Consider the following 54,853-nt stretch of genomic DNA (forward strand, 5'->3'; position numbering starts at 1 on the left):
GGAAAGACTGTTGCTCGCCTACCGCAGCTTGCCGATCGAATAGCGCGCCGACATCTGCCGCGCCGCCAGCCAGCTTTCCAGCAAGCCCTTGTCCGGGTTCTCGGAATCCGCCCCGAACTCGGCGGCAGAGATCCCGCCGGTGACGAACAGCACATCCAGCCCCTCGGCCATCGCCCCCTGTACATCGGTGCCGATCCCGTCGCCGATGCAGAGGATTTCTGCATTGCGGCGCAGGCCAAGCGCCTCCAGCCTGCGGCGGGCGAGGTCATAGACCGGCGGATGCGGCTTGCCGAAATACATGGTGGCGCCGCCCAAAGCCTCGTAGGCCTGGGCAATCGCCCCGGCGCAGTAAAGCCGCTTGTCGCCGTAATCGACGATGATATCGGGATTGGCGCAAAGCATGGTCAGCCCGGCATTCTTCGCCCGCATCAGGTCCAGCCGGTAATCCTCGGGCGTCTCGGTCATGTCATCGCGCAGACCGGTGCAGATGACGACCTCGGCCTCTTCGGCGGGCACGCGGGTGATCGGCACCGGGGTCAGGTCGGGCGGCAGATCGGTGAAGAAGGGCTCGTCCTTGTCGGCGCCGATGAAGAAGGCCCGGGTACCGAAGGCACCGGAAAACAGCGCATATTGCGTCGCATCGCCCGAGCTGACCACGATATCCCAGGCATCGCGCGGCACGCCCATCCCGTCCAGCTGGCGGATCACGCTGCCGTTCGGGCGCGGCGCGTTGGTGAGAAGCACGACCTTGCCGCCCTTGGCGCGATAGGCCTGCAGCGCCGCGACCGCCGCCGGAAAGGGCGCCTTGCCGTTGTGCAAGCAACCCCAGAGGTCACAGAACACCGCATCATAACGGCTGCCGATGTCAGAGAGGTTCCGGATCAGTTCGGTCATCTTGCGCCCTTCGCCCATGCTTGATCCGGGCCTATCTAGCGCGCGTCACCCGGAAATGACAGCGGGCCGGAAGGATTTTCCGGCCCGCAGGCAAAGAGAACAGGTCTGTCCGGTAGGATGGGCCATTGGCCCATCCGGGTCAGAGCTTCAGCGCCGGGATGATCTGCTTCTTGCGGCTCATGATGCCGGGCAGAACCACGGTGTCGCCGGTCACTTTCACGTCGAAGGAGGCTTCGGCCATCTGCTTGACCAGATCGTTCGGCACCAGAAGCGTCGCTTCTTCCTTCAGGATGTCGACGACGAACAGCAGGACCTGATCCGCGCCGTCTTCCTTGGCCACACCGACCATCGACTCCATCAGCGAGGCTTTGCGGTCCAGCACGATCTTCGGCGCGGTGGTCTCCAGGACCGAAACCCGCAGTTCCTTGCCGGCGACGTTGTATTCCTTGGAATCCATCCGCAGCAAAGCGGCATCCGAGAAGGCCGAGATGTCGGACTTGGCCTCGAACAGCTGGGTCGCGAAGGCACCGATGTCGACACCCAGTTCGGCCGCCAGCGATTCCGCCACGTCGCGGTCATGCTCGGTCGTGGTGGGCGAGCGGAACTCCAGCGTGTCGGAGAGGATGCAGGACAGCATCGCGCCCTTGATCGCGCGCGGCGCCTTGGCGATATCGGCACCCATCAGGTCGAACATGATGGTGGCGGTGCAGGCCAGCGGGCGGATCGTGATGTTGATCGGCGATTTGGTCTTGAGGCCACCCACCAGCATGTGGTGGTCGATGATGCCGATGACCTGCGCGTCATTGATCGCGGCGGGCAGTTCGGCGGGGTTGTTGGTGTCGACGATGACGACGGTGTCAGCCGCGGTCACATCCGCAATGATCTCGGGCTTGGGCAGGTCCCAGTGCTTCAGCACGAAGGCGGCTTCGGTATTGGGCTCGCCCAGCAGGCAGGGCTTGGCCGGGGTGCCTTTGACTTCAGACAGATACCAGGCCCAGACGATGGGAGAGCCGGTGGAATCGGTGTCGGGGGATTTGTGGCCGAAAACCTTGATGGTCATGGGATGCCCTTTGGAAAACTGGATTCCGGCGCCTTATAGGTTGCCTCTTGCCGATTGTCACGCGGGGCGGCGCGCGCGGGTGTGGACCTGCCGCAGCCTGCCGGATAAATTGGCAGCCTGAACCGAACCGGGAAGAGGGGCAAACCATGATCCGCAAGCTGGCAGAGGGCGAGGGCTTTGCCGTCTTTTCGCTGGGCGATGTCGAGGTTGTGGCGCTGTGCGACGGCCATGTCGACATGCCGGTCAGCCGTTTGCGCCTTGCGGGCGATGCGGCGCTGCCGGATGAGGCCTTGGCGGGCGTGCCAAGGGTCGGGGGCCAGCTGCGCCTCAGCGTCAATGCCTTCCTGATCCGGCACGGCGGCGCGTCCCTCTTGATCGACACCGGCGCCGGCGATGCCTGGCATGCGACAATGGGCCGCGTGCCGGCAGCGCTGGCGCGGGCCGGGATCGACCCTGCGACCATCGGTGCTGTGGCCCTGACCCATACCCATATCGACCATCTGAGCGGCCTTGCCCTGCCCGATGGCCGCCCGGCCTTTCCCGCCGCAAGCGTGATCCATGTCCCCGCAGCCGAGATGGAGCTTTTCGCCGCCGAGCCCCGCATGGCGCCCTTCCGCGCCCTCTGCCGCCCCCTGAGCGCCGGGCAAAACCTGTTGGGCTGCGTGACCGCCGTGGCGGCCCCCGGGCATGAGGTGGGCCACACTTCCTACCGGGTTCAGGGCTCCGAGGGCGGGGTGCTGATCTGGGGCGATCTGGTGCATGTCCCCGCGCTGCAATTCGCCCGGCCCGAGGTGACCTGGGAGTTTGACGCCGATCAGGACCGCGCCCGGACCAGTCGCGAAGCACTGTTGCGGTTGGTGGTGGCGGAAGATCTCGCCGTGGCCGGGGCGCATCTGGACTTTCCGGGCCTCGGCCGCGTTGCGCAGGCGGGGCAGGGCTACAGTTTCACGCCGCTTTGACCCGTGTCAGGGCGGCGGGCGGCGGTATTGCAGCCCTACTCCGGCAAGGGCGCGACGGCCCAGCCCCTTTGCGCCAGAAGGTTCAGCACGCCCTTCTCGCCCGGCAGATGCAAGGCACCGAAGGCGGCCAGAACCGGGCCCTTGGCGGCCTCGGCCTCCAGCACCGCGATCCAGCGCGCATTGCGCCCGGCGATCATCGCTCCATCGACCAGCGTGTCCGCACGGTCGGCCTCGGCCCCCGTCATGCCGGGCATGGCGGGCAGACGGTCCAGGGCGAAGGTGACGAAAAGCTGGCTCTCGCCGGCGAAATAGGCCGCACCCAGCGTGGCCGACATGTCATCGGCCATGGCATTGGTGGCGACCACCCGGTTGAGGGAAGCGATCTGATCGTCGAGGCTGAGGCCTCCGAAGACCTGCAGCAAAGTGTCATAAGGCTCGAGGGCAACGATGGGCAGACCCCGCGCTTCGGCCTTGGCGATCAGCCGCTTGTCGAGACCCTGGTCGCTGCCCGGATTCATCGGGAAAAGGCACGGCGGCAGGCCCAGGACCGTGGTCAGCATCCAGGGGCGCAGGCGAACGCCCATGGCGGGCGGCATCCCGCGGTCCGACAGCGCCGTCAGGAGGTTGTGCCAGGCTTCGGGCGACATCCGGTCCTTGAGGTTTTGCCCCGCGGGCAGCAGCAAGAGACTGGGGTCAGAGGCGACGCGGTCCTTGAGCGCCTTCTCCTCCTGCGGCCCGGCCTCGACCAGCAGGGCATGTGCCCCTTCCAGCGCGGGTTCCAGCCGGGCGAGGAGCGGGGCAAAGCGCGGGTCGGCCAGATGATAGGTGCCGGCCAGCGTGATCGTCTGGCCCTGCCGCGTTGCCGTCCAGAGATTGCCATGGGCAAAGGGCACCTCCGCCTCGGCCCGCAAGGCCGCAAGCTCCTGCGCAGGCAAGGCGGCGATCAGGTCGCGGCCGTGACATTCCGCCGCCCGCGCCGGGGCCGCGACGGCAGGCCAGAGGGCGAGGAGGCAGGCGAAAACCGAAAGGCGCATGGCAGTTCCCTTGCTGGACTTTGCGCCAGCCTGTCATTTCGCCGGGCAAAGTGCCAGAGCCCGCGCGCAACCGAAGGAGGAGGGCGTCCGCGCCCCCTCGCGCCGACAGCCTTAATGCAGCCCAAATTGCTGCACGCATTCGCCGCTATTTGAAAGGATATCAGCGGAATCCTTTGTGCATCACCCCAAGCCGGTACAGGACGCCCCATGACCATCTATAAATTCAGCACTTTGACCAACAATCAGAAGATCACCTTCGATCCCCTGCATGACGTGCTGTTCTTCGACACCGCCATCCGTCCGGCCGAGCTGCTGATCAACGGAACCTTGAGCGGGGTGCAGTTTTCGGTGAACGGCACCTCGATCGTGCTCTCCGGCATCTCGCTGGATGATCTGGGGGTCAGCTCGGCCACCGCGCTGCCCAATGTGAAATTCGCCTCGCCCGGCGTGCTTCTGGTGGGCGAGGGCACCACGGGCAGCGACGGCGACCTGCCCAACCTGATCCTCGGCGGCACGGGGGATGACGCGCTGGTGGGGCTTGGCGGCAATGACACGCTGGATGGCGGCGTGGGCGGCGACCTCATGGTGGGCGGGCTGGGCGATGACCTCTACAAGGTCGACAACGTGGCCGATGTCGTCACCGAAGAGAACAACACGATCAGCGGGGCGGGGATCGACCGGGTCGAGGCCTCGGTCACCTATACCCTGACCAACTATGTCGAGAACCTGACCCTGACCGGCAATCTCGCGATCAACGGCACGGGCAACACGCTCAACAACGTGCTGATCGGCAATGCGGCCGACAACGTGCTGAACGGCCTGACCGGCGGCGATACGATGAGCGGCGGCGATGGCAATGACACCTATTACGTCGACAGCGCCAACGACCGGGTCTACGAGACCAACAGCGACCCCGCCCAGATCGACAGCGTGGTCTCCTCGATCAGCTATATTCTCGGCGCCAACCTGGAGAACCTGTCGCTGATCGGCAGCATCTCCAACTCGGTCGGGATCGGCAACGCGCTGGACAACCATGTGACCGGCAATGCCGTAGCCAATGTGCTGAACGGCGGTTATGGCGCCGATACGCTGACCGGTGGCGACGGCAATGACATCTACATCGTCGATGACGCGGGCGACGTGGTCTTCGAAAGCTCCAACAGCGTGGCGCAGATCGACCTCGTGGCCAGCACGATCAGCTATGTGCTGGGCGACAATGTCGAAAACCTGCGGCTGCTCGGCACCGCCGATCTCAATGCGACCGGCAATGCGCTGAACAACACGCTTTTCGCCAATGCCGGCAACAATGTGCTGGACGGGCAGGGCGGCATCGACACGGTGTCCTATGCCAGCGTCAACCTCACCGGCCTCGTCCTGTCCAGCCTGACCACCGTGACCACGGTCAATGCCGTCTCCACCGCCGGGGTGATCGTCGATCTGAACATCACCGGCTTCCAGGACACCCAGGGCTCGGGCTTTGACAAGCTGATCGGGATCGAGAACCTGACCGGCAGCGGCTTCAGCGACGAGCTGACCGGCAATGCCGGCAACAACGTGCTGGACGGCGGCGCCGGAGCCGATGTGCTGACCGGCGGCAAGGGCAATGACACCTATTACGTCGATGGCGCCGATGTGGTGATCGAACAGGCAGGTTCGACGGAAGGCATCGACACGGTGCATTCGACCGTGTCCTACCGGCTGACGGCAAATGTGGAATATCTCTACCTCGACGGCTCTGCCGCCAATGGCATCGGCAACAACCTCGAAAACCGGCTTTTCGGCAATTCCAGCGCCAACTTCCTCGATGGCCGCGCCGGGGCCGACAAGATGGACGGCGGGGCGGGCAACGACACCTATGTGATCGACAACCTCGGCGACGAGATCAGCGACAGCTCGGGCACCGATCTGGTGATGACCTATATCAACCACAACCTCGCCTCCTCGATCGAGAATCTGCGGCTGATGGGCACCAATGCGCTGAACGGCAATGGCAACGGGCTCAACAACTTCGTCTGGGTCAATATCGGCGACAACGTGGTGGACGGCGGCGGCCAGCAGACGACCACCGGGCTGAAGGGCGACACGATCTCTTACGAATTCGGCGCCACCTCCGGCATCACGTTGGATCTGTCGCTGACCGGGGCGCAGTCCACCGGCGGTTCGGGCACCGACACCATCTCGAACTTCGAGAACCTGACCGGCAGCAACTACAACGACCTCTTGGCGGGCAACGAGGGGGCGAACATCCTCGATGGTCTGGCCGGGGTCGATACCGTCTCCTATGCCGCCTCGACCGTGGCGGTGACCGTCGATCTGACCTCGCAGACCGCCGTCGCGGGCGCCATCGTCGACACCGTCCTCAACTTCGAGAACATCACCGGCAGCGCCTATGACGATCTGATGATCGGCGATCTGCGCCGCAACGCCTTTGACGGCGGCAACGGGGCGGACACGGTGTCCTACCAGAACGTCAAGGAGGGCGCGGGCGGCGTCGTGGCGGACCTTTCCATCATCGGCGCGCAGAACACCCGGGCCGCGGGCTATGACACTTTCGTGCGGATCGGTAACACCACGCGGTCGAGCATCGAGAACCTCACCGGCTCGGTCAATGACGACAAGCTGAGCGGCGACGAATACAACAACGCCCTGAACGGCAGCGCCGGCAACGACTCGCTCTTCGGCGGCAATGGCGCGGATTCGCTGACCGGCGGGACCGGCGATGACCTGATCAACGGCGGCAATGGCAGCGATACGGCGATCTTCGTCGGCACCGACAAGATCACCGTCGATCTGAACCTGACCGACGCACAGGACACCGGGCAGGGCCTCGACAAGCTGGTCGCGATCGAGAATGTCGTCTCGGGCGATGGCGACGACCTGCTGACCGGCAACACCCAGAACAACGCCCTGAGCGGCGGCTTCGGCAATGACACGCTGATCGGCGGCGCGGGGTCCGATGTGCTGACCGGGGGCGCCGGGGCAGACCGGCTGACCGGCGGGTCGGGCACCGATGCCTTTGTCTTCAATACCGAATTCGGCATCGACAATGTCGACCGCATCACCGATTTCAACGTGGCCGACGACACGATCCGCCTGGCCGATGCAATCTTTTCGGGAATCGGCACCGGGGCTCTGGCGGCCTCGGCCTTCGTGGCCAATGCCTCGGGCCTCGCGGCGGATGGCTCCGACCGGATCATCTACGAGACCGACACCGGCAACCTCTACTACGATGCCGACGGCAATGGTGCGGGCAGTTCGGTGCTGTTTGCCGTGCTCAATGCCAACCTCGCGCTGACCAATGCCGATTTCCTGGTGATCTGAGCGCTGCCCGCGCGGCACCCTTCGCTGAACAGTCCCACCCGGCCGGAGCCCCCGCTCCGGCCGGGTTTTTTCCAGCGACCTTCCGCCGCTGATCGGTCAGTTTTTCATGCCTTGGCAGTTGACAGACTCACGCGAAATGCCTACCTCAAGCGTCGTTAGCACTCGACGTGCGTGAGTGCTAATCGAGATTAACCTGGAACCTAGGGAGTGTTACCAGATGGCTTTCAAACCGCTTCATGACCGCGTGCTGGTCAAGCGTATCGCCGCAACCGAAAAAACCAAGGGCGGCCTGATCATTCCGGAAAGCGCCAAGGAAAAGCCCGCTGAAGGCGAGATCGTTTCCGTTGGCGAAGGCGCGCGCAAGGATTCGGGCGAGCTGATCGCACCCTCCGTCAAGGCTGGCGACCGCATCCTGTTCGGCAAATGGTCGGGCACCGAAGTGACGCTGGACGGCGAAGAACTGCTGATCATGAAGGAAAGCGACATCATGGGGATTATCTCCTAAGTCGCCTTTCCGGTCCGGCGGGCGCCGCCCGCCTTCCATCCATCCATTCAAACGGGAGTTAGCACAATGGCTGCTAAAGACGTACGTTTTGACACCGACGCCCGCGACCGCATGCTGCGCGGCGTGAACATCCTGGCTGACGCTGTGAAGGTGACCCTGGGCCCGAAAGGCCGCAACGTGGTCATCGACAAGTCCTTCGGCGCTCCGCGCATCACCAAGGACGGTGTGACGGTTGCCAAGGAAATCGAACTGGCCGACAAGTTCGAGAACATGGGCGCCCAGATGGTGAAGGAAGTCGCTTCCCGCACCAATGACGAAGCTGGCGACGGCACCACCACCGCCACCGTTCTGGCCCAAGCCATCGTTCGCGAAGGCATGAAGGCCGTCGCGGCCGGCATGAACCCGATGGACCTGAAGCGCGGCATCGACATGGCGACCTCCAAGGTTGTCGCGGCGATCAAGGCGGCGGCCCGCCCGGTCAAGGACTCGGACGAAGTGGCGCAAGTCGGCACCATCTCGGCCAACGGCGAAGCCCAGATCGGCCGTTTCATCGCTGATGCGATGCAGCGCGTCGGCAACGAGGGTGTGATCACCGTCGAAGAAAACAAGGGTCTCGAGACCGAAGTCGAAGTCGTCGAAGGCATGCAGTTCGACCGCGGCTACCTGTCGCCCTACTTCGTGACCAACGCCGACAAGATGACCGCCGATCTGGAAGACGTGTTCATCCTGCTGCACGAGAAGAAGCTCTCCTCGCTGCAGCCGATGGTCCCGCTGCTGGAAGCGGTGATCCAGTCGCAGCGCCCGCTGCTCATCATCTCGGAAGACGTCGAAGGCGAAGCGCTGGCGACCCTCGTGGTCAACAAGCTGCGTGGCGGATTGAAGATCGCCGCCGTCAAGGCTCCGGGCTTCGGCGACCGTCGCAAGGCCATGCTGCAGGACATCGCGATCCTGACCGGCGGCCAGGTCATCTCGGAAGACCTCGGCATGAAGCTGGAGTCGGTCACCATCGACATGCTGGGCCGTGCCAAGAAAGTCTCGATCACCAAGGACAACACCACCGTCGTTGACGGCGCTGGCGCCAAGGCCGAGATCGAAGCGCGTGTCGCCCAGATCCGCACCCAGATCGAGGAAACCACCTCGGACTACGACAAGGAAAAGCTGCAAGAGCGCGTGGCCAAACTGGCTGGCGGCGTTGCGGTGATCCGCGTCGGCGGCATGACCGAGATCGAAGTGAAAGAGCGCAAGGACCGCGTGGACGACGCCCTGAACGCGACCCGTGCGGCCGTGCAGGAAGGCATCGTCGTCGGCGGTGGCGTGGCCCTGGTCCAGGCGGCGAAAGTGCTGCATGACCTCGTCGGCGCCAACTCCGACCAGCAGAACGGCATTTCCATCGTGCGTCGCGCCCTGGAAGCTCCGCTGCGCCAGATCGCTGAAAACGCTGGCGTCGATGGCGCTGTCGTGGCCGGCAAGGTGCGCGAATCCACCGACCCGACCTTTGGCTTCAACGCTCAGACCGAAGAATATGGCGACATGTTCGCTTTCGGCGTGATCGACCCGGCCAAAGTGACCCGCACCGCGCTGGAAGATGCGGCCTCGATCGCCTCGCTGCTCATCACCACCGAAGCAATGATCGCCGATCGCCCCGAGCCGAAGTCGGCTGGCGGCATGGGCGGCGCCGGCGGCATGGGCGGCATGGGCGGCATGGACGGCATGATGTAATCTGCTGCCGCCCAAAGGCACATACGGAAAGGGCGTCCCCCGGGGCGCCCTTTTTCCTGTCAAAAGGCGCGCCTGCGGCGCAAGACCTTGTCTCGCCTCTGGCCTGCGGCCAACCGGCTCGGGTGTGCCTCCGGCGGGGATATTTGCCCCAGTGTGAAAGCCGGAGGCGATCTTGCCCCTTTCATACTGGCGCAAATATCCACTGGGGTTTCTCAAGGGGAGGCGTGCCTCCCCTTGAGGCAGGGGGTGCGGGGGACGGCAGTCCCCCGTGGCCGGAGCCGCCGCGCGCCCACCGGTCAGAGCGGTTTGGCCAGACGGTGGATGCGGTGACCGGTTTCGGCGTCATCGCGGAAGATGCCGGTGGCGGCAAAGCCCATGCGTTCCCAGAAGGCGCGGCCGCGTGGGTTGGCTTCGAGGACAGCAAGGCAGATCTGCGGGCAGGCGCTGGCGCGGGCCTCGGCCTCGACATGGGCGTAGAAGGCGGCGCCGAGACCGGCGCTTCTGGCGCGCGGGGCGAGGATCATCAGGCCGAGGTAGGCATCCTGCGGCGCGGGATAGCCGAAGGAGAGTTCTGCCACCCCGCTCAGCTGACCTGCGAGAAAGAGGCCAAGCCGTTGCGAGCGGGCGGCGTCGCAGCTGGGCGGGCCGGCGGTGAAGACCTCCTCGACCTCCACCGCGCCGGGCGGGTGGCCGCGCCAGAGCAGGTAATAATCCTGCGCCTCGCGCAGCATATCGGCCACGGCGGGGCGGTCGGCAAGGGGCTCAAGACGGCGGATCAGGGCTGGTTTGGGCATTCTATCGCGAGGATCTCCAGATCGACCGCGCCGGAGGGTTTGCGCCAGCTGACGCTATCGCCGATCGAGGCGCCGATCAAGGCGCGCGCCAGCGGCGATTGCGGCGCGATGCGGCCCTGTGCTGGATCGGCCTCGTCCTCGCCGGTGATCTCGTAGCGCGCGGTCGTGCCGTCTTCGGCTGCGACGGTGACCAGATGGCCGAAGGCCACGGTTTCCACCCCTTGTGCTGCAATATCGACCGGGATCGCGCTGCGCAGCCGGGCCTCGAGATACCTGATGTCGCGTTCGGCTGCCGCCTCGGGGAGTTTGTCGAGCCTGTCGGCCCTGGACTTCAGCGCCGCCAGATCGGCCTGGCGGGCGCGCAGCCGGTCCTGCAGCGCCACCAATCCGCGCGGCGTCACATAATTCGGATGCGGCGACAGCGGCAGATCGGGCAGGGGGTCGAGCCCGCCATCACCCTCTTTCACGAAGGCCCGGCTCATCGCACCAGCCGCTCCAGCGGGTCATAGGTCAGGCCGCTGTCCTCCCAGGCCACCTGCACCAGGCTGTCGGGCTTGAACCGGATCATCCGCTGGCGCAGCTCCGCCTGCGAGAAGAAGCGGCGGTCGGTCACCACGCGCGCCGGGTCACGCCAGCGCTGATCGATCTCTCCCCCGGTCACCGTGCAGCGGAAGAAGATGTCGACCTGGTGAAAGCCGCTCGCCGGGTCGTGGAATTCGTTGATCAGGGCCGGGGCGCCGACGCTGATCCGCAGGCCGGTCTCCTCATGCACCTCGCGGATCAGATTGGCATGCAGCGAGGCGCCGGCCTCGACCCCGCCACCGGGCGCGCACCACAGATCCGACCTGCCGCCGGGGAAGGCATTGACCAAGAGAAGCCGGTTCTCTTGCAGGATCAGGGCACGGGCGGCAAGGCGGGGGGATCTGGGGGCCATGCCTCAGGCTTAAGCGTCAGGGCGCGTTTGTCCAGCTTTTATGCAAAGGCCGCGGCCCTCTCTTGCCGCCGCTCGGACCACAGAAGATAGGTCGAGCCGACGAGGATCAGCGCGATGCCCAGCCAGTAGCTGCCCCGCGGCACATCGCCGAAGATCAGCCAGCTGACGAAGATGTTGGAGAAAAGCTTCAGATCGTCAAAGGGTTGCACAAAGCCCGCATCCGCCGCCGCATAGCTCAGCGTCAGGAAATGCTGCGCGCCGTAGATCATCACCCCGCCGGCCAGCAACAGCGCCAGCACCTCGCCCGAGGGCAGTTCGAACCCGGCCTGCCAGGACAGAACCCCGTTGATCGGCGTCAAAAGCACCAGAAGCCAGAGCGTGATGGCGCTTTGCGTCTCGTCCCGCGTCAGGCGCTTGGTGATCAGCGAGGCTGCGCCCCAAAGAAGCGCTGCCGCCAGCGGGTAAAGCGCGCTCAGGGTCATCCCGCCCTCCCAGGGCCGCAAGAGGACCATCGCCCCGGCAAAGCCGATCCCGGCCGCGATCCAGCGGTGGGGCGACACCGCCTCGCCCAGAAACATCCTGGCCCCCAAGAGCACGAAGAAGGGCGAGGTCATCACCAGCGCCACCACATGCCAGACCGCCATGCCGCTGGCAAAGGCGGCGGTAAAGGCTTGCACGCCAAGGGCCGACAGAAGCACGCGGATCAGGTGCAGGCCGGGATGGCGGCTGCGCAGGCCCGCGATGCCCGCGCGCCAGAGGTAGGGCAGCGAGAAGAGCGTGGCGATCGCATATTGCCAGAAGGCATCGGACTGTGGCCGAAAGCCGAGAAAGGCTGTGACCTTGAAGGTCACCGCATTGGCCGCCGCAAAGCACAGGCCCGCCAGCACCATGAAGGCGGCGCCCTGGAGCGGTCGGGCCGGTCGCGTGATCGCTGGCATCGCATTCTCCTTCAGGCCCTGCGCCGGCTTGGCATAGCCTTGGCCGCCGACGCGGGCAAGCCGGCACGCCTTGCCCTTGCGCCGGGGCGGCAGCGGGACATATCAGGGGGAATGCGCCGCTCTGCCGCCCTGTTCCTGACCACCCTTGCCGCACTCGGGACCAAGCCCGCCAGTGCCGATTGCGTCGTGCTGTTGCATGGGCTGGCGCGGACCGAGGCTTCGCTGGTGCTGATGGATGCCGCCTTGCGGGCGCGGGGCTATCAGGTGATCAACGAAAGCTATCCCTCGACCCGGGCCACGCTGGCCGAACTGGCCGAAGGGGTGGGCACGCGCGTTGCGCGCTGTGCGCCGGGGGGGCAGGTGCATTTCGTCACCCATTCGATGGGCGGCATCCTCTTGCGGCTGTGGCTGCGCGACAACCGGCCGGAGAATCTGGGCCGGGTGGTGATGCTGGCCCCGCCCAACCAGGGCTCGGAAGTGGTGGATGCGATGGGGGGCATGGCGGCCTTCCGCTGGGTCAATGGCCCGGCGGGGGGAGAGCTGGGCACAGGCCCCGGCTCGGTGCCGCGCAGCCTGCCACCGGCGGATTTCGAACTGGGGGTGATTGCCGGGACAAGATCGCTCAACCCCATCTTCTCGCGGATGCTGCCGGGGCCGGATGATGGCACGGTCTCGGTCGCCTCGACCAAGGTCGCGGGCATGAAGGCGCATCTGACCCTGCCGGCCAGTCACACCTTCATGATGAACTCGCCCGAGGTGATCGCGCAAACCCTTGCTTTCCTTGCCACCGGCGCCTTTGCCCCGGGGATGACCTGGCGCGGCGCCCTTGCATCCTTGATTGCGCCGGGGCCGGAAGGGCGTAGAACGACGCCATAGCCCTTCCTTTCACAGGTCCGCCGATGCCCTTTCATTATGCCGCCATTGCCCGCGCCATCGCCCAGCAATCCGGACGCCCGGCCGCCTTCATGCTCGCCGCCGGCGTCATCCTGGTCTGGATCGTGACCGGCCCGATCTTCGGCTTTTCCGACACCTGGCAGCTGGTGATCAACACCGGCACCACGATAGTCACCTTCCTGATGGTCTTCCTGATCCAGAACACCCAGAACAGCGACACCAAGGCGATCCAGATCAAGCTGGACGAGCTGATCCGGGTCACCAAGGGCGCCCATAACGCCTTGATGGATCTGGAGGAGCTGGAGGAAGTCCATCTGCAGGACTTCCGCCGCCGCTATGCGGCCCTCGCCCGCAGCGCGCGCGAGAATCTGGCCCAGGGCATCGAGGATACCGACACACCCGAGGCCTGAGCCTCACTTCGCCGGTTTCACCCGGTTGACATGGCCCATCTTGCGGCCCGGACGCGGCGCGCCCTTGCCGTAAAGGTGCAGGGCGGCGTGACGCTCGCGCGCGATGGCGGGGACCTTGAGAACGTCATCGCCGATCAGGTTTTCCATCACCACATCGGAATGGCGCGAGCCGTCACCCAGAGGCCAGCCGGTCACGGCGCGGATATGCTGTTCGAACTGGTCCACCGCGCAGCCGTTCTGCGTCCAGTGGCCGGAGTTGTGGACTCGGGGGGCGATCTCGTTGACGATAAGGCCCTCTGCGGTGACGAACAACTCCACCCCCAGCACGCCGACATAATCGAGCGCGTTGAGGATCTTGGCCGCAAGCAGGATCGCATCGGTGCGCTGGCCGGGGGTCAGCTTGGCCGGAACCGTGGTGGTGCGCAGGATGCCGTCCTTGTGGACATTCTCGCCGGGGTCGAAACAGGCGACCGAACCGTCAAGGCCGCGTGCCGCGATGACGGAAACCTCGTGGCTGAAGGTCACGAAACCTTCCAGCACGCAAGGCTGCGTCATGCCGAGCCTGGCCGCCTCGGCCGCATCGGGGGAGGGGAGGCGGACCTGGCCCTTGCCGTCATAGCCAAGCCGGGTGGTCTTCAGGATCGACGGCGTGCCGACCGTGGCAATCGCGGCCTCCAGATCGGCGGGGGTGGCGACCTCGGCATAGGGCGCGGTCGGCAGGCCGAGGGAGGTGAGGAAATCCTTCTCCAGCATCCGGTCCTGCGAGGTCGCCAGCGCCTTTCGGTTCGGGCGGATCGGCTTGAGGCTTTCCAGAAGGTCGAGCGCCGAGGTCGGCACATTCTCGAACTCGTAGGTGATGACATCGACGCTGGCGGCAAAGGCGCGCAGGGCGGCTTCATCCTCGTAAGGTGCCGTGGTCACCGCATGGGCCACCTCGCCCGCCGGAGGATTGGCGCCGGGTTCATAGATATGGCAGCGAAAGCCAAGGCGCGAGGCTGCAACCGACAGCATCCGGCCGAGTTGCCCGCCGCCGAGAATGCCGATGACCGATCCTTGCGGCAGTTCACTCATCTTTCGGCTCCTCCGGGATCGAGGCGGAAAGCGCCTCGCGCCAGGCGTCGAGCCTTGCGGCGAGGTCGGCATCGTTGAGGGCGAGGATTCCCGCCGCCATCAGGCCCGCATTGGCCGCACCCGCGGCGCCGATGGCCATGGTGCCGACCGGATAGCCCTTGGGCATCTGGACGATGGAATAAAGACTGTCGACGCCGGAGAGGGCCCGGGTCTGGATCGGCACACCGATCACCGGCACCCTGGTCTTGGAGGCCATCATGCCCGGCAGATGCGCAGCCCCCCCGGCACCGGCGATGATCACCTGCAAGCCGCGGGCGACGGCGCTTTTGCCGAAATCCCACAGCCGGTCCGGCGTGCGGTGGGCCGAGACGATCTTGGCCTCGTAAGCCACGCCCAGCTGATCCAGCACGAGGGCTGCTTCCTTCATCGTCGGCCAGTCGGACTGGCTGCCCATGATAATTGCGACCTGAACGCCCATCGGCCCCTCCAAGGTGATGGGTCGAATTATACTGGGGAGGGGTTCAGGGCAAGAGAGAGGATCACGCGCCCCGTCCGGCCACGACGGTCCGGCAAGATGGGCAGATTGCCCATCCTACACCCGGAGACCTGCGCCCTGGTCCGGCGGTTCAGGCGATGATATCGGGGATCATGTCGTCCTCGATCTTCACGATCTGGTCTTTCAAGGACAGTTTCTGCTTTTTCAGCCGGCGCAGGGTCAGCTGATCCGGGCGGCCGGAGAGTTCCAGGGCATGGACGGCCTCATCCAGATCACGATGCTCACGCCGCAGCACTTCCAGACGGATGCGCAGCATTTCGTCAAAGTTCAACTCGTTCGAGGCATTCATGGGCGGGTCGCGGAAAAAGGATGTCATGCCCGACATGATACAATGATTCGTCGCGTCTGGGCGAAAATTCAGCAGGGAAATGAACGCCTCAGCGCAGATTTCTTCCCGCCCGCGCCCGGGCGATCCCCCTCTTGCAGCCCGCGCCCCGCCGCCCCATATTTCACCCATGCGGATGCCTTCGGGGTCCGCCCGGATATGTCGCTTGCGAAAGGACATGAGCATGACAAAACTGACTTTTGGCGCCCATCCCTATCTTCTGGGCTTTGAACAGCTTGAAAGACTGGTCGAGCGTACCGCCAAGACCGCCTCGGAGGGCTACCCGCCCTTCAACATCGAGGCGACCTCGGACAATACCTACCGCATCACCCTGGCCGTCGCCGGTTTCCGCGAGGAGGACCTGCAGATCACCGTGGAGGATCGCCAGCTGGTGATCCGCGGACGTCAGGCCGAGGATATCGTGGACCGCGTCTATCTGCACCGTGGCATCGCCGCCCGCGCCTTCCAGCGCAGCTTCGTGCTGGCGGATGGGGTGGAGGTCGGCGGCGCCGATCTGGAACATGGGCTTCTGCATGTCGATCTGCATCGGCAGGCGCCCGAGACGGTGGTGCAAACCATCCGCATTGGTTCGAAGTGAAAGGGCAAGATCATGGATGTGAAATTCGACAATCTGCCGGGCGCTGACCTGGTCGCGGAGCGCGCCATCGTCTATGTGCGCCCGGTCGCGGTGGCCGATCTGTCGGCCGAGCTGCAACAACAGGCCGAGGGGTTCAAGACGCTTTATGCCGTGCACCGCCCCGATGGCGAAAGGCTGGCCCTGGTGGCCGACCGCAAGCTTGCCTTCGCACTGGCCCGCCAGAACGACATGGCGCCGGTCTCGGTGCACTGAGGCGGCCCTGGCCCTGTAAAACAAGGTCTGCTCGGCGCGGATAAGCAGAATGCCGAGCAGAATATCCCCCTAAAACTGGAGTTATAGGGGCGATTTCGCCGATTTCTTAAGCCTTCCGGGATATTGCTGCATCTGCACGGCCACGCTTTATGCAGTAGCAGAACAACGGAACAGGGGCGGACAGGCCGCACCCTGCCAGATCCCGAAGGAAGACGAGAATGGCCTCCAGAACAGCATATAGCGGCGTACAGATCGGGCTTCACTGGGCGGTTGCCCTGTTGATTGCGGCAAACTACTTCATCTCCGAGGGCATGGGCGAGGCGCTGGATGCCCGTCTGGCCGGCGACCCGGTCCTTGGCTTGACGCCGGTCTGGCATGTCTGGGCGGGCACGCTGTTGCTGGCGCTGGTGCTGTTGCGCATCGTGGTGCGCCTGATGACCGGCGCGCCCGCACTCGAAGGGCCGAAGACCCTTGCCACAAGGGCGGCGGAGGCGGGGCATCTGGTGCTTTACCTTCTGATGCTGGCGGTGCCGGTCCTTGGCGCGGTGACCTGGTTCGGCATGACCGACAGCACCGGCGATCTGCATGTGCTGCTGATGAATGTGCTGATGGTCTTCATCCTGGGCCATGCCGCCGTGGCGATCTTCCACCACTATGTCCTGAAGGACCGCGTCCTCAGCAAGATGACCCCGCTGCGCTGATCCTTATGTGATCGGCAAAGCGGGCGAGATAGGCGCGCAGTTCTGCCACCTGTCCCGGCTCGGCCATCGCAGCCTCCACCTCGGCGGGGCTGCGCTTGCCTTGTGGAAAGCGCGCAAAGACCTCGGGCGCAAAGCCCGAGGAGACGGTGGCCAACACCCGGCGCAGATCGGCCAGCACATCCTCGCCCCGGTGCGAGGCGTGGATCAGGGCGATCGGCTTGGCCGTAAGCTCGGGGCGCGAGACCAGCCAGTCCAGCGCGTTCTTGAAGGCGCCTGGCAGGGCATGGACATATTCCGGGCAGGCGATCACCAGCCCATCGGCCGCCGCCACCTCTGCCGCAAAGGCCAGCACCGGGGCGGGCGTGAGGTCACCCTCAAGATCGGGTGAGAAGGCGGGCAGGCTGGCAAGGCCAGTCCAGACTTCCACCCGCAGCGGCGGCTCGGCCGCCCGCGCCAGCGCGTGCAACAGGGCGGTGTTGGTCGAAGCCGCCCGCAGGCTGCCAGACAAAGCCAGAATGCGCATCCTTCCTCCCCCTCATGCAAAACGCCGCCCTGAACCTCGGGGCGGCGTCTGATCTTTCCGGCGAAGGACGCGGGATCAGCCCTTGATCAGGCCCATCTGCTCCAGCTTCAGGATGACCTGATGCGCGCAATGGTCGACCTCGACCCCGGTGGTGGCCAGCACCAGCTCGGCATTGGTCGGGACTTCATAGGGGTCGGAGATCCCGGTGAATTCCTTGATCTTGCCTTCGCGGGCCAGCTTGTAGAGGCCCTTGCGGTCGCGCTTTTCGCAATCCTCGACCGAGGTCGCGACATGCACTTCGATGAAGGCGCCATAGGCCTCGACCATCTCGCGCACGGCGCGGCGGGTCGCGGTATAGGGCGCAATCGGCGCGCAGATCGCGATGCCGCCGTTCTTGGTGATCTCGGAGGCGACATAGCCGATGCGGCGGATATTGATGTCGCGGTGCTCTTTCGAGAAGCCGAGTTCCGAGGACAGATGCTTGCGCACCACGTCACCGTCCAGAATGGTGGTCGGACGGCCGCCCATTTCCATCAGCTTGACCATCAGCGCATTGGCGATGGTCGACTTGCCCGAGCCGGACAGGCCGGTGAAGAAGACGGTGAAGCCCTGCTTGTCGCGCGCCGGCGAGGTCTTGCGCAGCTGCGCGACGACTTCCGGGAAAGAGAACCAGGCCGGGATGTCCAGACCTTCGCGCAGGCGGCGGCGCAGTTCGGTGCCGGAAATGTCCAGAACCGTGCAGCCTTCCGGCACTTCGTTGGCGGGGTAGTACTGGTCACGTTCCTGCACATAGACCATGTGCTTGAAGTCGACCATCTTCACGCCGATTTCGGATTCGTATTTGGTGAAGAGCTCTTGCGCGTCATAGGGACCGTAGAAATCCTTGCCCTGGGAGTTCTTGCCCGGGCCGGCATGGTCACGGCCGACGATGAAGTGGGTGACGCCGTGGTTCTTGCGGATCAGCCCGTGCCAGACGGCCTCACGCGGGCCGGCCATGCGCATGGCGAGGTTCAAGAGCGACATGGTGGTGGTCGACTGCGGATACTTGTCCAGCACCGCCTCGTAGCAGCGGACGCGGGTGAAGTGGTCCACGTCGCCCGGCTTGGTCATGCCGACGACCGGGTGGATCAAGAGGTTGGCCTGGGCTTCCTTGGCGGCGCGGAAGGTCAGCTCCTGGTGGGCGCGGTGCAGCGGGTTGCGGGTCTGGAAGGCCACGACCTTTTCCCAGCCCAGCTTCTTGAAATAGGCGCGCAATTCGTTCGGCGTGTCGCGACGGGCCTTGAAATCGTAGTGGACCGGGGCCTGCAGCCCTTCGATCGGGCCGCCGAGGTAGACCGGGCCTGCGACATTGTGCAGATAGTTGATCGCCGGATGGGCAAGGTCATCGGCGCCATAGCCAAAGACCTTCTCGGCCTCGAGCTTCTTGTTGGGCACCCATTTGTCCGAAACGGTCATCACGGCCAGAATGACACCCTCGGCATCGCGCAGCGCGATCTTGGTGCCCGGGGCGACGCCCTCGGCAAACTTTTCCGACACGTCCAGCGTTATCGGCATCGGCCACAGCGTGCCATCGGCAAGACGCATGTTCTCGACGACGTTGTTGTAATCGGCCTCGGTGTTGAACCCTTTGAGCGGGCTGAAGCCGCCATTCATCAAAAGCTCCAGATCGCAGGCCTGGCGGGCCGTCAGATCCCAGGAGGGCATGGAGCCGGCCTCGACCTTCAGGCGGGCGGCATCCGACGCGGAAACATAGAGATCGGGAATCGGGGCGTGGTTGGAAATCGACATCAGGAGCTCGCTTTTAGGACAACCAGAAGGGCAGCGCCTGCCGCCCGTTGCAGCGGCTTTTGACCCGGAATGCGCCGAACAATCAAGCCGAAGGGCGCCGTTCCTGAGAAAAAGGGCGAAAATGCCGCAAAATCCCGCTGATCGGGGCCAGTTTTTTGGTCGAAGGAAAGAAGGAGGAAGAAGGTTCGCGCCGATCCGCGCATTTCAGATCGGCAGGGGTCTTCCAGAAAGACACGCGCCCTGGCCGCGTGCGGGGGCTTGCGCGGCCTCAAGGGGCGCGCAAGCCGGTTTGCGTCAGTGGCCCGACAGCCAGCGTTCGGCGTCGAGCGCCGCCATGCAGCCCATCCCGGCCGAAGTGACGGCCTGACGGTAGACATGGTCGGTCAGATCGCCCGCGGCGAAGACGCCGGGGATGGCGGTGCGGGTGCTGCCCGGCTCGACCTGGACATAGCCGCCATTGTGCAGGGGCAGCTGGTCCTTCACCAGTTCCGAGGCCGGCGCATGGCCGATGGCAACGAAGAAGCCATGGCAGGGCACGTCCTTGACCTCGCCCGTCTGCAGGTTGCGGGTGCGCACGGCGGTGACGGAGGAGGGCTCGTCGGTGCCCAGAACCTCGGTCACTTCGCTGTTCCAGAGAAGCGAGATCTTGGGATGCTTGAAAAGCCGGTCCTGCAGGATCTTTTCGGCGCGCAAGGAGTCGCGGCGGTGGATCAGCGTGACCTTGGAGGCGAAATTGGTCAGGAACAAAGCCTCTTCCACCGCGGTATTGCCGCCACCGATCACCACGACCTCCTTGCCGCGGTAGAAGAACCCGTCGCAGGTGGCGCAGGCCGAAACGCCAAAGCCCTTGAACTTCTCCTCCGAGGGCAGGCCGAGCCATTTCGCCTGGGCCCCGGTCGCAAGGATCACCGCATCGGCGGTATAGACCGTGCCGCTGTCCGACTGGGCGGTGAAGGGCCGCTTCTGCAGATCGAGGCTGGTGATATAGTCAGAGATGATCTCGGCCCCCATGTCGCGGGCGTGCTCTTCCATCCGGACCATCAGGTTGGGGCCCTGGACCTGCACATCGCCGGGCCAGTTCTCGACCTCGGTGGTGATGGTCAGCTGGCCGCCGGGCTGCAGGCCCTGCACCAGGATCGGCTGCAGCATCGCGCGCGACGCATAGACCGCCGCCGTATAGCCCGCCGGACCCGAGCCGATGATCAGAACCTTGGTATGCCGCGTCTCGCCCATTTTCGCCCTCATCCGGTTTTCCGAGGCTGTGATATAGGCAATGCCGGGGCTTGGGGGAAGGGCCCGCATGTCATGCCAGCCTTGCGGGGTCTTGCGACTTTTTCTTGCGCAAAGGTGAAACAATATTGCGCAAAAGCCGCTATCGGCATACGAAAGTGCAAATTGAAGGAGCGCTCCATGGCCGTCTCGAAACTCGACCCGATTGACCGCAAGATTCTGGCGGAGTTGCAGGCCGATGGGCGGATGACCAATGTGGAGCTGGCGAGCCGGGTCGGCATCTCGGCGCCGCCTTGCCTGCGCCGGGTCCGCACGCTGGAGGAGTCAGGCTATATCCGCGGCTACCACGCCGATATCGACGCGCGGGAGATGGGCTTCGAGGTGCAGGTCTTCGCGATGGTGCGGCTGTCGAGCCAGGCCGAGGCGGATCTCGCCACTTTCGAGGGCCGCTGCCGCGCCTGGCCCCTGGTGCGCGAGTGTCACATGCTGAATGGCGAGATCGACTTCATCCTGAAATGCGTGGCGCCGGATCTGTCGACCTTCCAGAACTTCCTGACCGAGCAACTTCTGAAGGCCGAGAATGTCGCCAATGTGAAGACCAGCCTGGTGATCCGCTGCGCCAAGGATGAGCCGGGCCTGCCCTTCGACGTGCTGGAAGCGCGACTGGCGCGCAACGCCTGACGCAAGGGCCAGATTTTTCGCAGAAAAATCGTGACTGCCTGCCGGAAGGACGATTTTTCTGCGAAAAATCGGTGCCTCCGGCGGGAGTATTTGGGCAAAGAGCAAATCGCAGGAAGTACGTCACAGGGTGACGCGCACCTCGATCATGCGGGGGCCGTCGCAGGGTTGCGACAGCGCCCAGTGCAGCACATCGGGTTCCTGCGGCACCGAGGTGAAGGGCAGATCGCAGGCCGCGGCGAAGGGTTCCATCCGCAGGGGCGAGGGGTGGCAGCCGATGATCTCGGTATTGGCGCCGCGCATGGCCTCGGCGATCTCGCGGAAGGCGGCGTTGTTCCAGACGAGGAAGGTGATCGGCAGGCGCTCATCCACCGCCGTGCGCAGCTCTCCGGGCGAGAATTGCAGGCCTCCGTCGCCGATCAGGCAGACGACCTTGGTGCCGGGTGCGGCCATGGCGGCGCCGACCGCCGCCCCGGGCCCGAAGCCGAGCGCGCCAAAGCCGGTGGCGGCGTTGAACCAGCCGCCGGGCCGGTCATGGTCGTAATAGAGGTTTCCGGCATAGACCGGCTGGGTGCTGTCGCCCACGATCAGGCATTGCGGCAGGGCCGCGCGGATCGCCTCGACCATGTCGAGCTGGCCGGGCATGGTGGCGGCCAGTTCGCCGAGGATGGCGCGGGCGGCCGCGCGGGTCCTTGCGGCGCGGGCGCTGCCATCGGCCTCACGCGCCGTGATCGCCGGCAGAAGGGCCGCCAGCGTCGCCCCGGCATCGCCTTGCAGGTTGAGGGTGGATTTGTGGCGGGCCAGCTGGGCCGCGTCGGTGTCGATCCGGATCATCGCGGAGAGGTCGGGCACGCCGTCATCGGCATACATGTCGTAATCGGTCTGGCCGATCTCGGTCCCGATGGCGAGGATGCGGTCGGCGCCGCGGATCAGGTCGCGCACCGGTTCCAGGCTGGGCGAGGCCGGGATGCAGAGCCTGTGGCCATGCAGCATGCCGCGGGCGTTGACGGTCTGGATCACCGGGGCGTCCAGCGCCTCTGCCATGGCCTTCAGCGCCGCTTCCTGGCCACGGGCACCGCCGCCGGCGAGGATCAGCGGGCGCTTGGACGCGTTCAAAAGCCGGGCCGCCTGGACCAGATCCGCCGCCGCCGGCAGGGCCTTGGGCGCCGGGGTCGCAGGGGCGGGCAGGGCGGGGCAGGGCAGGGGCATCACATCGGTCGGCACTTCGATATGGACCGGGCCGGGGCGGCCGCTGGTCAGAAGGGCGAAGGCCCAGTCGAGCGTCGGGCCGACCTCTTCCGGGCTGGTGATCTGCCGGCTCGGGCAAAGGGTCCTCACCATGGCCTGCTGATCGGGCAGTTCGTGCAGTCGTCCCAGGCCGCGCCCTAGGCTGTCGCGCCGGTTGACGCCCGAGATCACCAGGACCGGCACCGAATCCTCGCGGCTCTGGCCCATGGCCGTCAGCGCATTGGTCAGCCCCGGCCCGGTGATCACGAAGGCCACCCCCGGCCGGCCCGAGACCCTGGCATAGCCATCGGCCATGAAGGCGCAGCCCTGTTCGTGGCGCGCCGTCACATGGCGGATCTTCGAGCCCGAGAGGCCGCGGTAAAGCTCCACCGTATGGACCCCGGGGATGCCGAAGACGGTGCTGACGCCGCGCGCCTCCAGACCTTCGACCAGACGTTCTCCGACGGTGCGCATCTTCAGGATCCTTTCAGCTGGCGGGAGGCAAAGGCGGCGATCCGGCGGCAGGCCTCGACGATCTCGTCATCCGGGCGGGTCAGGCTGAGGCGCAGCCAGCCGTTCAGCGCCGGGCCGAAGCTTTCGCCGGGCATGACGGCGACGCGTTCTTCCATCAGAAGCCTGCGGGCGAAATCCTCGCCGGTCAGGCCGGTGGCGCGAATGTCGACCACGGTGAACATGCCGGCGCCGGGTTCATGGACATGCAGGGCGTTCTGGCCGTGCAAAGCCGCGCGGATCAGCCTTGCGCGGCGGGCGAAGCGTTCGGCCATGCCGCGCGCCACGGTCGAGGGGCGTGACACCGCCAGCGCGGTCATGTCGGCGATGAAGGGCTGGTTGCCGAAGAGCATGGTCTCGGACACCGGCAGCAGGCGCGCGGTGAACTCGCCCGGGCCCACCGCCCAGCCGGACCTGAAGCCCGGCGCCGCGTGGGATTTCGAGATCGAGGAGACCACCACCACCCGTTCGGCCAGATCGGCCTGATCCAGCGGCGAGGCGAAGACCCCCTCGCCGAAGATCAGCTCTTCATAGACCTCGTCGGAGACGATCCAGAGGTCGTGCCGCCGGGCGACGCGGCCAAGGGCGCGGATATCCTCGGCGGTCAGGACCGCGCCGGTCGGGTTGTGCGGGGTGTTGAGCAAGAGGACCCGGCTTGCCGGGGTGATGCAGGCTTCGACATCCTCGGCCTGGATGCGAAAGCCGTGTTCGGGATGCAGCGGCACCGGCACGGCGCGGGCACCGGGGGCGGCGATCACCGCCTCATAGGTCGCATACATCGGGTCGCCGACCAGAACCTCGTCGCCGGGGCCGACCAGCCCGGTCAGGACGGCGTAAAGTGCCGTCTGGGTGCCGGGGAAGGCCATGATCTGGTTGGGCCCGATCGGCCGCCCACTGCGCTTGGTGTAACGTGCCGACAGCGCGGCCAGCAGGCCCGGCTCGCCCCTGCCGTTGGAATAGGCAAAGCGCCCGGCCTCGAGCGACTGTTCCATCCGCTCCAGAAGCTCGGGCGGCGGCGGCACATCGGGCTCGCCGATGGTCAGCGACAGAACCTCCTGCCCGGTCCCGGCCATGGCCCGCGCCATGGCATGGATCTCCCATTTCGCGCCACCCAGTCCGGCGAGGCGTTCGGTGATGCTGGCATATCTCAAAGCCCGGTCTCCACGGAATATTGCGTTCCGAAATCCGCCTGGATCGGTTCGGACAACAGCAGGTAATGCATCAGATCGACCCCCAGCATCGCGCCCACCGAGCGGACGCCCAGCGTCACGAGCTCTCCGGGGGCGAAGCTTTCGGGCAGGGCGCTGCCCTCCATCCACAGCCCGTCGATGACCGCATTGCAGGCGATGGCCAGACGGCGCAGCTCTGCCGGGCCGCGCTGACCCGGCAGATCGGCGATCAGGCTCTGCAGCCGGTCGCGAAAGCCGAGGTAGGTCTGCACATGGATCTCGCGCATGGCGGGGGTGCGGTGGGTTTCCTGCAGGAAGGTCGCCCAGAGGATCAGCGCCTCGGGGTCGACGACCGGCGGCTTCAGTGCGGCGGCGACGAAGGCCGCGAGCCTTGCATGCGGGTCCACGGGGGCGGCCTTCAGCACGGCGGCGCTGTCGCCGGTCATCCGTTCCATCAGATGCTGGTAGGCAGCGGCCACCAGCTGTTCCTTGGTCTGGAAATAATGCCGGATCAGCCCCGCGGTCACCCCGGCGCGCTGGGCGATGGCGCGCACCGTCGCATTGCGCGCGCCGCCTTCCGACACCAGGTCGAGCGTGGCGAGGATCAGCGCCTCGCGGCGCTTGTCCTCGGTTTCGCGGCGATAGGGTTTTCGGTCGGCAGACATCGGACGGCGCCTTGTTATTCGTCTGCATAATTCCTAGACCCGGCGCAGCGCCACCGCAAGCCGGGTCGCACAGGGCGGGCCACTTTATCGTTAAAGTTGCGAGGCGCCGCCGCGCCGCGGGTCAGGGGTAGATCTCGGCCTTGTCCACGCCCCAGATCGCGCTTTTATGGACCCAGCCCTTTTCGCCATTCACCGCGATGCGGCACCAGTCGGGCAGGCATTGCAACAGCTTGCCGATCACGCCGAGTTCCGACTGATAGACCACGTCGGCCTTGTCGTCGGGCTGGCTATAGGCCTGAGCCATGTCCTGGGTCACCAGAACCGAGCGGACTCCGGACAACAGCGAGTAATGGATCCAGCCGCCCGCGCCATCGACATCCTCGACCCGGCGCCAGTGTTCGTATTCGGCGGTGATCTTCAAGGGCATGCCCGAGCGGGTGAAGACCCAGTCGATGCGATGCGTCAGGCCCGGACCGCGCCGCGCATTGCCCTCGTTGCCCTTCAGCGTCACGAAGCGCGGGATCGGCAGGTTGGTGACGGTGCCCTTGCCGGGATCGCGCGGCTGGTTCGGGTCTTCCTTGACCGAGCCGTCGCCGTTGATGCCGGGGTCGGTGGCGCCCTCGACCTGCTGTTCCAGCGCGGCACCGCCGTCCTGTGCGGCGGCGGGTGTGACCGGCCCGAGGGCGAAAAGTGCCGCCACGAGCCCTGCCGATAGGATGAAGGAGTTCATGTCTGTTCCGCGCCGCCTGCCTTAAGTCAGTCCTGCCTCAAGCGGCTGCGTCTTGTTGTCCCGACCGCCGGGCAGCGCCCGGTACGGCCTTGTGCGCAGCAGCACTTGGCGTCACTTTGCCACCAATGGACCGCGTTGGGAAGTGAGGGAGCGCATCATGGGATCTGCACGTTTGTCTGTTGTGGTGACACGGCATCTGCCACCGGTGGTCGAAACCCGGATGAAAGAGCTCTTCGATGTCACCCTGCGCGACCCCGATACGCAGATGAGCCGCGAGGAACTCGCCGCGGCAATGCGTGATTGCGACGTTCTGGTGCCCTCGATCCGCGACCAGATCGATGCGGGGCTGATCGGGCAGGCGGGAACCCGGCTGAAGTTGATCGCCAATTACGGCGCCGGGGTCGATCACATTGACGTGCAGACGGCGCGCAGCCGGGGGATTCTGGTCTCCAACACGCCGGGCGTGTCGACCGAAGACACCGCCGACATGACGATCGCCCTGATCCTCAGCCTGACCCGCCGCATCCCGGAAGGCCTGACCGCGATGCGCACCACCGAATGGCAGGGTTGGTCGCCGATGGCCTTTCTCGGCGGGCGTCTGGCGGGGCGGCGGCTTGGCATCCTCGGCATGGGGCGGATCGGCCAGGCCGTGGCCCGCCGGGCGCGGGCCTTCGGCTGCCAGGTCCATTACCACAACCGCCGCCGCCTGCGCCCCGAGATCGAGGCCGAGCTGGAGGCGACCTGGTGGGAAAGCCTCGACCAGATGGTGGCCCGGATGGATATCATCTCGGTCAACTGCCCCTATACGCCCTCGACCTTCCATCTGATGAACGCGCGGCGGCTGAAGCTGATGAAGCCCACCGCCGTCATCGTGAACACCTCGCGTGGCGAGGTGATCGACGAGAACGCCCTGACCCGCGGGTTGCGCGCGGGCGAACTGGCGGGGGCCGGCCTTGACGTCTACGAGAACGGCCGCCTCAATCCCCGCCTGACCGAAGTGCCCAATGTCGTGCTGCTGCCGCACATGGGCTCCGCCACGATCGAGGGAAGGATCGAGATGGGCGAGAAGGTCATCATTAATATCAAGACTTTCGCCGACGGACACCGGCCGCCGGACCTGGTGGTGCCGGGGATGCTGTAAGCCAAGATTTTTCGGCGAAAAATCTTGAGCGCGAATTTTCTGCGAAAATTCTGAAGGGTTCTTCGCAGAAGAACTGGTCTTCCGATTTTTCGCAGAAAAATCGTGCGTCAGAACCGGCTCGGCAGATAGGCGGTGATATCCAGCTCGGGCGCGCGCCCCTGGATCAGGTCGGTCACGATCCGCGCCGTGATGGGGGCGAGGGTCAGCCCGATATGGCCGTGGCCATAGGCATGAATGATCTCCGGCCCCGACGCCGAAGGCCCGATCACCGGCAGGCTGTCGGGCATCGAGGGGCGAAAGCCCATCCAGCTGGCCGAAGGTTCGGGCAGGTCGGGAAAGATCGCCCGCGCGCCCTGCAACAGCTTGTCGAGCCGATGCTGCGAGGGCGGGGCGGTCAACCCGCCCAGCTCCACCGTGCCCGCCACCCGCAGGCGGCCGGTCATTGGACAAAGGTAGAACCCGCGCGAGGTCGGGCAGCAGGGCCGGTGCAGCATCGGCGCTTCCATGTCCCATTCGAGGTGATAGCCCCGCTCGGTATCCAGCGGCACCTCATCCCCGGCCATCTTCGCCAGAGGCCGCGAATGGGCACCTGCGGCGATGATGACCCGCTTGGCATGCAGCCGGAACCCCTCGCCATCGAGGATGATCCCATCGAACTGCCGGGTCAGCACATCGACTCTTGCGGTCAGATGCCCGGCATATTGCAGCGCCGATTGCGCCAGCCGGTGGACCATGTCGCCCGGGTCCGACAGAAAGGAGGCGCCGGGGAAGAAGGCCGCCCCCGGCATCTCGGGCAGGTTCGGCTCCAGATGGGCGAGGTCGCGGCTGTCGATCAGATCGACCTCCACCCCAAGGCTGCGGCGAAAGGCCATGTCGGCCTCGGCGGCGCGGAAGGCCTTCTCGGTCTCGTAGACGTAAAGGCAGCCGTCTTGCTCCATCAGATCCAGCCCGCCGATCCGGGTGGCAAGGTCATGCCAGAGGCTGCGGGCGCCGGACAGAAGGCTGGCCAGGGCGCGGGCGTTGCGCTCGGCCGGGCCGGGCAGGGACTGGCGGGCAAAGCGGGTGAGCCAGGGGGCCAGCGCCATCATGGCGCCGGGCCGGATCGCGAGGGGAGAGTTGCGGTTGAACAGCAGCGAGGGCAGGTTCTTCAGGACAGCGGGCGTGCCGACCGGCAGGACGGCGTAATCGGCGATGGTGCCGGCATTGCCGTAACTCGCCCCCGAGCCGGGCGCGTTGGGGTCGATGAGGACGACCTCCAACCCCTCGGCCACCAGACTTTCGGCAATGGCCAGGCCGACCACCCCGGCCCCGATAATCGCGATGTCACTGGAAATGTGCTGAATCATTGCCCCTCAAAGTCCCGCCCACCCCGGTTTCAAAGGGGGGGCGGGATCAGCTTACATGCAGGCGTCGAACAGCGCACGGGTGTTTTCGCGCGTCATCACGATCGGGTTGCCGCCGCAGGAAGGGTCCTCCAGCGCCATCTCGGTCAGCATGTCGAGGTCCTTGAAGAGCACGCCCATATCCTCCAGCCGGGCCGGGATGTTCAGCTTGGCGCGCAGTTCGAGGATCGCCTCATGGAAGCCCTGGAACCCGCCCTCGATGCCGATATAGGCGGCGGCGGCCTTGATCCGGTCCTCGATGGCGGGGCGGTTGAACTCCAGGACCATGGGCATGACGACGGCATTGGTGGTGCCGTGGTGGGTGCCATAGACCGCGCCGATCGGGTGGGACAGGGAGTGGATCGCGCCGAGGCCCTTCTGGAAGGCGGTGGCGCCCATGGCGGCGGCGGCCATCATATGGGCGCGGGCGTCGAGGTCGTTGGGGTTGTCATAGACCTTGGGCAGGTTCTCGAACACCAGCCGCATGCCTTCCAGCGCGATGCCCTGGCTCATCGGATGGTAGAAGGGCGAGCAATAGGCCTCGAGGCAATGCGCCAGCGCGTCCATGCCCGTGCCTGCGGTGATGAAGCGCGGCATGCCTACGGTCAGGGCCGGGTCGCAGATGGTGATGACCGGCATCAGTTTCGGGTGGAAGATGATTTTCTTCTTGTGGGTGGCCGAATTGGTCAGAACCCCGGCGCGGCCCACTTCCGACCCGGTGCCCGCCGTGGTGGGCACGGCGACGATGGGGGCGATCTTGTCGGCATCGGCGCGGGTGTACCAGTCGTCTATATCCTCAAGGTCCCAGACGCTCAGGTCTTTGCGCTGATGCGCCATCAGCGCGATCATCTTGCCGAGGTCGAGACCCGAGCCGCCGCCGAAGGCGATCACGCCATCATGCCCGCCGGCGAGATAGACGGCGATGCCCTCGGCCATGTTCTTCTCGTTCGGGTTGGGGTCAACCTCGGAGAAGATCGCGCGGCCAAGGCCGGCGGCTTCGAGGATATCCAGCGCCTGCACGGTGATCGGGAGGGAGGCGAGGGCCTTGTCGGTCACCAGAAGCGGCTTTTTCAGGCCCGCGGCTTTGACATGTTCGGCCAGTTCGGCAATCCGGCCGACGCCGAATTTGATCGGGGTCGGGTAGTTCCAGTTGCGGTTCGGAACGCTATGGGTGGTCATGGGTCACACCTTCTTGAGATGGTAGGATTTCGGACGGGTCACCGAATGGAACCCGAGGAAGGAAAGCGAGCCGCCGCGTCCGGTGTCCTTGCAGCCGGTCCAGCAGAGCGCCGGGTCCAGGTAATCGGCGCGGTTCATGAAGACGGTGCCGGTCTCGACCTGCGCGCCAAGGCTGGCGGCAGTGTCGTAATCCTGGGTCCAGATCGAAGCGGTCAGGCCATAGGGGCTGTCGTTCATCAAGCGCAGAGCCTCGGCATCGTCCTTGACCTTCATGATGCCGACGACCGGGCCGAAGCTCTCCTCCATCATCACCCGCATCGAATGGTCGACATTGACCAGGATCTGCGGCGCGAGATAGGCGCCGCCGTCGTCGGCGGGGAAGTTCGCCGGGTCGATCAGCGGCTTGGCACCGGCGGCGATGGCTTCGGCGATCTGGTCGCGCACCACTTTGGCGAAGCGCTTGTTGGCCATTGGGCCGAGGGTGCTGTCGGCTTCAAACGGGTTGCCGAGCTTCAGGGCGTTGACCCAGGCCACGGCCTTCTCGACGAAGGCGTCATAGAGGCTTTCGTGGACATAGATCCGCTCGATCCCGCAGCAGCATTGGCCGGCGTTGAACATCGCGCCATCCATCAGCGTGTCGACGGCGGCATCGAGGTTGGCATCGGCGCGGACATAGCCCGGGTCCTTGCCGCCAAGCTCAAGACCAAGCGGCGTGAAGGTGCCCGCGGCCGCCCGCTCCATCGCCTGACCGCCGCCGACCGAGCCGGTGAAGTTGACGAAGTTGAAGGCGCGGGAGGCGATGAGGCTTTCGGTCGTGGCATGGTCGAGCACGACGTTCTGGAAGACATCCGCCGGGATGCCAGCCGCATGGAAGGCCTCGGCCAGACGTTCGCCCACCAGCATGGTCTGGGAGGCATGTTTCAGCACCACGGTGTTGCCCGCGATCAGGGCGGGGACCAGGGTGTTGATCGTGGTCAGGTAAGGATAGTTCCAGGGGGCGACGATGAAGACGACGCCCAGAGCCTCGCGCGCGAGGTAGCGGCGGAAGGCGGCGCTGTCCTCGATCACCACCGGGGCGAGTGTCTTCTCGGCGATCTCGGCCATGTAATCGGTGCGGGCATTGACGCCGCCGAACTCGCCGCCAAAGCGGGTCGGGCGACCCATCTGCCAGGCCAGCTCCTCGACCACGCGGGCCGACATGGCGTTGAGGTTGGCGACGCCCTGTTTGACGAGCGCGATGCGTTCGGCAAGCGGGCGGGCGGCCCAGGGCTTCTGCGCGGCGCGGGCGGCGGCGGCCATGGCGCGGGCGGCTTCGGGCGACAGCGGCATCCGCTCGGCATAGACCGAGCCGTCCACCGGGGAAATCAGTTGGATGGGTTTCATCAGGTTACCTCACAGGATGGGCAATACGCCCGTCGTCCTTTTCGTTGTTCAGCATTCGACGGCCATCACATGGCCCTTGTTGGCATAGTCGAGTATCTTGCGGTCCCGCGTCACCACCCGAAGCCCGTATTCACGGGCGGTCGCGATGATGATGCGGTCGGCGGGGTCACGGTGCAAATCGTCCGGCAGTTCCGTCGAGGCGATCAGAACTTTGGGGCAAAGATCAGCCAGCCGGGCACCGGAACGGGTTACGACCTGCTCGAACCACGACAGGGCAGGTCGCGCGAGGCCGATACGCCGCGCTGCCGACAAGTTTCCAATTTCCCAAGCGGTGATTGGAGAAATCCAGACAGGTGACGAAGCCTCATAGGCTTCGCGTAACTGCCTGCGCAGCTTGGGCTGATCGGCGCCCATGGCAGACCAAAGCACAGCACAGGTGTCCAGAAGCAGAGGTGCACTGCTCACGGTTGCTTTCCTTGGATCAAAGCCGATTTATGTTCCATCCAGCCGTCGAGTTCCGCATCGCCGAACATGGGCACAGTAAGGTCCAGATCCGGCGCCAATGTGATCATCCCGGCCAAAGCACCCCACATCGGATGGTCGCCCGAAAGTGGCGGTTTCTCAGGGGCATTTACAAAAGGCGTTTTGTCCTCGGAAAACACACCGGCGGGTGAAGCACTTTCGGAAGTGTTTAATCTTTCAAAAACCAACCTTTCACCGGCGATGTCCACGTTGCGGGTGTGATAGCCAGCGGAGAGCCACGCCTTGGTCATGACGTTGTTGGATGGATTGTTGCTCCACCACGCTCGATGCTGGCGTGATGACGGAGGGAGTGCGAAGCCAAGAACGGCCTCTATTTCCGAAAATCGCATCGCAACCTCTGCCTGTTGGCGTGTTTGGAGGTGATAGGTGAGAGGGGAGTATTTGCTCATTTTACGCTCCAGCATCAGTGTTCTTTTCATGATGAACGCCGATGCAGGAGTAGTCAAGGAGTGTTTGTGTGTGTTTGTTGCTAGGAGCGTTCGAACCCGCGGTGCAGTTCGAAATCGGTGACGACGCGGTCGGTCTCCGAAATCTCCCACTGGCAGGCGTGGTGGTAGTGGTCCACCACCTCGTCGCCGAAGGCGGCGCGCAGCATCTTGGAGTCGTTCAGCAGCACGGCGGCGTCGCGCAGGTTCTTCGGGATCTCGCGGATGCCGGAGGCCATGTACATGTCGCCCTTCATCTCGGGCTCGAGCTCCATCTTCTGCTCGATCCCGTCGAGGCCGGCGGCCAGAAGGGCGGCGCAGGCGAGGTAGGGGTTCACGTCCGAGCCGGGAATGCGGCATTCGACGCGGACGGCCTTGGTATGCTCGCCACAGACGCGGAAGCCTGCGGTGCGGTTGTCGGCGCTCCAGACCGCCTTGGTGGGGGCGAACATGCCGACGGTGAAGCGTTTGTAGCTGTTGACGTAGGGCGCGAGGAAGGCGGTCAGGTCGCGGGCATGGGCGAGTTGGCCTGCGATATAATGCTTCATCACCGCGGACATGCCGTGCTTGTCCTTGTCATCGGCAAAGGAGGGCTTGCCGTCGAGGCTCCACAGGCTCTGGTGGATATGGCTGGAGGAGCCGGCCTTCCGGTGGTCGTACTTGGCCATGAAGGTGACCGAGCGGCCCTTGGTCCAGGCGATTTCCTTGATGCCGTTCTTGATGATCGTGTGGTTGTCGGCGGTGTCCAGCGCGTCGGAGTATTTGTAGTTCAGCTCCTCCTGGCCCGCGTCGGCCTCGCCTTTCGAGTTTTCCACCGGGATGCCCGCGCCATAAAGCCCGTTGCGGACGGCGCGCATCACGTCTTCTTCCTTGGTGGTCTGGAAGATGTGGTAATCCTCGTTATAGGCCGAAACCGGGTGCAGGGCCTTCAGCCCGCCGTCGCGCAGGTTCTCGTAGGAGTTCTCGAAGAGGTAGAATTCAAGCTCGGACGCCATCATCGGTTCGAAGCCGAGGGCACGGGCGCGGGCGACCTGTTTCTTCAGGATCGCGCGGGGCGAGATCGCCACTTCCTCATGCGTGTGGTGGTCGAGGAGGTCGGCCAGGACCAGCGCCGTGCCCGGCAACCAGGGCACCAGCCGCAGGGTGTTCATGTCGGGCTTCATCACATAGTCGCCATAGCCGGTCTGCCAGGACGAGGATTTGTAACCCTGCACCGTGTTCATGTCCTGGTCGACGGTCAGCAGGTAGTCGCAGCAATGGGTTTCGTGCCAGCCGCTTTTCACGAAGAAGGCAGCGTGGAAGCGCTTGCCCATCAGGCGGCCCCACATGTCCACCGCCGCCACCAGAACGGTGTCGATGCTGCCCGTGTCCACGGCGCGTTTCAGTTCGTCAAATGTCATATTGCCGGGCATGTCCGGTCTCCCTTGATCTGTTGTGCCCCTTGGGGCCTTGCGCGCGGGGTTGGCCCCGCTTGAGCTTTTGCTTGGGGCGTCAGCTGGCCTTGGCCTGCTTCTGGATCTCGACCAGGCCCATGTTCAGGACCGGCGCCAGGCTTTCGGCCATGGCCTCGCAGGCTTCGTCGCTGGCGATCAGGTCGTTGCGGATTTCCAGCATCGCATTGGGCAGGCCATAGGGCGTGGCGTGAAGGCGCAGCGTGTGGGTCACGTCATCGGCGGCGGAATAGGGGGCGTTGAGCTCGGCCTGAAGCTTGGTCAGCTTGCGGGCGGCGGTGTGGATGGCGACGGCAAGGCCGGGGTCGGCGTCATGGATCACGCCGAATTCCACCGCGCGCGGCGCGCCGAAATAGACCGGGGTGAAGGAATGGATCGTCACCACCACCGGTTTCAGGCCAAGCGCGATGCGCCGCGCGATGAGGCCATGCAATGCCGTGGCCCAGGGCAGATAGACCGCCTCGGTCCGGGCCAGACGCTCCTCGGGGGTGATGGCGGCATTGCCGGGGATGTCGAAAACCTCGGACTTCGCGGGCATGGCACCCTTCATGTCGGGGGCGCGGTTGCAGTCATAGACCAGGCGGCTGACCGGGGCATGGAGGAGCACGGCATCCAGCCGCTTCATCAGCCCGCGCGCCACGGCCAGCGCCCCGGGGTCCCAGGCGATATGGGCGCGGCGCTGATCCTCGCCAAGGCCAAGGTCGCCCCAGCGTTCCGGGATGTGATGCGAGGCATGTTCGCAGACCAGAACCAGCCGCCCGCGCGAGGTGGCGTTTTCAAGGAAGGGGGCAAATCCCGCCCCGGTATCTGGTTCTGCCGTCTGGGCCCGCATCGGCGAGTCATCTCCCCTGTTTTCACGACGCTGGCGCTTCGCCGGAAAACTGTCAAGAATGTTTCTGACGGGTATTTCCTGTTACGATGTTTTCTGTTTGGCTGGGGTCGAAGAATGGGCACCAGGATTTGTGCGGGGGACGGAAGATTGGGCGGAGCCATCAAGATGACGCTGGACGATCAGCTGCGCGCGGCCTTGCCCGAGCTTACCCGGGCCGAGCGGCAGCTGGCCACCCATATCCTGTCGCATTACCCGGTGGCGGCGCTGGGCTCGATCACGGTGCTGGCCAAGGCGGCGCTGGTCTCGACCCCCACGGTGGTGCGGCTGGCTCAGAAGCTGGGCTACAAGGGCTATCCGGATTTTCAGGCCGCCCTGCGCGGCGAGGTCGAGGCGATGCTGGTCACCCCCCTGACCAAACACGCGACCCGCGCAGGCGCCGTGCCCGATGGCCATATCCTGACCCGCTTTGCCGAGGCGGTGGTGGCCAATATGCAGGCGACGCTGAACCAGATCGACCATGCCGAGTTCGACGCCGCCGTGGCGCTGCTGGCAGACCCCGCGCGTCGGGTCTTCACGCTGGGCGGGCGGATCACCCATGCGATGGCGGATTACTTCGCCTCCTTGATGACCGCGATCCGGCCGGGGGTCACGCTTCTGTCGGACAATCCGGCGACCTGGCCGCCGGTGCTTCTGGACCTCAAGGCCGGGGATGTGCTGCTGGTCTTCGACATCCGCCGCTATGAGAACGCGGTCTTGCAGGTGGCCGAGATGGCGCGCGAGCAGGGGGCGGAGATCATCCTGATCACAGACCGCTGGGTCTCGCCCGCCGCCACTTTCGCGCGCTATACGCTGTGCTGCCATGTCGAGGCGCCCTCGGCCTGGGACAGCAATGCCGCTTTGATGGTGCTGGTCGAAACCCTGCTCGCCGGGGTGCAGAACGCGGCTTTTGCGGTGACCGAGCCGCGGTTGCGGCGGCTGGAAGAGCTTTATGCGCGGACGCGGTTCTTTCGCAGGCACCGGTAGTCTGCTGCAGCAAGGCTGGGAGGGCTTCCTGCCCTCCCAGACCCTCCCGGGGATATTTTCGTCTGGATGAAGGGGAAAGGTCAGTGCGGCTGGGTCTGGGCCGGTTTCGGCCTTTGCGCGGCGCCGGCGAGGGCGTTCAGGATCACCGCGATCAGCAGGACCGTGCCGCCGAGCGCGGTGTTGGGCGAGAGGGTCTCGGAGAGGACGGCCCAGGCCCAGACCGGGGCCAGCAGCACCTCGACGAGGGAGAGGAGCGTGGACTGGGCCGCAGGCACCACGCGGCTGCCGCTGGTGTAGAGGAGCATGCCGCCGGTCAGGGTCAGGGCGCCCATGGCAAATGCGAGGGCGGCCTCTTGCGGCGGGATGGCGAGCGGCTGGCTGGTGGCAAGAGCCAGGGTCCCGCCTGCCAGGGCGGCGAAGACCGCGCCCAGAAGGACGGCGGGCAGCATATCGGTCAGATGGCCCCAGCGCAGCGCCACGGTGAAGGCGGCAAAGCCCGAGGCCGAAAGCAGCGCCGCCGCACTGCCAAGGGCGGTGCCGCCGCCGATCTGTCCCACGCCGCCGACCATGATCAAGATGCCCACCACCGCCAGCAGGATGGCACCCCAGACCGGCCAGGACACCGGCTCTTTCAACAGGACCATGCCAAGCAGGGCGGCAAGGAAGGGCGAGGCGGAAAACAGCAGCACCGCATTGGCCACCGTGGTCGATTGCAGTGCCACGATCGCCCCGCCGAAGGCCAGCACAAGGCCAAGGCCGCCAACCGCCCCCGCAAGCCCCACGGCGCGGATGGCCGGACCCACCCGGCCTGGGCCGAGCCAGAGCACCAGCACCGGCAGCATCCCGAGCGAGCGCCAGAACAGGACGGCCCAGCTTCCGGCCTCGTGGATCTGGCGGATCAGCACGCCCTGCACCGACCAGAGCACGCCTGCCAGCACGATGAGCAAGGCTCCGGTCAGATATTTCATGGCGGCTCCGTTCCTGTGCCTGGGGTCCTGTCACAGGATGTGCCGGGCGGCGCGGTGGCGCGCTGTTCTGGAAGCGACGGGCGGCGTCGGCTGTGGCTTCTTCGGCCTCAGTAGCCGAGGGTGCGGTCGACCAGATGGCGCAGCGGGCGCCCGGCCTCGGCCCTGCGGATGTTGTCGACGAGCACCCGGGCGGCGGAATGGGGCCGCGTGTCGGCGGCGATATGCGGGGTGACAGTCACGCCGGGATGGCGCCAGAAGGCATGGTCGGCCGGCAGGGGTTCGACGCGGAAGACATCCAGCGTCGCATGGGCGACCTGCCCGCTGTCCAGCGCGGCCAGAAGGGCGGCATCGTCGATCAGCGGCCCGCGCCCGGGATTCAGAAGGAAGGCGCCCTTGGGCAGATAGGACAGGGTGCGCGCGTTCAGGATATTCTCGGTCTCCGGCGTGCGGGGCAGGAGGGTGACGACGATCCCGGCGGTCGAGAGCGCCTCGCGCAGGCCCTCGGGACCGGAGAGGCAGGGCAGATCCTCCAGCGTCTTGGGCGTGCGGCTCCACCCTGTCACGGGGAAGTTCAGCGCCTGCAAGGCACGGGCGGCGGCCAGACCCAACGCGCCGAGGCCCAGCATCGCCACCCGGCGCTGCCGCGCCAAGGGGGGGCAGGTCGGGTCCCAGACATGGCCGGGATTGACGATATGGCGGTCCATCCCGAGGTGATGGCGCAGGGCATGGCCCACGACCCATTCCACCATCCCCTCGGTCAGGCCGGGATCGACCATCCGCGCCAGGGGCTGGGTCAGGGTCGTGTTGCCGACGATCCGCTCCACCCCGGCCCAGAGGCTCAGCACCGCCTTGCAGCGGGTATAGGGGGTGAAATCCTGCAGGGGGGCGGAGGGCGCGTAGATGATGTAATCGACCAGGGCCGGATCGGCGGCCTCGGTGACGATCTGCGCGGTGATCCCGGCCTCGGCCAGGGCCTCGGGCAGGATCGTCTCGTATTCCGGCCAGAGCGCGGGGGCTGCGAACAGGATCAGCATGGGACCTCGGGGTTATTTTGACAGCGCGAGGGCGGCATTGACCGCCAGTGCGAGGATCACGGTGTTGAAGAAGAAGGAACCGACCGAATGCACGAGGACGACGCGGCGCAGGCGGGATTCCGTCACCTCCACGTCCGAGACCTGGGCCGTCATGCCGATCACATAGGAGAAATACATGAAATCCCCGATCAGCGGCTTGGCGGTGCCGGGAAACTCCAGCCCGGAATCCGGGTCGGGCGCGTAGTAGAGATGGGCATAGCGGAAGGCCGCGAGCGTGTGGATCATCGCCCAGCCGAGGGGGGCGGAGGCCAGGGCAAAAAGCGCCTCGGCCATGGCAAGGCTCGGGCGGTTCAAGACCATGAAGATCGCGCCAAGGCTGATGCCGATGGTGGCAACCGCCATCATCAGGATCACCGCCGCGCCCTCGTCATCCGCCTCGGCATGGCGGCGCAGCGCATCGGGCGAAGAGCCGCGCACCGTATGCCAGGCCAGCGCAAGGTAGAAGACGAAGAAGCCGTTGACCCCGGCCAGCGACCGCATCACCCAATCCAGGGGCGTCAGCGAGGTGAGGCCCAGCAGGGCCAGCCCGAAGACGAAGGCCAAGAGGAATTTGATGTGGCGCCGCCAGTTCCGGATCATCAGCGCAACCTGTGTACGATGGCGCTTTGCGCCAGACCAAAAGCCAGAAGCAGAACCAGCGTCGCCGACCCGCCATAGCTGAGGAAGGGCAGCGGCACGCCCACGACCGGCGCCATGCCCATCACCATGGCCAGATTGACGGCCAAGTACAGGAAGAAGTTCGCCGCGATCCCGATCAGCAGAAGCGAGGAGAAGCGGTCCTTGTTCTGCATCGCGGCCCAGAACAGGAATATCAGGATCATCGCATAAAGCGCCAGCAGCGAAACCGCGCCGACAAAGCCGAACTCCTCGCCCAATGTGGTGAAGATGAAGTCGGTGTGCTTTTCGGGCAGAAAGTTCAGCCGGCTCTGCGTGCCCTGCATGAAGCCCTTGCCGGCAAAGCCGCCGGAGCCGAGCGCGATCTTGGCCTGCAGGATGTTGTAGCCGGCCCCCAGAGGGTCGGCGGAAGGGTCGAGGAAGGTGTCGATCCGCTTGTACTGGTAGTCGTGGATCAGCTGCCAGGGTGTGCCACGAAGCAGGAAGATCCCCGCCACCCCCGCGCCGATCAGTCCGACCACGGCGGCGAAATACCACAAGGACACCCCGGCCGCGAACATCACCGAGGCGCCGGCGATCACCAGCATCAGCGTGGTTCCGAGGTTCGGCTCCAGCAGCACCAGAACGGCGGGGGTGATGATCAGGAAGACAGGGATCAGCACCCAGAGCGGGCGCGACACCCGCTTGTCATCCAGCCAGTCGTAATAGGTCGCCAGCATCATGATCAGGCTGACCTTCATGAACTCGGACGGCTGGATGCGGATGAAGCCGAGGTCGATCCAGCGCTGCGCCCCCATGCCGACCGCGCCGAAGAAATGCACCACGATCAGCAAGAAGAAGGTCAGCACATAGGCCGCCGCCGACATGCTGCGCCAGAACCAGATCGGGGTGAAGCAGATGCCCAGCGACAGGAGCATGCCGACGCCGTAACGCTTCATCTGCGGCTCGGCCCAGATGCCGATATTGCCGCCCGCGATCGAATAGAGCATCAGCCAGCCGATCGCCGCCGCCGCGGTGATCAGAAGGTAAAGCCCCCAGTTCACATAAAGCACCTTGGCAAAGCCAGAGGGCGCGAATTTGACGCGGTACTCCAGAAAGCTCATCGGGGTCAGGCCTTTATGTCGGGCGGCTGGGTGCCGTCGGGGTTGCGCAGACGCAGCTCGTTCAGCATGGTCTGGATGCGCGCGCGCTGGTTGGCGGGGTAATCCTTGGGGTCGGGCAGCTTGCCCGTCATCACCCGCAACAGGGCATCGCGCGCGATGGGCGCCGCCGCGGTCGAACCGCCGCCGCCGTGTTCGACCACCACCGCCACGGCATAGCGCGGCGCATCATAGGGCGCGAAGGCCACGAACAGCGCATGGTCGCGCTGTTTCCACGGCAGGTCGTTGTTGGAGACCACCCCCGTCTCGCGCTCGGAGGCCGAGATGTTGCGCACCTGGCTGGTGCCGGACTTGCCGGCCATCATCATGCTGTCGGTGACGATGCGGGCGGTGACCGAGGTGCCATGCGCGCCATTGACCACCTGCTGCATGCCGGAGCGGACCGAGTCGAGCTGCGTCGTCTCCATCCCCAAGGGCGGGGCCTCCGGCACCGGAACCTCCTTGCCGCCGATGGCGCGGATCAGGCGCGGCACCACCAGCCGCCCCGAGGCGACCCGCGCCGTCATCACCGCCAGCTGCAGGGGCGTGGCCAGAACATAGCCCTGGCCGATCGAGGCGTTGATCGTGTCGCCGATCCGCCAATCCTGCTTGTAGCGCGCCTGTTTCCATTCCTTGGTCGGAAGGTTGCCCTCCGAGATCGCCGACATCGGCAGGTCGTGGCGCTGGCCCAGACCCATGGTCTTGCCCATCTCGGCCATCTTGTCGATGCCGACGCGCTGGGCCACGTCATAGAAGAACACGTCGCAGCTTTGCGCCAGGGCATGGGCCAGATCGACCCGGCCATGGCCGCCCGATTTCCAGCAGTGGAACTTGCGCCCGCCGAAGTCGAGGTAGCCGGGGCAGTTCACCGTGGTGTTCACGTCGATCTTGCCATCGGCCAGCGCCGCAAGCGCGGTCACGATCTTGAAAGTCGAGCCGGGCGGATAGGCGCCCTGCACGACCTTGTTGGCCAGCGGGCGGTGGTCGTTCTCGGTCAGGATCTTGTAATCGGCGTTGGAGATGCCGCGCACGAAGAGGTTGGGGTTGAAGCTCGGGGCCGAGGCCGCGCCGATGATGTCGCCATTCTCGACATCCATCACGATGCAGGCCGCCGACTGGTCGCCCAGCCGCACCTGCAGGAAGTTCTGCACATCGGCATCCAGCGTCAGGGTCAGGTCATTCCCGGCCTCGCCCTCGGTGCGGTCGAGCTCGCGCATGACGCGGCCAACGTGGTTGACCTCGATCTTGCGGTTCCCGGCCGAGCCGCGCAGGATGTCCTCCTCCCACTTCTCGACCCCGATCTTGCCGATCTGGAATTTCGGGATGCGCAGCAGCGGGTCGGGGTTTTCCAGCCCGACGAGGTCCTTTTCCGAGACCGGGCCGACGTAGCCGACGATATGGGCGAAATCGGTGTCGCGCGGGTAGACGCGGCTCAGGCCCACATCGGGCGTCACACCCGGCAGGGCAGGGGCATTGACCGAGATCCGGCTGAAATCCTCCCAGCTCAGCCGGTCCGCCACCGGGATCGGCACGAAGGAGGGGTTGCGGTCGACATCCTTCATCACGCGCTGCAGATCGGAATCGGCCAGCGGGATCAGATGGCTCAGCCGGTTCAGCACCATCTGCACATCGCCCGCCCCCTCGCGGGTGATGACGACGCGGTAGTTCTGTTCGTTTCCGGCGATCAGCTTGCCGTTGCGGTCGAGGATCAGCCCGCGCCCCGGCGGGATCAGCTGGATATTGACCCGGTTCTGTTCGGCCAGAAGCGCATATTCGTCGGATTGGTCGACGCCGAGATAGCGCATCCGCCCAGCCAGCACGGCCATCGTGGCCGCCATGCAGCCGCCCATGAACAGGGCGCGCCGGTTGATCCTGCGGGCGGAATCCTCGTTCTCGCGGGCGGGACGTTTCACATCTTCCTCCCATAGGCGTCGATCTCGCCCATCGCGGGCTTGTGCAGATCCAGACCATAGCGCGAAAAGGCCACGACGAAAGGATAGGCCAGCACCGACCAGATGATCTGCACCAGAGCATAGCCGAAGACCGGCTGCGGCAGGAAGGCCAGGCCCATGATCAGCCGGTTGCCCAGAAAGACCCCGAACATGACGCCGGCGACCAAGAGCCATTCGACGCCGAAGGACAATTCCCGCGTCAGGGCGGCGCGGGCGCGGACGAACTCGGCCCCGATCAGCACCATCGCCGTCCAGAGCCCGGGCGGCCGCATCAGCAGGAAATCCTCGGCCAGCACCACGGCGGCGATCATCGGCACCGGCAGATATTCCGGCCGCCGCACGATCCAGGCGAGGATCAGGCACAAGAGGATATCCGGCCCGGGCAGATGCCCGGCGGTGGTGTCCAGGGGCAGGAGCCGCACGATCGTCAGCAGCACCACCACGCCAAGAAAGATCAGCCGGTGCAGCCAGAGCGATCCGATCCAGGCCCTAATCACTGCGGCCCCCCGTGGTGCCATCGGACACGCTCTGGTCCGTGGTGGTATCGGCCCCGGTCACCGGCGCATCGCCGCTGACGGGCGGCAGGCCCTCGGCCGGAAGGAGCGGGCCCTGGAAGCCGGGCGGCAGCGGGCGCGGCGGCTCGGGCACCAGAAGGGCGCCGGGGTCGGAGATCGGCTGGCTTTCATAGCTGCGCAGCACGCGCAGGAATTCGAGCCTTTGGTAATCGGCCGCCAGAACCACGCGCAGCCGCTTGTCCGGCCCAAGTGCCACCTGGCCCACCAGCAGGCCCGAGGGGAAGACCTCGCCATCGCCGGTGGTCACCACGCGGTCGCCAGGCTGGACCTGGTCGGGATGTTCCAGAAAATCCAGCGGCGGGAGCATCGAGTTGTCGCCCGACAGGATCGCCTTCTGCCCCGAGGGCTGCACCGCCACCGGAATCCGGCTGGAGCTGTCGGTCACAAGGATCACCCGCGCCGTCCGCGCCCCCACGCCCGAGATGCGCCCGACCAGCCCGATGCCATCCATCGTGGCCCAGCCATCATGGATGCCGTCCCGGGTGCCGACGTTCAGAAGCACCGACTGGCGGAACGGGCTGCCGCTGTCGGCCAGCACCACGCCGGTCACATGGGTCAGCATCGGGTCGAGCCGCACATTGTTGAGGTCGAGAAGCCGGGCGTTCTTCTGCTCCAGCTGCAGGGCGGCCTCTTTCCAGGCCTTCATTTGCTGCAACTCGTCGCGCAGCTGCTGGTTCTGCTGGTAAAGTCGGCTGTAGGACTGGAAATTCTCGATCATGCCCGAGACCGTGGTCACCGGCATCATCGCCCAACTGAGATCGGGCACCACGCGGTCGACGAGGGCGGTGCGGAACCGTTCCACACGCGGGCTGTCGATCCGCCACAGAAGGAACAGCCCCAGCATGGCCAAGACCAGAAGACCCACCAGAACCCGGCGCAGCGGGCGTGAGAAATCATCGGGATCGTAATTACGTGACTTGGCCATGGGGCCGCCTTGAGCCGGGATCAGCTATCGTAGTCGATGACGTGACGCAGTTGCTTCTCGTACTCCAAGGCCTTGCCGGTGCCCAGTGCCACACAGTTCAAAGGTTCGTTGGCGACCGAGATCGACAGGCCGGTCTGCTCGCGCAGGGACAGGTCCAGATCGCCCAGAAGCGCGCCACCGCCGGTCAGCATCACGCCGCGGTCAACGATATCGGCGGCGAGGTCGGGCGGGGTGGTCTCCAAGGCCTGCATCACCGCGTCGCAAATCTGCTGGACGGGTTCGGACAGCGCCTCGGCCACTTGCGCCTGGTTGATCTCGGTTTCCTTCGGCACGCCGTTCAGAAGGTCGCGGCCACGGATCTGGATGCTTGCGCCACGGCCATCGTCGGGCATCCGCGCGGTGCCGATGGTGGTCTTGATCCGCTCGGCGGTGGATTCGCCGATCAGCAGGTTCTGGTGGCGGCGCAGGTAGTTGATGATCGCCTCGTCCATCCGGTCACCGCCGACGCGGACCGAGCGGGCATAGACGATGTCACCGAGGCTCAGCACCGCCACTTCCGTGGTGCCGCCGCCGATGTCCACGACCATGTTGCCGGTCGGATCGGTGATCGGCATGCCTGCGCCGATGGCCGCCGCAATCGGTTCCGCGATCAGACCTGCACGGCGCGCACCGGCGGACAGGACCGACTGGCGGATCGCGCGCTTTTCCACCGGGGTGGCGCCATAGGGCACGCAGACGATGATCTTCGGCTTGGAGAAGGTCGAGCGTTTGTGGACCTTGCGGATGAAATGCTTGATCATCTCTTCCGCCGTGTCGAAGTCGGCGATCACACCGTCACGCATCGGGCGGATCGCTTCAATGCTTCCCGGCGTGCGGCCCAGCATCAGCTTGGCATCCTCACCCACCGCCAGAACCTGCTTCTTGCCGTCCTTGACGTGATAGGCCACCACCGAAGGCTCGTTCAGGATGATGCCCCGGCCTTTGACATAGACCAGCGTATTGGCTGTCCCAAGGTCGATCGCCATGTCTGAAGAGAACAGACCGGAGAAGATGCTGGAAAGTATCGACATGCTGTGGCGCCCCGCTGGCCCGAAAAGGAAAACCGCTCCGCGACTCAGGCGAGAAGCGGGCGTCTTCCTATAGGGTCTGCCACAGATGGGCGAAAGGCCCAAGGTCTTTTGGCTGCACCTTTCCGCCAAGCAAAGGCCATCTGTAGACTTTACGATATCCCATGCGGGCAGGGTCGATCCAGCCCGCATTTCCTTTACATATTCCGATATTTTGCCGAATGACACCGGGCAGACCTATCGCAGGGCCCGTCTCTGCCCCTATCCTTTCGATCACCGAGTTGTGCGGCAGGGGAGAGAAAAATGGGCAGTTTTGGCGGGCGTGTGGCCCTGGTGACCGGCGCCGGAAGCGAGACGGGAATCGGTTTCGCCATCGCGACGGCGTTGCAGAAGGCCGGGGCGCGGGTCTGCGTGACCTCGACCACCAAGCGGATTTTCGACCGCGCCGCGGCATTGGGCTGCATGGGCCATGTGGCCGACCTGACCGATCCGGCGCAGGTCTCCGGGCTTTTCGCCGCCGTCACGGCGCAGCTGGGGCCGGTGGAGCTGCTGATCAACAATGCCGGCATGGTGCAAAGCGGCAAGAAGGTGAAACGGTCGAAACTCGGCGGGATCGGCGATGCCGATTGGGCGCATCACATGGCGCTGAACATCGGCGTGACCTTCCACTGCATCCGCGCCGCCTTGCCCGCGATGCAGGCGCAGGGCTTCGGGCGCATCGTCAACATCGCCTCAGTCACGGGGCCGATGGTCACGATCGACGGATCATCGGGCTATTCCACCGCCAAAGCCGCGATCACCGGCATGACCCGCTCGGTCGCGCTGGAATATGGGCGCGAGGGGATCACCTGCAACGCCGTCCTGCCGGGCTGGATCGGCACGGCCTCGTCAAGCCCGAAGGAGATCAAGGCCGGCAAGGCCACCCCCGCCGGCCGCCCCGGCACGGCAGAGGAGGTCGCGGCCTGCGCGGTCTTCCTCGCCTCGGATGCGGCGTCTTATGTCAACGGGTCGATGCTGGTGGTGGATGGCGGCAATACGCTGGTGGAGATGAAGGGCGCCGGCGGGTTCTGAAGCGAAAGGGGCGCGGCCTGTGCGCCGCGCCCCTGTCTCTTAGTGGTGGTCCTTGTAGGACACGAACTTGGTATCCGCATCCGGCGCCATCTTCTGCCGCCGCACGATCAACCGGTTCAGCGCGTTCACATAGGCCTTGACCGAAGCCACGACCGTATCGGTATCGGCCGACTGGCCGGTGGCGATCCGGCCATCTTCCGACAGGCGGACCGAAACCGTCGCTTGCGCGTCGGTGCCCTCGGTCACGGCAGAGACCTGGTACAGTTCCAGCGTGGCCTTGTGCGGGAAGAGCTCGTCCACCGCGTTGAAGGCGGCATCGACCGGGCCGTCGCCGGTGGTGTCGGTGCTTTTCTCCACGCCGTCGATCAGCAGGGTCAGCTCTGCCTCGCGCGGGCCCTCGGTGCCGCAGACGACGCGCAGGCGTTTCACCTGCAGGAAGTCGTTCTCGTCATTGGTGGCCTCTTCCTTGACCAGGGCGACCAGATCCTCGTCATAGACCTCTTTCTTCTGGTCGGCCAAGGTCTTGAAGCGGACGAAGACGTCGTTCAGCTGGTTCTCGGCCAGATCGAAGCCCAGATCCTTCAGCTTGGACCGCAGGGCGGCGCGGCCCGAGTGTTTGCCCATCTGGATGTTGGTGGCGTTCAACCCGATATCCTCGGGGCGCATGATCTCGAAGGTCTGGACGTTCTTCAAGACGCCATCCTGATGGATGCCGCTTTCATGCAGGAAGGCGTTCTTGCCGACGATGGCCTTGTTGAACTGCACCGGGAAGCCCGACACGGCGGAGACGCGGCGGCTCAGGTTCATGATCTTGGTGGTGTCGATCTTGGTCTGATAGGGCAGGATGTCGTTGCGCACGCGCATTGCCATCACGACCTCTTCCAGCGCGGTGTTGCCGGCGCGTTCGCCCAGGCCGTTGATCGTGCATTCGATCTGGCGGGCACCAGCCTCGACAGCGGCCAGCGAGTTCGCCGTCGCCATGCCCAGGTCGTTATGGCAGTGCGTCGCGAAGATGATGTTGTCGGCGCCGGGCACCCGTTCCAGCAGCATCGCGATCAGCTTGGCGCTCTCGAAGGGATAGGTGTAGCCGACCGTGTCGGGAATGTTGATCGTGGTGGCACCGGCCTTGATCGCGATTTCCACCACGCGGCACAGATAGTCATGCTCGGTCCGCGTCGCATCCATCGGCGACCACTGGATATTGTCGCAGAGGTTGCGGGCATGGGTCACGGTGTCGTGGATGCGTTCGGCCATCTGGTCCATGTCCAGATTGGGAATCGCGCGGTGCAGGGGCGAGGTGCCGATGAAGGTGTGGATGCGCGGGCTGGGCGCGTATTTCACCGCCTCCCAGCAGCGGTCGATGTCCTTGAAATTGGCGCGCGCCAGCCCGCAGATGGTGGAGTTCTTCGAGCGGCGGGCAATCTCGCTGACGGCCTGAAAGTCGCCGTCCGAGGCGATCGGGAACCCGGCCTCGATGATATCGACGCCCATCTCGTCCAGGAGGCCGGCGATTTCCAGCTTTTCCTCATGGGTCATGGTGGCGCCGGGGGATTGTTCCCCGTCACGCAGGGTGGTGTCGAAAATCAGGACGCGGGGTTGGGCGTTTTTGTCGGTCATGTCACGGAATCCTTGGGAGAGTTTCTTAGCTTGAGCCGGGTGCTGATCACCTCCGAGCGGTCGCACCCAAGGGGCACGCTCAGAGGCGGCTAAGAAGAAGCAGACCCAAGGCAAGGTCGTGCGACGGCAGGGGGTGGGCCCCCGATGCAGCGCTGGACATGATGCGTTCCTTGGTCATGGGGCGGGACTATAGGCATGATTGCGGAAAAGAAAAGGGGGGAAGCGGGCATTTTGCGCGGCACTTGCCGGGGGGGCGCGAATCGCAGGGCAGGGCGGGTGACGCGGCGCGAAACGCGGGCGGCGCCGGGTTTTGCACCGACCAAGGTCTGAAAATCACGCCGCCAAAGGTCGTAAACTCTGGTTTAGGGGCGGTTTTGCCCGGTTTAGGGGGGCGAAGTTAAACTGCAGACCAATTTCGTAAGCGCAATGTTCCGGTCATCTTCGCTCCAAGGCCTCCAGCGAACCCGTGGCGTCAAGCAAACCCGGGCTTTCTGACCTTTCACCCGAACCACCAGCACAGGACCCGCAGAACCCAGCCGAACCAGACTTCAGAATGCAGAGCAGCCTCATCGCACCTGTTCATCCCCCATATGCCAGGGATGCGATGGAACACCTGTCCCCCAAGGGCTGCCCTGTTTCACCCTGCCCGAGCCCGAGCCCGGACCGTCCGCCCCAAATTTGTCCCCTGGGGTGGGGCACCGAAGCGATCGGCGCCAGACCCGGCCTCACGGCCCGGGCAGGGTGACTTGAAACCTGCGATGCCGTTTTGCGCCTGCTGACTGCGTCCCACGCAAGGAAGACAAGATGAAACCGATGCTCCTGCTTTCGGCCGGATTTGTTCTGGCCGCCAATATGGCGCTTGCCGCCGTCACCCCGGAGGCCCTGGCCGCCGCTTACGAGGCCAAGGGCTTTACCCATGTCCATGTCACCGCGGGCCCGACCCAGATCAAGGTCGAAGCCGTGCGCAACCATGCCCAGGTCGAGGCCGTCTACGATGCCCAGACCGGCGCGATGCTGAAACAGGAGAAATCCCGTGCCAGCCGCGACGCAGAGCGTGCCGAGACCGAAGCGACCGAGATCGAGGCGACCGACCACGATTTCCTCGACGACAAGGGCAAGCATCTTGACGATGTGAACGACGATGCCAAGGACGATGCCGGCGACGACAACGGCACCGGCAGCGAGAATGAGAACGAACACGAAAGCGGCGATCATGGTGGTTCCGACGGCGGCTCCGACGGCGGTGGCCATGACGGCGGCGGCAAGGGCGGCGCCGAAGACTGATCCCGCCTGAAGCATCATCGCGGCAAGCCCGCCTTTCGGGGGCTTGCCGCCCAGGACCACGCCATCCACCGACAGCCCTTGCCGCAGGCCCTTGGATAGCTGATACAGATCGAAACAGCCGGCACGACCGGGGTGGACCATGCAACGACGCCAATTTCTGAGCCATATTTCCGCGACCTTCGCGCTCTCGACCGGTGTATTTGCCGCCGGGAGGGCGCGCGCCTCCACCTATGGCGACGAGGTCGCAGCCCAGCTGAAGAAGCAGGGCTTCTCCAAGATCGTCAAGGAATCGACCTGGCTCGGCCGCGAGCGCATCCTGGCCGAACGCAAGGATGGCGAGCGCGAGATCATCCTCAATCCGCGCACCGGAGAGATCCTGCGCGACACCTGGATCACCCGCAATGGCGCCGCCGCCAGCCGGCCGATCGTCGATGACGTGGGCGATGGGACCTCGGGGTCGGGTTCGGGCTCGGATGACAATTCAGGGTCCGGCTCGGGGTCGGGAGACGATTCGGGCAATGACTCGGGCGACGATTCCGGTGACGACTCTGGTGGAAGTTCCGGCGGCTCGGGCGGAAATTCCGGCAGCGGCGGCTCTGGTGGCGGCGGAAATTCCGGTGGCGGGAACGGCGACGGCAAGGATGGCGGCAAGGGCAAGGAAGATTGAGCACAGCGCGGCATGAGGGGGCAAGGGTGACGACAGAAGCGTGCGGTCCGCGGGGCTGTGCGCCTTGTGGCATTCTGCGCCACACCCTTTGCCAAGGGGGCCACTGATGGGCAGGCTTGCCATCGTCGCCCTCTTGTTTCTGGCACAGGCGCTCTGCGCGATCCTCTTCGTGTCGGATGTTTTCTCCTCGCTTCTGGGGTTCGAGACGCAACCCCTGTCCTGGGAATTGCGCGAGCTTCTGGAGATGGGGGCCGCCCTTGGCCTGATCATCGGCGCGGTTCTGGGCGGGCTTGCGATGCGGCGGGTCGTGCAGGACCGCAACAAGGCGCAGGAGCGGCTGCGCCGCGCCTCGGGCGCCTTTCTGGACCTGCTGGAGGAACGCTTCACCGAATGGGGCCTGACGCCGGCGGAACGTGACGTGGCGCTCTTCGCGATCAAGGGCATGTCGACGGCGGAAATCGCCGTGCTGCGGTCCACCTCCGAAGGCACGGTCAAGGCGCAGACCAATGCGATCTACCGCAAGGCCGGGGTCTCGGGCCGCTCGCAGCTTCTGAGCCTTTTCATCGACGATCTGATGCGCGAGGACAACACCGTCCGCCCGCCCTTGCAGGCGGTGGCCAACGGCTAGGTCTGCCCCTGATCCTTGACCGCATGGGCCTGCAGCACCGACAGCGGCACCACGTCCAGCGTGCGGCGGTGGGTGGCCTTGAGGTTGACCTGCGGCGCCGCCCCCTCGTCATGCGCCTGCAGGAAGCGGTCGGCGCAGAGGCACCAACGGTCGCCCGGCTTCAGCCCGGCAAAGCCGTATTCCGGCCGCGGGGTCGACAGGTCATTGCCGAGATATTTCGACATCGCCAGAAATTCCGCCGTCATCACCGCGCAGACCGTGTGCTGGCCGCGATCCGCCGGCCCGGTGTCGCAGCAGCCGTTGCGGAAAAACCCGGTCAGCGGCTTGGTCGAGCAGGGGGCCAGCGCCTCGCCCAGCACATTGATGGAAGGCTCTTTCATCGGGCGTCCTTTGTCGTCTCTTGGCGGGCAAGCGGCCCCAGGTCAGCGCAATCTAGCGTGAATTGCGGCTTTGAACAGCCGGGCGCGCGCTTGACCCGTGCAATCGGCCGAAGTCCCGCTAACATCGCGGGCAGAGCCCTTGCCCCCGGACCCGCCATGACGCTTGCCCCCGCCGACCTTTCCGCCGCCACCGCCCCCCTGCATCAGGCCCGCGCCATGCCCGCGGGCTTTTACACCGACCCCGCCCATTTCGCCCGCGAGCGTGAGGCCCTCTTCCTGCGCCACTGGTTCTTTCTCTGCCGCGAGGAGATGCTGCCCGAGCCTGGCGACTTTCGCGCCTTCGACAGCCCCGGTGGCCCCATCGTCGCCCTGCGCGGCAGCGACGGCATCCTGCGCTGCTTTGCCAATTACTGCCGCCACCGCGGCTCGATCCTGCTGGAAGGGCAGGGCAACACCGGCGGCAAGGTCATGTGCCCCTATCACGGCTGGAGCTATCTGAACGACGGCCGCCTTTACGGCTGCCCCGACATGAAGGACGCCGAGGGCTTTGACCGCCGCGAAAACGGCATGGTGGCGCTGACGGTCGAAAGCTGGGCCGGCTTTGTCTTTGCCCGCTTCTCGCCCGAAGGCCCAAGCCTGCTGGAGCATCTGGGCGACCTGCCGCAACGCTTCGCCTCGCATCGGCCTGAAGAGATGCGCTGCACCTGGACCGTGACGCTGGAACCCGCCTGCAACTGGAAATTGATCCTCGAAAACGCGATGGAGACCTATCACACCGGCATCGTCCACCGCGACACCGTGGGGGCGCAGACCTCGCGCACCCTGCCCACCAAGGGCAACTGGATCTGCATTCAGGTGATCTCGGGCCGCTCCATCGCCACCTTGTCGGATTCCGTGCCGCCCTTCGACAAGATCGAGGGCCTGGACGCGGATGCCCGCCAGGGCACCTATTTCACCGTGGCCCTGCCCACGATGCAATTCGCCGTGGCGCAAGATTGCCTCTGGTGGCTGAACGTCACCCCCATCGCCGCCGACAGATCCCGGCTGGAGATCGGCGGCTGTTTCCCCGCCGCCCGGCTGGAGCAGCCCGATTTCGAGACCCGCGCTGCGCCCTACTACGACCGCTGGGAAAGGGTCGGGCGCGAGGATGTCGGCATCCTGGAAAAGCAGCAAAAGGCGCTGACCTCGGCCCTCTATCGTCCGGGGCCGCTTTCGGGACGCGATGACATGGTGCAGGCCCTGGGGGTCTGGGTGCTGGACCAGATGGGGCTGAACGCTCCGGCGTGAGGTTTTATCTGCACCGCCTCCCCTTTACCGTGCCTCCGGCCTTTTCTATAAGGCCCGCATGGATTTCTTCCGCGTGATCATCGCCCGAATTATCGGCCCGGCGTCCTGACCCCGGACGCCGGGACTTTGGCGCTTGCCGCCTGACCGAACCACGCTCCCTTTCCAGGCCCTCTGCCGAAGGCCCACCCCCAAAGGACTGCCCCCGATGTGCGCTGACACGCCCGCTCCTGACTACCGCGATACCGTTTTCCTGCCCGAGACCGATTTTCCGATGCGCGCGGGCCTGCCCCAGCGCGAGCCCGACTGGCTGGCCCGCTGGGAAAGGATCGGCGTCTATGACCGGCTGCGCACCAAGAAGGCCGCCGATGGGACCAAGCGCGCCGATTTCACCCTGCACGACGGCCCTCCTTACGCCAACGGCCACCTGCACATCGGCCATGCGCTGAACAAGGTCTTGAAGGACATGGTGGTGCGCTCCCAGCAGATGATGGGCAAGGACGCCCGCTATGTGCCGGGCTGGGATTGCCACGGCCTGCCCATCGAATGGAAGATCGAGGAGCAGTACCGCGCCAAGGGTCTGAACAAGGACGACGTGAACATCGTCGACTTCCGCCAGGAATGCCGCCGCTTTGCCGAAGGCTGGATCGACGTGCAGCGGGCGGAGTTCAAGCGCCTGGGCATCACCGGCAACTGGGACAATCCCTACCTGACGATGAACTTCCACGCCGAGGCGGTGATCGCCGACGAGTTCATGAAATTCCTGATGAACGGCAGCCTCTATCAAGGCTCCAAGCCCGTCATGTGGTCCCCGGTCGAGAAAACCGCCCTGGCCGAGGCCGAGGTGGAATATCACGACCTGACCAGCCACATGATCTGGGTGCGGTTCAAGCCCCTGGACGGCAAGCTGGACGGCGCTTCGGTGGTGATCTGGACCACGACGCCCTGGACCATCCCGCAGAACCGCGCCGTGGCCTTTGGCCCGACGCTGGCCTACGGCGCCTACCGGGTCGATGCCGTGGCCGAGAATTCCTCGGCCAAGGTCGGCGAGGTTCTGGTTCTGGGCGATGCCCTGGCCGAGGCGGTGATGAAGGCCGCCCGGGTCGAGACCTTTGTCCGCCTGCGCGATGTGACCGCTGACGAGATGTCGGGCGTTTTCCTGTCGCATCCCTACCGCGGCATCGAGGGCGGCAATGGCGAGTGGGACTTCGACGTGCCCCTGCTGCCGGGCGATCATGTGACTGATGACGCGGGTACGGGCTTTGTGCATACCGCGCCCTCTCACGGCGATGACGACTATCAGATGGGGCTGAAGTTCGGCCTGCCGATGACCTATAACGTCGAGGCCGATGGCACCTATCGCACGGACCTGCCGGTATTCGGCGGTCAGGCGATCCTGACGCCGGAAGGCAAGGAAGGCCCGGCCAATGTCAGCAATATCAAGGCGCTGGCGGCGACGGGCACCCTGTTTGCCAAGGGCAAGCTGAAGCATTCCTACCCGCATTCCTGGCGCTCCAAGGCGCCGCTGATCTATCGCAACACGCCGCAATGGTTCGTCGCCATCGACAAGAGCCTGGACGACAGCATGCGCACCTATGGCGACACGATCCGGAAACGGGCGCTCAATTCGATCAACCAGCTGGTGACCTGGACGCCGGTCACGGGCCGCAACCGCCTGCACTCGATGATCGAGGCGCGGCCCGATTGGGTTCTGTCGCGCCAGCGTGCCTGGGGCGTGCCGCTGACCTGCTTTACCAAAGTGGGGGCCAAGCCGACCGACGCCGACTTCCTTCTGCGCAACCCCGAGGTCAATGCCCGCATCCGCGAGGCTTTCGAGGCCGAGGGCGCGGACGTCTGGTATGTGGAAGGCTTCAAGGAAAAGATGCTGGCGGGCATCGTCGATCCGGCGGCCTATACCCAGGTCTTTGACGTGCTGGACGTGTGGTTTGACTCAGGCTCCACCCATGCTTTCGTGCTGCGCGACCGCGAGGATGGCAGTTCGGATGGCATTGCGGATCTGTACCTCGAGGGCACCGACCAGCACCGCGGCTGGTTCCACTCCTCGATGTTGCAGGCCTGCGGCACCAAGGGGCGGGCGCCTTACCGGGGCGTGCTGACCCATGGCTTCACGCTGGACGAGAAGGGCATGAAAATGTCCAAATCGCTCGGCAATACCGTGGCGCCGCAAGCCGTGATCGACGAATACGGCGCCGATATCCTGCGGCTTTGGGTGGCGCAGGCCGATTACACGGTGGACCTGCGCATCGGCAAAGAGATCCTGAAGGGCGTGGCCGACAGCTATCGCCGCCTGCGCAACACGATGCGCTTCCTTCTGGGCAACCTCAAAGGCTTTACCGAGGCCGAGCGGGTGGACCCCTCTGACATGCCCGAGCTGGAGCAATGGGTGCTGCACCGTCTGGCGGAACTGGATGGCGAAGTGCGCGCGGGCTATGCGGCCTACGACTTCCAGGGCGTGTTCCAGAAGCTCTTCACCTTTGCCACCACCGATCTTTCGGCGGTCTATTTCGACATCCGCAAGGACAGCCTCTACTGCGATGCGCCCTCGGCCCTGACCCGGCGGTCGGCGCGCACGGTGCTGGATATCCTGTTCCACCGGCTGACCACCTGGCTGGCGCCGATCCTGGTCTTCACGATGGAGGAGGTCTGGCTTTGCCGCTTCCCGGGCGAGGACTCCTCTCTGCATCTGCAGGACATGCCGGAAACCCCGGCCGCCTGGCTGAACCCGGGCCTCGCCGCGAAATGGGAGGGCATCCGTGCCGCCCGCCGCGTGGTCACCGGCGCCCTGGAGGTGCAGCGCACCGCCAAGGTGATCGGCGCCAGCCTCGAGGCCGCGCCGGTGGTGCATGTGGCGGACACCGCGATCCTGACGGCGTTGAAATCGCTGGATTTCGCCCAGCTCTGCATCACTTCGGCCATCCAGATGACCGGCGACGACGCGCCGCCGGAGGCCTTCCGCCTGCCGGAAGTGCCGGGCATCGGGGTGGTCTTCGAGAAGGCCGAGGGGCAGAAATGCGAGCGCTGCTGGCGGGTTCTGCCCGATGTCGGCAGCCACAAGCACCCCGGCACCTGCGCGCGCTGCAACGACGCCCTGGGCTGACGGGGGCCAGGCAAGATGGGCAAATTGCCCATCCTACCGGCCAGCCTGACGCGGGGCTTCGGCGGAGAGAAGCTGCGCCAGGTCGTGCCGCGTCAGGCCGATGTCGCGCAGATAGCGGTCATCGGCGCGGCGCAGCATCCAGCCCATCGAGGCCTGTCTGGCCCTGCGCTGCCAGAGGCGGGTGAGGAATGTCTTGAGCATCATCGGTTCCGGGGTGAGGTCACCCCGGTTTCGCCTCTGCGTTGACATAAGACAAATGAATAGCCATCATGGGTGTTATCGCTTTCATTGATGGCAGCCGTGATCCCGCTCGACAGTGACCTGATGCGCAGCTTCATGGAGGTGGCAGAGACCGGATCGGTCACCGCCGCCGCCGACCGTCTGGGGCGGACACAGTCGGCGGTCTCGATGCAGATCCGCCGGCTGGAGGAGAGCCTGGGCCAGCCCCTCTTCGACCGTCTGCCGCGCGGCGTGGCGCTGACGGCGCGGGGGGCGCAGCTTTTGCCCTATGCGCGGCGGGTCACCGGCCTTCTGGAGGAGGCCGCCACCGCCCTGCGTGAGAAGCCGCTGGATGGGCCGGTGCGGATCGGCATTCCGGATGAATATACCGAAACCCTGCTGCCGCGCGCCCTTGCTTCCTTTGGCGAACGCCACCCGGCGGTGGAGGTGACGGTGCGCTGCGATTTCTCGGCCCCGCAGCTGCGCGCGCTTGCGGCTGACGAGATCGACCTCGCGGTGATCTTCGACAGCAGCCACATGGCGGGCGGCGAGGTTCTAGGCATCGACCCGACGGTCTGGGTCACCTCGGTCTCGCACCGGTTATACCTGCAACGCCCGCTGCCGGTGGCCCTCTATTACCGCAGCGACTGGTGCCGCGATTTCGCCCTGCGCTCGCTGGATCAGCAGGGGATCGCCTGGCGCAAGGCCTTCGAATGCGACACGGCGGGGTCCTTGCGGGTCGCGGCGCGGACCGGGCTTGCCATCGCGCCCATCTCGCGCAGCACGATCCCGCCGGATTGCCGCGAGCTGACCGAGGCCGATGGCTTCCCCGTCATCGACCGTTCCCGCGTCGTGCTGCGCCGCAACCCGCGCGGCACTTCGCCCGCGATCGAGGGCCTGGTCGAGACGCTGCGCGAGGCCTTCCGCCCCCTGGCGGTTCTGCCATGAGTGCGACCTGGATCAGCCCGCTGGGCCCGATCAGCCTGCGCGAGGCGGAAGGGCAGATCACCGCCCTCGACTGGCGGGCGAGCGCAGAGGAAGCCTCGCCCCTCATCCGTGAGGCGCTGGCGCAGCTTCAGGCCTATTTCGCGGGCAGCCTGACCCGCTTTGACCTGCCCCTGGCTTTTGGCAGCGGCCTGCACGAGAAGGTCCGCCGCGCCATGGCTGCGATCCCCTTTGGCGAGACCCTGACCTATGGCGACATCGCCCGCGCCGTGCAGGCCCCGGCGCAGGCGGTGGGGCAGGCCTGCGGCGCCAATCCGCTGCCGATCCTGATTCCCTGCCACCGGGTGCTGGGGGCGAGGACCCTCGGCGGCTTTTCCGCCAAGGGCGGGGTGGAGACAAAGGTCTGGCTTTTGCGCCACGAAGGCGCGGCGGGGCTGCTGATCTGAAGCCCCTTTGGCGCG

At 65.6% G+C, this 54,853-nt stretch carries 55 protein-coding genes; 20 read left to right on the top strand and 35 right to left on the bottom strand.

Annotated features, from left to right (window positions below; all coding sequences use genetic code 11):
* Positions 1-18: 18 nt before the first annotated feature.
* Positions 19-894 (bottom strand): TIGR01459 family HAD-type hydrolase, encoded by an 876-nt coding sequence (locus AC1DZT_RS08190; RefSeq protein WP_478006127.1) that lies wholly within the window; start codon positions 892-894, stop codon positions 19-21.
* A 139-nt stretch (positions 895-1,033) separates the two neighbouring features.
* Positions 1,034-1,954, bottom strand: coding sequence for a manganese-dependent inorganic pyrophosphatase (locus tag AC1DZT_RS08195; RefSeq protein WP_478006128.1), 921 nt, complete (start codon positions 1,952-1,954; stop codon positions 1,034-1,036).
* 146 nt (positions 1,955-2,100) lie between these two features.
* Between AC1DZT_RS08195 and AC1DZT_RS08200 the strand changes: the two genes are divergently transcribed.
* On the top strand, positions 2,101-2,913 hold the full coding sequence (locus AC1DZT_RS08200) for an MBL fold metallo-hydrolase (RefSeq protein ID WP_478006129.1): 813 nt from the start codon (positions 2,101-2,103) through the stop codon (positions 2,911-2,913).
* 35 nt (positions 2,914-2,948) lie between these two features.
* Here the strand turns inward: AC1DZT_RS08200 and AC1DZT_RS08205 are convergent, their stop codons facing one another.
* Positions 2,949-3,947 carry a TraB/GumN family protein gene (locus tag AC1DZT_RS08205; protein ID WP_478006130.1) on the bottom strand — a complete coding sequence of 333 codons (999 nt, stop codon included), beginning with the start codon at positions 3,945-3,947 and terminating at the stop codon, positions 2,949-2,951.
* Between the two features lie 207 nt (positions 3,948-4,154).
* On the opposite strand from AC1DZT_RS08205, the gene AC1DZT_RS08210 reads away from it, so the two are divergent.
* The 3 genes from AC1DZT_RS08210 (at position 4,155) to groL (ending at position 9,492) form a co-directional block, all read left to right on the top strand.
* Positions 4,155-7,268: a beta strand repeat-containing protein gene (locus AC1DZT_RS08210; protein ID WP_478006131.1), complete on the top strand. Its 3,114-nt coding sequence runs from the start codon at positions 4,155-4,157 to the stop codon at positions 7,266-7,268.
* A 217-nt stretch (positions 7,269-7,485) separates the two neighbouring features.
* Positions 7,486-7,773 (top strand): co-chaperone GroES, encoded by a 288-nt coding sequence (locus tag AC1DZT_RS08215; RefSeq protein ID WP_478001881.1) that lies wholly within the window; start codon positions 7,486-7,488, stop codon positions 7,771-7,773.
* 66 nt (positions 7,774-7,839) lie between these two features.
* Positions 7,840-9,492 carry a chaperonin GroEL gene (groL, locus tag AC1DZT_RS08220; protein WP_478006132.1) on the top strand — a complete coding sequence of 551 codons (1,653 nt, stop codon included), beginning with the start codon at positions 7,840-7,842 and terminating at the stop codon, positions 9,490-9,492.
* Between the two features lie 296 nt (positions 9,493-9,788).
* Here groL and AC1DZT_RS08225 read toward each other — a convergent pair whose 3' ends face one another.
* Genes AC1DZT_RS08225 through AC1DZT_RS08240 form a run of 4 tightly spaced genes read right to left on the bottom strand, consistent with a single transcriptional unit; the run spans position 9,789 to position 12,158 of the window.
* On the bottom strand, positions 9,789-10,286 hold the full coding sequence (locus AC1DZT_RS08225; protein WP_478006133.1) for an N-acetyltransferase family protein: 498 nt from the start codon (positions 10,284-10,286) through the stop codon (positions 9,789-9,791).
* Positions 10,268-10,768: a GreA/GreB family elongation factor gene (locus tag AC1DZT_RS08230; RefSeq protein ID WP_478006134.1), complete on the bottom strand. Its 501-nt coding sequence runs from the start codon at positions 10,766-10,768 to the stop codon at positions 10,268-10,270. Before AC1DZT_RS08230 ends, AC1DZT_RS08225 begins: the two co-directional genes overlap by 19 nt.
* A complete protein-coding gene (locus AC1DZT_RS08235) occupies positions 10,765-11,220 on the bottom strand; it encodes an NUDIX domain-containing protein (RefSeq protein WP_478006135.1) in 456 nt (151 codons plus the stop codon). Before AC1DZT_RS08235 ends, AC1DZT_RS08230 begins: the two co-directional genes overlap by 4 nt.
* A 38-nt stretch (positions 11,221-11,258) precedes the next feature.
* Complete coding sequence (locus tag AC1DZT_RS08240) at positions 11,259-12,158, bottom strand: DMT family transporter (RefSeq protein ID WP_478006136.1); 900 nt, start codon at positions 12,156-12,158, stop codon at positions 11,259-11,261.
* Positions 12,159-12,269: 111 nt separating this feature from the next.
* Here AC1DZT_RS08240 and AC1DZT_RS08245 point away from each other — a divergent pair, with 111 nt between their 5' ends.
* Positions 12,270-13,034: an alpha/beta hydrolase gene (locus AC1DZT_RS08245; RefSeq protein ID WP_478006137.1), complete on the top strand. Its 765-nt coding sequence runs from the start codon at positions 12,270-12,272 to the stop codon at positions 13,032-13,034.
* 23 nt (positions 13,035-13,057) lie between these two features.
* Complete coding sequence (locus tag AC1DZT_RS08250) at positions 13,058-13,462, top strand: low affinity iron permease family protein (RefSeq protein WP_478006138.1); 405 nt, start codon at positions 13,058-13,060, stop codon at positions 13,460-13,462.
* A gap of 3 nt (positions 13,463-13,465) precedes the next feature.
* Here AC1DZT_RS08250 and AC1DZT_RS08255 read toward each other — a convergent pair whose 3' ends face one another.
* The 3 genes from AC1DZT_RS08255 to AC1DZT_RS08265 all read right to left on the bottom strand — a co-directional run bounded on the left by AC1DZT_RS08255 (position 13,466) and on the right by AC1DZT_RS08265 (position 15,378).
* Positions 13,466-14,533 carry a 5-(carboxyamino)imidazole ribonucleotide synthase gene (locus tag AC1DZT_RS08255; RefSeq protein WP_478006139.1) on the bottom strand — a complete coding sequence of 356 codons (1,068 nt, stop codon included), beginning with the start codon at positions 14,531-14,533 and terminating at the stop codon, positions 13,466-13,468.
* The gene (gene purE, locus AC1DZT_RS08260; protein WP_478006140.1) at positions 14,526-15,011 is read right to left on the bottom strand and encodes a 5-(carboxyamino)imidazole ribonucleotide mutase; all 486 of its coding nucleotides are present in this window, start codon (positions 15,009-15,011) and stop codon (positions 14,526-14,528) included. The genes AC1DZT_RS08255 and purE overlap by 8 nt, the downstream gene beginning before the upstream one ends.
* Before the next feature lie 148 nt (positions 15,012-15,159).
* Positions 15,160-15,378: a YdcH family protein gene (locus AC1DZT_RS08265; RefSeq protein WP_478006297.1), complete on the bottom strand. Its 219-nt coding sequence runs from the start codon at positions 15,376-15,378 to the stop codon at positions 15,160-15,162.
* 220 nt (positions 15,379-15,598) lie between these two features.
* Between AC1DZT_RS08265 and AC1DZT_RS08270 the strand changes: the two genes are divergently transcribed.
* From AC1DZT_RS08270 to AC1DZT_RS08280, 3 genes are all read left to right on the top strand, one after another.
* Positions 15,599-16,012, top strand: a complete 414-nt coding sequence (locus AC1DZT_RS08270) for an Hsp20 family protein (protein WP_478001893.1) — start codon at positions 15,599-15,601, stop codon at positions 16,010-16,012.
* 12 nt (positions 16,013-16,024) lie between these two features.
* Complete coding sequence (locus AC1DZT_RS08275) at positions 16,025-16,264, top strand: DUF1150 family protein (RefSeq protein ID WP_478006141.1); 240 nt, start codon at positions 16,025-16,027, stop codon at positions 16,262-16,264.
* Positions 16,265-16,482: 218 nt separating this feature from the next.
* Positions 16,483-16,965, top strand: a complete 483-nt coding sequence (locus AC1DZT_RS08280) for a cytochrome b (RefSeq protein WP_478006142.1) — start codon at positions 16,483-16,485, stop codon at positions 16,963-16,965.
* Here the strand turns inward: AC1DZT_RS08280 and AC1DZT_RS08285 are convergent.
* The 3 genes from AC1DZT_RS08285 to trxB all read right to left on the bottom strand — a co-directional run bounded on the left by AC1DZT_RS08285 (position 16,940) and on the right by trxB (position 20,509).
* A complete protein-coding gene (locus AC1DZT_RS08285; RefSeq protein WP_478006143.1) occupies positions 16,940-17,488 on the bottom strand; it encodes an NADPH-dependent FMN reductase in 549 nt (182 codons plus the stop codon). The two genes, AC1DZT_RS08280 and AC1DZT_RS08285, sit on opposite strands and share 26 nt — an antisense overlap.
* Before the next feature lie 75 nt (positions 17,489-17,563).
* The gene (locus tag AC1DZT_RS08290) at positions 17,564-19,276 is read right to left on the bottom strand and encodes a bifunctional sulfate adenylyltransferase/adenylylsulfate kinase (RefSeq protein WP_478006144.1); all 1,713 of its coding nucleotides are present in this window, start codon (positions 19,274-19,276) and stop codon (positions 17,564-17,566) included.
* A 294-nt stretch (positions 19,277-19,570) separates the two neighbouring features.
* Entirely contained in the window at positions 19,571-20,509 is a 939-nt protein-coding gene (gene trxB, locus AC1DZT_RS08295) for a thioredoxin-disulfide reductase (RefSeq protein WP_478006298.1), read from the bottom strand.
* A 177-nt stretch (positions 20,510-20,686) separates the two neighbouring features.
* Here trxB and AC1DZT_RS08300 point away from each other — a divergent pair, with 177 nt between their 5' ends.
* A complete protein-coding gene (locus tag AC1DZT_RS08300; protein WP_478006145.1) occupies positions 20,687-21,187 on the top strand; it encodes an Lrp/AsnC family transcriptional regulator in 501 nt (166 codons plus the stop codon).
* A 120-nt stretch (positions 21,188-21,307) separates the two neighbouring features.
* Here AC1DZT_RS08300 and AC1DZT_RS08305 read toward each other — a convergent pair whose 3' ends face one another.
* From AC1DZT_RS08305 to AC1DZT_RS08320, 4 genes are all read right to left on the bottom strand, one after another.
* Entirely contained in the window at positions 21,308-22,885 is a 1,578-nt protein-coding gene (locus AC1DZT_RS08305; protein WP_478006146.1) for a 5-guanidino-2-oxopentanoate decarboxylase, read from the bottom strand.
* A gap of 2 nt (positions 22,886-22,887) precedes the next feature.
* Positions 22,888-24,072: a pyridoxal phosphate-dependent aminotransferase gene (locus tag AC1DZT_RS08310; protein ID WP_478006147.1), complete on the bottom strand. Its 1,185-nt coding sequence runs from the start codon at positions 24,070-24,072 to the stop codon at positions 22,888-22,890.
* Positions 24,069-24,755, bottom strand: a complete 687-nt coding sequence (locus AC1DZT_RS08315) for a TetR/AcrR family transcriptional regulator (RefSeq protein WP_478006148.1) — start codon at positions 24,753-24,755, stop codon at positions 24,069-24,071. Before AC1DZT_RS08315 ends, AC1DZT_RS08310 begins: the two co-directional genes overlap by 4 nt.
* Before the next feature lie 121 nt (positions 24,756-24,876).
* The gene (locus tag AC1DZT_RS08320) at positions 24,877-25,485 is read right to left on the bottom strand and encodes an SH3 domain-containing protein (protein ID WP_478006150.1); all 609 of its coding nucleotides are present in this window, start codon (positions 25,483-25,485) and stop codon (positions 24,877-24,879) included.
* Between the two features lie 157 nt (positions 25,486-25,642).
* Here AC1DZT_RS08320 and AC1DZT_RS08325 point away from each other — a divergent pair, with 157 nt between their 5' ends.
* A complete protein-coding gene (locus tag AC1DZT_RS08325) occupies positions 25,643-26,626 on the top strand; it encodes a 2-hydroxyacid dehydrogenase (RefSeq protein ID WP_478006151.1) in 984 nt (327 codons plus the stop codon).
* A gap of 107 nt (positions 26,627-26,733) precedes the next feature.
* Here the strand turns inward: AC1DZT_RS08325 and AC1DZT_RS08330 are convergent, their stop codons facing one another.
* The 7 genes from AC1DZT_RS08330 to AC1DZT_RS08360 all read right to left on the bottom strand — a co-directional run bounded on the left by AC1DZT_RS08330 (position 26,734) and on the right by AC1DZT_RS08360 (position 33,821).
* Positions 26,734-27,972, bottom strand: a complete 1,239-nt coding sequence (locus tag AC1DZT_RS08330; RefSeq protein WP_478006152.1) for an NAD(P)/FAD-dependent oxidoreductase — start codon at positions 27,970-27,972, stop codon at positions 26,734-26,736.
* Positions 27,973-28,023: 51 nt separating this feature from the next.
* Positions 28,024-29,187, bottom strand: coding sequence for an iron-containing alcohol dehydrogenase (locus AC1DZT_RS08335; protein WP_478006153.1), 1,164 nt, complete (start codon positions 29,185-29,187; stop codon positions 28,024-28,026).
* Between the two features lie 3 nt (positions 29,188-29,190).
* Positions 29,191-30,573, bottom strand: coding sequence for an aldehyde dehydrogenase family protein (locus AC1DZT_RS08340; RefSeq protein ID WP_478006299.1), 1,383 nt, complete (start codon positions 30,571-30,573; stop codon positions 29,191-29,193).
* Positions 30,574-30,618: 45 nt separating this feature from the next.
* Positions 30,619-31,035 carry a type II toxin-antitoxin system VapC family toxin gene (locus tag AC1DZT_RS08345; protein ID WP_478006154.1) on the bottom strand — a complete coding sequence of 139 codons (417 nt, stop codon included), beginning with the start codon at positions 31,033-31,035 and terminating at the stop codon, positions 30,619-30,621.
* The gene (locus tag AC1DZT_RS08350; protein WP_478006155.1) at positions 31,032-31,532 is read right to left on the bottom strand and encodes a DUF7662 domain-containing protein; all 501 of its coding nucleotides are present in this window, start codon (positions 31,530-31,532) and stop codon (positions 31,032-31,034) included. Before AC1DZT_RS08350 ends, AC1DZT_RS08345 begins: the two co-directional genes overlap by 4 nt.
* Positions 31,533-31,582: 50 nt before the next feature.
* Positions 31,583-32,950: a glutamine synthetase family protein gene (locus AC1DZT_RS08355; RefSeq protein ID WP_478006156.1), complete on the bottom strand. Its 1,368-nt coding sequence runs from the start codon at positions 32,948-32,950 to the stop codon at positions 31,583-31,585.
* A gap of 79 nt (positions 32,951-33,029) precedes the next feature.
* Positions 33,030-33,821 carry an N-formylglutamate amidohydrolase gene (locus AC1DZT_RS08360; RefSeq protein WP_478006157.1) on the bottom strand — a complete coding sequence of 264 codons (792 nt, stop codon included), beginning with the start codon at positions 33,819-33,821 and terminating at the stop codon, positions 33,030-33,032.
* A 165-nt stretch (positions 33,822-33,986) separates the two neighbouring features.
* Between AC1DZT_RS08360 and AC1DZT_RS08365 the strand changes: the two genes are divergently transcribed.
* On the top strand, positions 33,987-34,844 hold the full coding sequence (locus AC1DZT_RS08365) for a MurR/RpiR family transcriptional regulator (protein ID WP_478006158.1): 858 nt from the start codon (positions 33,987-33,989) through the stop codon (positions 34,842-34,844).
* A gap of 80 nt (positions 34,845-34,924) precedes the next feature.
* Here the strand turns inward: AC1DZT_RS08365 and AC1DZT_RS08370 are convergent, their stop codons facing one another.
* The 8 genes from AC1DZT_RS08370 to AC1DZT_RS08405 form a co-directional block, all read right to left on the bottom strand.
* Entirely contained in the window at positions 34,925-35,812 is an 888-nt protein-coding gene (locus AC1DZT_RS08370) for a DMT family transporter (protein ID WP_478006159.1), read from the bottom strand.
* 107 nt (positions 35,813-35,919) lie between these two features.
* A complete protein-coding gene (locus tag AC1DZT_RS08375) occupies positions 35,920-36,846 on the bottom strand; it encodes an NAD(P)-dependent oxidoreductase (RefSeq protein WP_478006160.1) in 927 nt (308 codons plus the stop codon).
* 12 nt (positions 36,847-36,858) lie between these two features.
* Positions 36,859-37,485 (bottom strand): DUF1345 domain-containing protein, encoded by a 627-nt coding sequence (locus tag AC1DZT_RS08380; RefSeq protein ID WP_478006161.1) that lies wholly within the window; start codon positions 37,483-37,485, stop codon positions 36,859-36,861.
* Positions 37,485-38,624: a rod shape-determining protein RodA gene (gene rodA, locus AC1DZT_RS08385; RefSeq protein WP_478006162.1), complete on the bottom strand. Its 1,140-nt coding sequence runs from the start codon at positions 38,622-38,624 to the stop codon at positions 37,485-37,487. Before rodA ends, AC1DZT_RS08380 begins: the two co-directional genes overlap by 1 nt.
* Before the next feature lie 5 nt (positions 38,625-38,629).
* The gene (gene mrdA / locus AC1DZT_RS08390) at positions 38,630-40,573 is read right to left on the bottom strand and encodes a penicillin-binding protein 2 (RefSeq protein WP_478006163.1); all 1,944 of its coding nucleotides are present in this window, start codon (positions 40,571-40,573) and stop codon (positions 38,630-38,632) included.
* Positions 40,570-41,109, bottom strand: a complete 540-nt coding sequence (locus AC1DZT_RS08395) for a rod shape-determining protein MreD (RefSeq protein ID WP_478006164.1) — start codon at positions 41,107-41,109, stop codon at positions 40,570-40,572. The genes mrdA and AC1DZT_RS08395 overlap by 4 nt, the downstream gene beginning before the upstream one ends.
* Positions 41,102-42,112 (bottom strand): rod shape-determining protein MreC, encoded by a 1,011-nt coding sequence (mreC, locus tag AC1DZT_RS08400; protein WP_478006165.1) that lies wholly within the window; start codon positions 42,110-42,112, stop codon positions 41,102-41,104. Before mreC ends, AC1DZT_RS08395 begins: the two co-directional genes overlap by 8 nt.
* Positions 42,113-42,132: 20 nt before the next feature.
* Positions 42,133-43,182 carry a rod shape-determining protein gene (locus AC1DZT_RS08405; RefSeq protein WP_478002683.1) on the bottom strand — a complete coding sequence of 350 codons (1,050 nt, stop codon included), beginning with the start codon at positions 43,180-43,182 and terminating at the stop codon, positions 42,133-42,135.
* A 300-nt stretch (positions 43,183-43,482) separates the two neighbouring features.
* Between AC1DZT_RS08405 and AC1DZT_RS08410 the strand changes: the two genes are divergently transcribed.
* On the top strand, positions 43,483-44,250 hold the full coding sequence (locus AC1DZT_RS08410) for an SDR family NAD(P)-dependent oxidoreductase (protein WP_478006166.1): 768 nt from the start codon (positions 43,483-43,485) through the stop codon (positions 44,248-44,250).
* A gap of 39 nt (positions 44,251-44,289) precedes the next feature.
* Here AC1DZT_RS08410 and AC1DZT_RS08415 read toward each other — a convergent pair whose 3' ends face one another.
* On the bottom strand, positions 44,290-45,867 hold the full coding sequence (locus AC1DZT_RS08415) for a 2-isopropylmalate synthase (protein ID WP_478006167.1): 1,578 nt from the start codon (positions 45,865-45,867) through the stop codon (positions 44,290-44,292).
* A gap of 804 nt (positions 45,868-46,671) precedes the next feature.
* Between AC1DZT_RS08415 and AC1DZT_RS08420 the strand changes: the two genes are divergently transcribed.
* The 3 genes from AC1DZT_RS08420 to AC1DZT_RS08430 all read left to right on the top strand — a co-directional run bounded on the left by AC1DZT_RS08420 (position 46,672) and on the right by AC1DZT_RS08430 (position 48,446).
* Positions 46,672-47,151 carry a hypothetical protein gene (locus AC1DZT_RS08420; RefSeq protein ID WP_478006168.1) on the top strand — a complete coding sequence of 160 codons (480 nt, stop codon included), beginning with the start codon at positions 46,672-46,674 and terminating at the stop codon, positions 47,149-47,151.
* A gap of 139 nt (positions 47,152-47,290) precedes the next feature.
* Positions 47,291-47,818, top strand: coding sequence for a hypothetical protein (locus AC1DZT_RS08425; RefSeq protein ID WP_478006169.1), 528 nt, complete (start codon positions 47,291-47,293; stop codon positions 47,816-47,818).
* Positions 47,819-47,924: 106 nt separating this feature from the next.
* Positions 47,925-48,446: a helix-turn-helix transcriptional regulator gene (locus AC1DZT_RS08430; protein WP_478006170.1), complete on the top strand. Its 522-nt coding sequence runs from the start codon at positions 47,925-47,927 to the stop codon at positions 48,444-48,446.
* On the opposite strand, the gene AC1DZT_RS08435 is transcribed toward AC1DZT_RS08430, so the two are convergent.
* Positions 48,443-48,826, bottom strand: a complete 384-nt coding sequence (locus AC1DZT_RS08435; protein WP_478006171.1) for a DUF2237 family protein — start codon at positions 48,824-48,826, stop codon at positions 48,443-48,445. The genes AC1DZT_RS08430 and AC1DZT_RS08435 overlap by 4 nt on opposite strands.
* Positions 48,827-48,982: 156 nt before the next feature.
* On the opposite strand from AC1DZT_RS08435, the gene AC1DZT_RS08440 reads away from it, so the two are divergent.
* Both AC1DZT_RS08440 and ileS read left to right on the top strand, forming a co-directional pair.
* Positions 48,983-50,113: an aromatic ring-hydroxylating oxygenase subunit alpha gene (locus tag AC1DZT_RS08440; protein WP_478006172.1), complete on the top strand. Its 1,131-nt coding sequence runs from the start codon at positions 48,983-48,985 to the stop codon at positions 50,111-50,113.
* Positions 50,114-50,318: 205 nt separating this feature from the next.
* Positions 50,319-53,228: an isoleucine--tRNA ligase gene (ileS, locus tag AC1DZT_RS08445; RefSeq protein ID WP_478006173.1), complete on the top strand. Its 2,910-nt coding sequence runs from the start codon at positions 50,319-50,321 to the stop codon at positions 53,226-53,228.
* A 33-nt stretch (positions 53,229-53,261) separates the two neighbouring features.
* Here the strand turns inward: ileS and AC1DZT_RS08450 are convergent, their stop codons facing one another.
* Positions 53,262-53,429: a hypothetical protein gene (locus AC1DZT_RS08450; RefSeq protein WP_478006174.1), complete on the bottom strand. Its 168-nt coding sequence runs from the start codon at positions 53,427-53,429 to the stop codon at positions 53,262-53,264.
* Between the two features lie 90 nt (positions 53,430-53,519).
* Between AC1DZT_RS08450 and AC1DZT_RS08455 the strand changes: the two genes are divergently transcribed.
* Positions 53,520-54,395, top strand: a complete 876-nt coding sequence (locus AC1DZT_RS08455) for a LysR family transcriptional regulator (RefSeq protein WP_478006175.1) — start codon at positions 53,520-53,522, stop codon at positions 54,393-54,395.
* Positions 54,392-54,838 (top strand): methylated-DNA--[protein]-cysteine S-methyltransferase, encoded by a 447-nt coding sequence (locus AC1DZT_RS08460; protein ID WP_478006176.1) that lies wholly within the window; start codon positions 54,392-54,394, stop codon positions 54,836-54,838. Before AC1DZT_RS08455 ends, AC1DZT_RS08460 begins: the two co-directional genes overlap by 4 nt.
* The last annotated feature ends 15 nt before the right edge of the window (positions 54,839-54,853 follow it).

The organism is Rhodobacter sp. P1_C2 (genome assembly GCF_056406375.1).

Coding starts and splice junctions, on each gene's coding strand:
- AC1DZT_RS08190 (WP_478006127.1), bottom strand. CDS start 894: ATGACCGAACTGATCCGGAACCTCTCTGACATCGGCAGCCGTTATGAT.
- AC1DZT_RS08305 (WP_478006146.1), bottom strand. CDS start 22,885: ATGCGCACCGTCGGAGAACGTCTGGTCGAAGGTCTGGAGGCGCGCGGC.
- AC1DZT_RS08195 (WP_478006128.1), bottom strand. CDS start 1,954: ATGACCATCAAGGTTTTCGGCCACAAATCCCCCGACACCGATTCCACC.
- AC1DZT_RS08315 (WP_478006148.1), bottom strand. CDS start 24,755: ATGTCTGCCGACCGAAAACCCTATCGCCGCGAAACCGAGGACAAGCGC.
- AC1DZT_RS08425 (WP_478006169.1), top strand. CDS start 47,291: ATGCAACGACGCCAATTTCTGAGCCATATTTCCGCGACCTTCGCGCTC.
- AC1DZT_RS08225 (WP_478006133.1), bottom strand. CDS start 10,286: ATGCCCAAACCAGCCCTGATCCGCCGTCTTGAGCCCCTTGCCGACCGC.
- AC1DZT_RS08370 (WP_478006159.1), bottom strand. CDS start 35,812: ATGAAATATCTGACCGGAGCCTTGCTCATCGTGCTGGCAGGCGTGCTC.
- trxB (WP_478006298.1), bottom strand. CDS start 20,509: ATGGGCGAGACGCGGCATACCAAGGTTCTGATCATCGGCTCGGGTCCG.
- ileS (WP_478006173.1), top strand. CDS start 50,319: ATGTGCGCTGACACGCCCGCTCCTGACTACCGCGATACCGTTTTCCTG.
- AC1DZT_RS08275 (WP_478006141.1), top strand. CDS start 16,025: ATGGATGTGAAATTCGACAATCTGCCGGGCGCTGACCTGGTCGCGGAG.
- AC1DZT_RS08380 (WP_478006161.1), bottom strand. CDS start 37,485: ATGATCCGGAACTGGCGGCGCCACATCAAATTCCTCTTGGCCTTCGTC.
- AC1DZT_RS08460 (WP_478006176.1), top strand. CDS start 54,392: ATGAGTGCGACCTGGATCAGCCCGCTGGGCCCGATCAGCCTGCGCGAG.
- AC1DZT_RS08455 (WP_478006175.1), top strand. CDS start 53,520: ATGGCAGCCGTGATCCCGCTCGACAGTGACCTGATGCGCAGCTTCATG.
- AC1DZT_RS08280 (WP_478006142.1), top strand. CDS start 16,483: ATGGCCTCCAGAACAGCATATAGCGGCGTACAGATCGGGCTTCACTGG.
- AC1DZT_RS08325 (WP_478006151.1), top strand. CDS start 25,643: ATGGGATCTGCACGTTTGTCTGTTGTGGTGACACGGCATCTGCCACCG.
- rodA (WP_478006162.1), bottom strand. CDS start 38,624: ATGAGCTTTCTGGAGTACCGCGTCAAATTCGCGCCCTCTGGCTTTGCC.
- AC1DZT_RS08410 (WP_478006166.1), top strand. CDS start 43,483: ATGGGCAGTTTTGGCGGGCGTGTGGCCCTGGTGACCGGCGCCGGAAGC.
- AC1DZT_RS08285 (WP_478006143.1), bottom strand. CDS start 17,488: ATGCGCATTCTGGCTTTGTCTGGCAGCCTGCGGGCGGCTTCGACCAAC.
- AC1DZT_RS08235 (WP_478006135.1), bottom strand. CDS start 11,220: ATGGCCCCCAGATCCCCCCGCCTTGCCGCCCGTGCCCTGATCCTGCAA.
- AC1DZT_RS08255 (WP_478006139.1), bottom strand. CDS start 14,533: ATGAGTGAACTGCCGCAAGGATCGGTCATCGGCATTCTCGGCGGCGGG.
- AC1DZT_RS08265 (WP_478006297.1), bottom strand. CDS start 15,378: ATGAATGCCTCGAACGAGTTGAACTTTGACGAAATGCTGCGCATCCGT.
- AC1DZT_RS08450 (WP_478006174.1), bottom strand. CDS start 53,429: ATGCTCAAGACATTCCTCACCCGCCTCTGGCAGCGCAGGGCCAGACAG.
- mreC (WP_478006165.1), bottom strand. CDS start 42,112: ATGGCCAAGTCACGTAATTACGATCCCGATGATTTCTCACGCCCGCTG.
- AC1DZT_RS08290 (WP_478006144.1), bottom strand. CDS start 19,276: ATGTCGATTTCCAACCACGCCCCGATTCCCGATCTCTATGTTTCCGCG.
- AC1DZT_RS08365 (WP_478006158.1), top strand. CDS start 33,987: ATGACGCTGGACGATCAGCTGCGCGCGGCCTTGCCCGAGCTTACCCGG.
- AC1DZT_RS08375 (WP_478006160.1), bottom strand. CDS start 36,846: ATGCTGATCCTGTTCGCAGCCCCCGCGCTCTGGCCGGAATACGAGACG.
- AC1DZT_RS08245 (WP_478006137.1), top strand. CDS start 12,270: ATGCGCCGCTCTGCCGCCCTGTTCCTGACCACCCTTGCCGCACTCGGG.
- AC1DZT_RS08250 (WP_478006138.1), top strand. CDS start 13,058: ATGCCCTTTCATTATGCCGCCATTGCCCGCGCCATCGCCCAGCAATCC.
- AC1DZT_RS08420 (WP_478006168.1), top strand. CDS start 46,672: ATGAAACCGATGCTCCTGCTTTCGGCCGGATTTGTTCTGGCCGCCAAT.
- AC1DZT_RS08440 (WP_478006172.1), top strand. CDS start 48,983: ATGACGCTTGCCCCCGCCGACCTTTCCGCCGCCACCGCCCCCCTGCAT.
- AC1DZT_RS08300 (WP_478006145.1), top strand. CDS start 20,687: ATGGCCGTCTCGAAACTCGACCCGATTGACCGCAAGATTCTGGCGGAG.
- AC1DZT_RS08415 (WP_478006167.1), bottom strand. CDS start 45,867: ATGACCGACAAAAACGCCCAACCCCGCGTCCTGATTTTCGACACCACC.
- AC1DZT_RS08215 (WP_478001881.1), top strand. CDS start 7,486: ATGGCTTTCAAACCGCTTCATGACCGCGTGCTGGTCAAGCGTATCGCC.
- purE (WP_478006140.1), bottom strand. CDS start 15,011: ATGGGCGTTCAGGTCGCAATTATCATGGGCAGCCAGTCCGACTGGCCG.
- AC1DZT_RS08360 (WP_478006157.1), bottom strand. CDS start 33,821: ATGCGGGCCCAGACGGCAGAACCAGATACCGGGGCGGGATTTGCCCCC.
- AC1DZT_RS08350 (WP_478006155.1), bottom strand. CDS start 31,532: ATGAAAAGAACACTGATGCTGGAGCGTAAAATGAGCAAATACTCCCCT.
- AC1DZT_RS08320 (WP_478006150.1), bottom strand. CDS start 25,485: ATGAACTCCTTCATCCTATCGGCAGGGCTCGTGGCGGCACTTTTCGCC.
- AC1DZT_RS08355 (WP_478006156.1), bottom strand. CDS start 32,950: ATGCCCGGCAATATGACATTTGACGAACTGAAACGCGCCGTGGACACG.
- AC1DZT_RS08210 (WP_478006131.1), top strand. CDS start 4,155: ATGACCATCTATAAATTCAGCACTTTGACCAACAATCAGAAGATCACC.
- AC1DZT_RS08270 (WP_478001893.1), top strand. CDS start 15,599: ATGACAAAACTGACTTTTGGCGCCCATCCCTATCTTCTGGGCTTTGAA.
- AC1DZT_RS08240 (WP_478006136.1), bottom strand. CDS start 12,158: ATGCCAGCGATCACGCGACCGGCCCGACCGCTCCAGGGCGCCGCCTTC.
- AC1DZT_RS08430 (WP_478006170.1), top strand. CDS start 47,925: ATGGGCAGGCTTGCCATCGTCGCCCTCTTGTTTCTGGCACAGGCGCTC.
- AC1DZT_RS08205 (WP_478006130.1), bottom strand. CDS start 3,947: ATGCGCCTTTCGGTTTTCGCCTGCCTCCTCGCCCTCTGGCCTGCCGTC.
- AC1DZT_RS08335 (WP_478006153.1), bottom strand. CDS start 29,187: ATGACCACCCATAGCGTTCCGAACCGCAACTGGAACTACCCGACCCCG.
- AC1DZT_RS08405 (WP_478002683.1), bottom strand. CDS start 43,182: ATGTCGATACTTTCCAGCATCTTCTCCGGTCTGTTCTCTTCAGACATG.
- AC1DZT_RS08330 (WP_478006152.1), bottom strand. CDS start 27,972: ATGATTCAGCACATTTCCAGTGACATCGCGATTATCGGGGCCGGGGTG.
- AC1DZT_RS08200 (WP_478006129.1), top strand. CDS start 2,101: ATGATCCGCAAGCTGGCAGAGGGCGAGGGCTTTGCCGTCTTTTCGCTG.
- AC1DZT_RS08230 (WP_478006134.1), bottom strand. CDS start 10,768: ATGAGCCGGGCCTTCGTGAAAGAGGGTGATGGCGGGCTCGACCCCCTG.
- groL (WP_478006132.1), top strand. CDS start 7,840: ATGGCTGCTAAAGACGTACGTTTTGACACCGACGCCCGCGACCGCATG.
- AC1DZT_RS08435 (WP_478006171.1), bottom strand. CDS start 48,826: ATGAAAGAGCCTTCCATCAATGTGCTGGGCGAGGCGCTGGCCCCCTGC.